Source organism: Paraburkholderia sp. RL17-337-BIB-A (assembly GCF_046025895.1).
Classification (GTDB): Bacteria; Pseudomonadota; Gammaproteobacteria; order Burkholderiales; family Burkholderiaceae; genus Paraburkholderia; species Paraburkholderia fungorum_C.
Genome location: NZ_JARESY010000001.1, coordinates 976,041 through 1,031,493, shown reverse-complemented (window position 1 = coordinate 1,031,493; position 55,453 = coordinate 976,041). Strand labels below are relative to the sequence as shown.

The window sequence follows — 55,453 nt, the reverse complement described above, 5'->3', positions numbered from 1 at the left end:
ACCTGCCGCGCCGAGCTGTCTCATCCTCGACGTGCGACTCCGCGGAATAAGTGGCATGGCGTTTCATCAGGAAATCGTCAATAGAGGCATGCGTATTCCCGTCGTGTTCATGACCGGTCATGGCGACGTCGAGATGGGGGTGAAGGCGATGAAGGCCGGTGCGCTGGACTTCCTTGCCAAGCCGTTCAAGGACCAGGACATGCTCGACGCAGTGGCTCAGGCTCTGGCGCGGGACAGTGAGCGGCTCGCGGCAGAAACTGCGTTAGCCGGTCTGCGTGCTTTGTATGAATCCCTGTCACCGCGAGAGAAAGAAGTGATGGCCTTTGTGCTGTCCGGTCGGCAGAACAAGCAGATTGCCTCGGAGATGAACCTGAGCGAAATCACGGTGAAGGTTCACCGTGGACAGGTGATGCGCAAGATGAAGGCGCGCTCGATGCCGGACCTCGTCCGCAAGGCCGAATCCCTTGGTATCGAGCCCCGTTTGCCCCACGGCGGTCATCATTGAGCGCCGTCGCGCGTTAGCACTTCTGCAAAGCGTCGACGACTCGCTGCGGATTTCCGAGCGCGACCGAGAGCCAGTGAGTCAAAGTAGCGGCGTCGTAAGGCTTCTGCAGCAACACGAGTGCGCCGTTACTCGCCGCTTTTGCCTGCAATGCCGGCGTCGGATATGCGCTGATAAAGATGGTGGCCGGGGCATGTCCCTGGGCGCGAAGGCGCTCATGCATCTCGATACCCGACATCCCGGGCATGCGGATGTCGGAAATCAGGCAGGAGGTATGGGCGGCCTGCCCGGACGAAAGAAATTCTTCTGCCGACTCATACATGCGCGCATGCCAGCCAAGCGACCGGATGGGGCTGCTTAACGCAACTCGGACGGCCTTATCGTCGTCGACAATCGAAACAACAGGCGAGATTTGCAAAATGGGGCCCTCGATTACTCTCTCTCTTTCGGGATGACCTGCGGTCGGTGCCGCGCCTCTTTTGGTTGCAGATTACTCTGCAACGGCGTTCAGTGCCATCGCACGAATGTATGCAGTTACCCGGGTTACGCGCTCAAGTTCGCTTTGCGCGTACCGTGACTGCTCCTCTGTTTGCTTCGCCTGCGTCACGTCCGTCACGGCCCCGATGAACTGCTTATTATTCGGGTGCTAGTTGGTTGCATGTGCAACCACATGGAGGTGCTTGACGCATCCATCGGGAAAAAGGAGACGATGCTCGATGTCAAAGTCGGCAGTGGAACTGCTCGCGCGTGCAAGCGTCTCCTCGAACACGAGGCATATCGTCTGGATGCACTCGCTACTCGAAGATAGAAAGAATCCGCTCGGACCATGCGCTCGCTAACGGTGCTGTTGGCTGCAACGAAGCAGAATGTCATTTTAGGAGGCGGCCGGCGCTGGTCGCGTCAGCACTTACGAGAAGTTACGCTGGAAACCGCATGTTTTCCCCTATTGTCGCTTGGATTGGCCACAATTCATTTTTCAAACCAGCGCTCGCCCGATGGATTTGGATTCCATAACACAACTTGCAGGGATGACACGGTCATGGAAGCAAAAGACTATGACGGCAGCTCTTCGACGCATCGTGCTCATAGGCACCCCGTGACGCCGAGCGCGCAGGAGCTCGCGACGCTCTTGCGCCTGCGCAATGCGTCGGCCGAGACGAACGCAGTAACGCCGGACGTCATCGCCCTCCAAGCAGCGGGGCTAGTCCATCTCATCGCCTCAGAAGACGGCGACGCCACGCTTGCGCTGACCGTAGACGGGAAGGTGCTGCTGCGGTTGCTTGGCGCCGAGCCAAGGAAACCACGACGTCAAACTTGAACCACGGCGAGAAGCGCCGGCACGTCGCCAATGACACGACTCTGATGTCCCTTGCCCGTCGTATCCTCAAGCAGTATCGCGCCTCCTGCCGCGACGCGACGTCGCTCACCGTCACTGGCCTCGAACTCACTTCCGCCATCCTTGGCTATTTCGATACAGAAGAGGAAGCGCAACGTGCCGGTATTGACTGGTCGCGTGCGTGGGTCGATAGCTACGGATAGCCAAAAGATGCACCTTTTTCGCCGCAGGGATTTGCCGTTACAGGGTGGGCAGCCGCTCGAACTTGTCAAAGCGGGGAAACGGTGGCTGCACCTCGGTAAACTCAAGCTCCTCGACAAGCGCTGCGGACATACCCTCGCTGAGCCACGCGCACATTTCTGCCAGCTGCTCCGGCGAGCCCTGCAGCATCGCCTCTACCGAACCATCCATCCGGTTGCGGACCCAGCCTGTGACGCCTAGCGCTGTCGCCCTGCGTACACAGGCCTCCCCGATAGCCGATGCCCTGCACCTGGCCACGCACCTGCACCAGTCGGGTCTCGATTGGCTCGTCCTTATCGTGAGATTCCATGCGCGCACTCCCGTTGCAAGCCGACGCACCTGCGAATGCGGTTAATGAAGCGGCCCGGCCGCAGTCGCATGCTCGCGTATCTTCTCCCAAGGCGAATGAACGCGTTCTCGCATGCAGCCATGTAGCCCTCGAGCGGAGTGTCCATGCCAGCGCAACTGTCGTGTGAAACTGTCTCCTGTCGTTTGTCATCGGCTGACTCAACTCTACGAAGCTCGTAGAACATCTGCGAGGTCATCGAGCGACAGCGGCTTGGTCAGATGACCGTCAAATATCCGTTCGTCAGTCTGGAGTCTGCTGGCGGCATCGGTGTAGCCCGTCAATGCCACCAGCTTCGTCAGGCAGCACTGCGCCCGCAGACGAAGCAGTTGCGCAAGCTCAAGGCCGTCCATGCCAGGCATTGTGATGTCAATCAGGGCAACATCCGGAGTAAATGACTCCACTATCGAGAGCGCGTCGGGCCCGCTCTGTGCGCGCTTCACTTCGTGCCCCTCCAGTTCCAGCAAGGTGCCTACTGCTTCCGTCGCGTCTGCGCTGTCGTCTACAAGGAGGATGCGCATTGGTGCCATCGTGCGCCTCGCAATGAGAGTGACCTCACCCGTGCTTTCGCAGACGATGGGGAGTCGCAGGGTGACTTCCGTCCCCTGGCCTTCGCCAGCGCTCGCAATTGTGACTGTGCCGTTGTGTGCCGTCACCAGATGCTTCACGACAGCCAGTCCAATTCCGAGTCCACCTTCTGCATGCCGGCGCGCTGAAGCCGACTGGGCAAACATGTCGAAGACGTGTGGCAGCAACGAAGATGAAATGCCAGCGCCGTTGTCCCTCACCGTGATGACCGCAGTGCGGGGCGATGAATCGTGTATCGACCCGGTGCTGAGGTCCGGCGCCTCTACCAATAGAGTGATGTCGCCGCCGGGAGGTGTGTATTTCACGGCGTTCGACAGCAGATTCGACACCACCTGCGTGAGACGGGCCGGGTCCGCGTGAACGGTCACCGGATACGGCGGAACAATGGTATGCAGTCGATGCTGACCGTTGTTGGCGTCAGCTTTCATCGCCGTCACCGCGTCCCCCACGATGTCCTGAAGTAACCCGTACGAGGGACGGACGGAAAGTTTGCCGTGCCGTATCCGGGACGCGTCGAGCAGGTCGCTCACGAGTCGTTTCAATAACCGAATCTGCCTGTCGGCGATACCCAAAGCCGACAAAACGGCGGAATTGTCTGAAGCGAGCTTCCGCGCTGCAGTCAGGGCGCTGTCAATCGGGGCAATGGGATTGCGCAACTCATGGCTCAGGGTCGCAATGAAATCGTCCTTGCGTGCTTCAGCCAGAGCCAGTGCATTCCTCGCTGCCTCCGCTTCAGCCGCGCGGGCTTCAGCATCAGCCTTTGCCCGCGTTATGGTGAGCGCAGCGCAGGTGAAGTTCGCAAGGCTGGTCAGGATTCTGAGGTCCTCGGAGTCAAACAGGTGCTCCCTGTCGTGAGACATCACCCAAACAGTGCCCCATGGCTCCGGTTCGCCAGGAATCGGTACGACCAGTTCTTCGATAATCTCGGGGACAACGTGCTGCAGACATGCGAAGTGGTTTTGGGGAAACGAGAATAGTTGCCCCGTAGCCAAATCGAGCGTGATGCCGCTCGGGCTGTCTTCCACCGGAGGCGTAGTACCTACAGCGGCGACGCATTCGCCCGAGACGGCGGCCCAGCGGAAGACCGGTGGGCCGTCGGTGCCGCGTTCCAGCAACGCAATGCCTGCACTACCCGCCTCACACAAATTAAGTGCCATGTCCGAGAGCGTCTGGAGCATCGCGCCATCCGAGGAGGTCAGCGCCCGCGCCAGACGATGCATCGATTCGCTTTCAGCAGCGAAATCGGGCGGTCGATGGGGGCGCGTGCCCAGCGCTGGTGTGGCAAGGGTGCCCGCGCAGCGTGCGCGGTCCGCTGCGGAGGGCGCAGCCGCTCCGACCATATGGCCTCCAGGTTGTAACTTGCACCATCGATGAGCGGAAAAAATTGCCGCGCTGGATAAATTGTAGTCGCTGCGCCACAAAGACCAATGGCGGCAGCGCGGCCGTCAGCAGCGGCGACTAGACTAGGAACGCTTATTGTCTAACCAATAGGTTAACCTGTTATGCGAAAGCGGTCCATAAAATTGGGGACGATACTTCTTGTGGACGACGACCCAAACGTTCTGCGCCCCCTTCGATGGCTGCTTGAGCGAGAAGGATTCCGCGTGCTCACGGCGCTCGACGGGCAGGCGGCGCTCGCTGCCGCTGCTATCGAGAGACCAGGTCTCATCGTGACCGACTGGATGATGCCGCGCATTGATGGCGTTGAATTGTGTCGACGATTGAAGACCGACGTTGCGATGGCCGGCATTCCAGTGGTGATGTTGTCGGCCGCGTTGCCGCCTCATCCGAGTGAACAGCTATGGGACGCGCTTTGGTTGAAGCCAGCCCCCATAGGTCAGCTGATAAAGCTGATTCATAACCTTCTGGACGAACCACACCAGGAAGTGCATGAATACACGTGCGAGCACTGAACATTCTATACCTTGCTCCCGCGGCCCTAAACCGGACGAAGCCGTGAACGTGACTGCGCCTCTTCTGTCGCTATCTGATACGCGACGCCACCAGCTCCGCAAGCCAGTGTCGGACTGCTTCTGTTGCAGGTTAGCGCCTCCGTGAGGGCGGTTCAATGGAGTGGCTCGGCCTGGCCAAGCACAGCTATCTCGCTCGCCGAATCGGGTCCAACTGAACCGTGCCTTATTTTGACCGTGGCGCTTCCAGGTTCGCGTCGGGTTCTTCGAGCTTGCCCGCCCTGATGGCGGTGACGGCGTTCGCAACGGCAAGCGCGACATTCACCACTTCCTTCTGCATATCGTCGTCTGCATCCAGGGTGGCATGACTCGTTGCATAGGGTTCGTAATAGCCGATAAACCGGTCGAGACGGGATTTGCCTCCCGCTTCAACGAAGCCCATCCAGTCCAGCCAGTCAGTCAGCGCACGGCGAGAACCTTCTATGCCCGCGACGTCGCCGTGTACGACCAGTCCGTAGGCGCGGCCTGCGAGATGCTTCGGATAGTCCCAGCCAGCAAGCTCCAGCTTTTTCGCCTCTTCCGCCTTTTTCCCGTGCGTGCTCGTCGGGTCGGGATTTCCACCATCAGCACAGACAAGCCTGTCCATCAGGAGCTTGAGCGGGCTGCTCACCTGATACCAATACACCGGTGTGACGAAAATGACGGCGTGGGCCGACACAAAGCGCTCGTATATCTCGTTCATCCAGTCGTTCACCATGCCGAGCGAGTGATTGGGATAGCAACTACACGGCCAGTGACAAAGAGGCATAGCCGTTGAGACACAACCCTTGCAGGGGTGGATATGTAAATCGCGGTCCGACGTGAGGCGCGACAGGTCCAGCAAGTCCACTTCAATGCTCTTCGACTCGAGCGTAGCCTGGACAAGCTTCGATATACGAAAGCTTTTCGACATCTCGCCCGGACACGAATAGTCGTTGCGAGATGATGCATTGACGATGAGAACGCGACTCGCCGATGACGGGTCGGCCTGTCTGCGCTGCGCAGTTTTGATTCGCTCGCTGGCATCACGCCATTCGACAGATAAATCGTAGTCTGGGTCAGCGAATCCCGGTCCGGCCTTGGCCGTGATGGGGGACTTCCGTCCTTCCGCATACGCATCCCATGCGATTTCTTCGAGCCGTCCAAGCGACGCGTCTTCGCCACGAAACGCAGGGTCATAAAATCTGGCCATGAATCGCTGCCTGAAGGCCTCGCGTGACATCTTCTCTGTTACCTGACCTTTTCGAACCTCAATCTTATGCTCCGTGGTGCGTTTTTTTGGGTCCTCCCCACTGTCTGCCGACATCGTATTCTCCCTGGCGCTTGAATATCCGGCGCGTGCTGATTTCGACCACTGAGCAATTGCTGGACCAGTCGACAGCCAACCATGCCGACCCCTTGAGGCACGGGAGATGCTGAACTGGTTGCCACGCTGTCCGAACGGCAGTGCCGCCAATTTCAATGGAGATGGGAAAATGAAAGCACTTGTTTACGAGGGGCCACGCAAAGTCGTCGTGAAGGAAATGCCCGACGCTAAAATTGAGAAGCCGACCGACGTCCTTGTGAAAATCACGACCACCAACATCTGCGGTTCAGACCTGCACATGTACGAAGGTCGCACAAACATGGAGACCGGGCGTATCCTGGGCCATGAGAATCTTGGTGTTGTCGCCGAGGTCGGAAAAGGCGTCGAGCGCATCAAGGTGGGTGACCGGGTATGCCTTCCCTTCAATATTGGCTGCGGGTTTTGCAAGAATTGCGAGAAAGGACTGACCGGATTTTGTCTGACCGCAAACCCGGGGGTTGCGGGTGCAGCGTACGGGTTCGCGGGCATGGGTCCATATAGCGGAGGGCAGGCGGAATACCTCCGTGTTCCGTTCGGCGACTTTAACTGCCTCGTCCTGCCGCCTGACGCCGAAGAAAAAGAGAACGACTATGTGATGCTGTCGGATATTTTTCCGACCGGCTATCACGCGACAGTTCTTGCCGGTGTCGAGCCAGGCGACAGTGTAGTCATCTACGGTGCCGGACCGGTCGGACTGATGGCCGCTCTTTCCGCGTCAATAAAAGGCGCAAGCAAGGTGATGGTTGTCGATACGCATGCGGACCGGCTGGCGCTCGCGGAAAAGCTCGGAGCCATTCCGATTGATGACAGCGATGGCTCGTCGGCTGACCAGGTGATGGAGCTAACCGGTGGCGAAGGCGCGGACCGAGGCTGCGAATGCGTTGGATACCAGTGCAGTTGCAAGGGCCACGAAGTGCCGAACGCGACAATGAACAACCTCATCAAGGCGGTGCGGCCGACTGGCGGTATCGGCGTCGTCGGCGTTTTCGTCGCAGAGGACCCGAAAGCTGAAGACCCACTCGCCAAAAAAGGCCAGTTGGCGCTCGACTTCGGCCAGCTTTGGATGAAAGGCCAACATATCGCGACGGGCCAGGCGAACGTGAAGGCGTATAACCGGAAGCTGCGCGACCTCATAGCCGCGGGGAAAGCGAAGCCATCTGAAATCATCTCCCACCAGTTACCGCTCGAAAAGGCGCCGGAGGGGTATGCCCATTTCGACGCCAGAGACGACGGATGGACTAAGGTCGTGCTGAAGACGGCGGCGTAGCCGAAATTGAGGGTTTTTGCCGGCGACGCATTTGCCGCTGGGGTACCGGAGGTACCCCAGCGGCCCTTAGCCTGTGTCCTGACGCAGAGCGGAACATCCTCGGGCTGGCTTCTTGCTATCTGCCAGCATCAAGACTGAAGGAGCAGCAAATGCCCGGTCGCACAAAGCGAACTTGAAGAACGCCGCCGTCTAGGCGGCTGGTTACCGCGCAAGGAAGCAGAGTTGATTGCATTCAGAAAGGACTTGGCCAAAAAAGCTCGCGAACGCGCGGGCTTGGCTCCGCGCACGTCGGCCGTGCAAGAGCTGGCGATGCTAATTGACGGCGACCCCGTGCTTCGTATGGACTTGACCCGGGCCATCACAGACGCCATGGAAGCTGGGTACGAACTCGGATATTCCTCCAGCGACGAGTTGATGGACATCGTCGATTATCTGATGACCTATGCACCGCGCTTTAGTGAAGCCAGTCTGATTCACTGCCCATTGAACGCGGTCCTTGACTGGCCTATGTGCATGCCCTCCGGATACGCGATTTTCCGCGACCCGGTCGTCAATGCGAAGCTTAAGCAGGTGCTCAACGTTTGGTCTGGGTTTCTGGACGGGCCGCATTCACGTACGTATCTAAACTCATCGGCTCCTGAAGGGTGGCTCTCTCCTGAGGCACAAGAGCAGCTCGGGTTATCGCAGTTTGTCTGCGACCCGGATAAACCACACTGGGGCTTCGAATCATGGAATAGCTTCTTCACTCGCCCTTTCCTTCCCGACGCGCGACCTGTCGCTGAATCTGGGAATTCCAAAATTATCGTCAGCGCGTGCGAAGCCTCTCCGTACAACATCCAGCACGACGTCAAACTTCGCGACCGCTTCTGGGTTAAGTCTCAACCCTATTCGCTGGAGGAGATGTTCACCGCACGCGAACGCCAAATGGCACAGAAGTTTGTGAATGGAAGCGTGTATCAAGCCTTCTTGAGTGCATTCAACTATCACCGCTGGCATGCGCCGGTAGGCGGCAGGATAGTAAAGGCGTACCACGTCGATGGAAGCTATTATTCTGAGGTTGAATCGGAGGGCATCGACCCGGGCGGGCTCAACGATTCACAGGGTTACACAACTGCGGTCGCAGCGCGGGCGATTATCGTCATTGACTGCGAGGACCCGGAGATTGGGCTCGTCGGCTGCGTGTTTGTCGGCATGGCCGACGTTTCGTCCTGTGTAATCGAAGCACTCGCCGGGCAAGAAGTTGGAAAGGGTGATGAGCTGGGATATTTCCAATACGGAGGCTCGACTTACTGCCTGGTGTTCCAGCCTAACGTGGTGCAAAGTTTCGTGGTGAGTCCACCATTCGACGATGAGGCGCCACCTATCAAGGTCAGTGCGCATGTCGCTACCGCGCGTTAGGGGTCGATGTCGACAAGCTCGCGACGATGATGCTACGGTTCGCGAGCTTCTTCCCGCAACAAAAATGTCCCGACTGCGCGCGCGCGAGGACTAAGTCCTCGTCGCCGCAGGCCAGACCTCTCAGCCTTTCACATTGGACAGAGGCCTCGAACTTACGCACCTTTGCGAGCAGTCGAAGACCACCATCCCCGACCGTCAATTGCCGCCCGACCCCGGTGCCGGGGCCGATGCCGCCATGCCGGCGTTCGACTTTTTGTGCATCTTCTTGTGCGACGTGGTGCCAGAGGGCGCCATGGTGTTCGCCCCTGACGCGCCTGACACTGTATCGGTCGAGCCACCTGCGCTCGGCTTGCTCATGCCCGTGCCACCTTGCCCACCGGCAGCGCCACCGCCACCCGCGCCCTGCGCGTATACAGCCCCTGAAATACCGATAAACAATGCCGAAATCAAAATTCCTTTTGTCGAGCTTCGCATGGTCGTCTCCTCAAGCGCAGCGCGGTCGTTAGCACCGGAAGGTGTGAGCCCGCGTACGGCTTGCCGCAATTCCCATGCCGCCAATCCGGTAACCGTGCTTTGCCTCCGGACGGCCGAAATCAGCCAACCAGCCGACGATAAGCACTGAGGTGCCGTACAAGACCTTGCTTGTCCCCGCGAATCTCGCTCAGCCGTGCAAGGTTAAAATGAGCGTCGGCATGGCTGGCGTCAACTTCTAAGCAGCGCTGGTAGGCAGCAGCTGCCGAGTCATAGCGCTTCAGTTCTTCAAGGACGACTGCACGGTTGAAGTGAAGCAAGGCGTCATCGGGAAAGTGCTCGAGCGCGCCATCGAAAATGGACAACGCGTCATCGCAGCGCGACTCTACCTCGCACAACAGCACACCCAGATTGGTGTACGCGTGGTAGTGAGGTGACGGTGCGAGCTCGAGCACTTTCCGGTACGCCTGTTCCGCGCCGACAGCATCAGTTCCGATGAGTTGCTCAGCAAGTGCGAACCATTCTTCTACTTGCTCTTCCCGGCTCGCCAGGTTTCGCGGCGCAGAGTCCAGAAACGCGACATCGCCTCGAATAGGTGCGACCTCGAAGTCGAGCAAGTGCTGGCCCGAGGCCGCGTCCCATTGGGACTGTCCCGACCTGACCGCCACGGTTTCGCCGACAGATGTGATTCGGATTCCAGACAGCGGAAGTTCGTCAGGGAGTTCGGCTTTCAGCTTGGCAAGGGCCTTCAGAATTTTCCGCGATGAGACTTTCGCCGATTGCAGTTGAAATGCGGTGCGAAGGACCACGACATCCTGGAACGAGAACCGAAGCTCGTTCCGCCGGCCGCGCGCGGGATGAACAAAGCCGGCGTCAATCAGTCCGGACAGAACTCTGCGCGAAACGCCCAGCAGCGACTGGAGGCTCCGCAACGAATAGTCGTGCGACAGATTTCGTCTGTTCACTTGCGAGCTCGAACCTTTGCCGGCGGCGCTTCTTTCACGTCGACTCTCGGAGCGGCTCGTTTGACAGGCCGCCGGGGTTTGGCTGAAAGCGCTTCAATGTCATCGGGGGAAGCCTTCTTCGGAGCTGCCGTCTTTGCAGCCGTTTTGCTAGGGGCGGCTCGTTTCGTCTTGTTGGCACTTAGACTTGCACGCAGCGCCTCCATCAGGTCAATCACCTGACCACCTAACTCTTCGGCTGGCGCTTCCGGAGACACAATCTGTTTGCCAGCAATTTTCCGGTCGATGGCTTCGAGAATCCGCTTCTTTTCTTCGTCTTCGTACGCCGAAGGGTCATAGGCGTCTTCTGACACCTGGTCGATGATTTGCAGAGCAAGCTTCAGTTCAGTGTCGCTGACGGTCACATGTTCGATATGCAAATCAGCTAGCGTGCGCACTTCGTCTGCAAATAGCAATTGTTGAAAGACCATCCCGTCTTCCGCCGGTCGTATCTGAACGATTCGGGTCTTCCCTTTGTATGACCATTTCGCCAGCGCACAGCGTTCGCTTTCGCGCATAGCTTGTTGCAGCAGGCTATAGGGCTTGCCGCCGCGTTTGTCCGGAGCGATGAAGTACGCCTTGTCGTAGTACAGCGGGTCGACCGATTTTTCCGGGACGAAGGAGACAATCTCCACCACGTGGCTCGCGCCTTCCTCCAGCGCCTTCAGTTCGTCGGGAGTGAAGACCACGAACTGGCCCTTCTCGAATTCATAGCCTTTCTTCATATCGGAACGGGCGACGACTTCACCACTGGCCTCAGATATATATTGCTGCTTCACCCGCCCGCCTTCCGGCGTCAACAGATTGAAGCCAACGCCAGACGCGCTGTCTGTGGCCGAGTAGAGCTTCACCGGTATGGAAACCAGACCGAAGGATAGCGTCAGCGATGCAATGGAACGCGCTGCCATATGATTCTCCTGATAGCGGCTCGCGGGTGTCGCCGCATCTGACCAGTGGCCACCCATTCGAGAGGTCCAACCTTCACCGCCTGAAGCACGACGTGTGCCCACGGACCGCCGCCTCTGTCCGTGCAAAATTTCTGAGCTGCGTGTCTACGCTCGTAGTAGCTTCGCTATTGCACGAGATACGTCATCCCAAACGTTTTATGGCTGACGCCAGCGACTGTCTTGTCGACCAGTATGCTTCCCAAGGGTCTTCTGTTTGAAAGCTAAGATACTCTCGCGCCGTCTGCACCGTCCAGTGCGCGCCACTTTTAAGCTCGGACAGTTGCTCCCATGAAATCGGCATGGAAACCCCCATGCCCGGCCGCGCGCGGGCAGAAAACGCGGTGGCGGTCGTCTGCCCCTTTCCGTTGCGCAGATAGTCAACATAGACCTTGCCGATTCTGTTGGCTGCCCCCGACGTCGCTGAAAGCGGTCCGGGATTGTTTTCGCCATGTGTCGGACAAACGCCTGTGAGAAAGCCTTCACAGATTTGTGGTCAAGTCTCGGCGTAAGCGGCACGACCACATGGAGGCCCTTGCCGCCGCTCGTTTTCAACCAGGCTTGCAAATCCAGCTCCGTGAGCAACGCATGCCAGGGCGTATGCTGCTTAAATAATCGGGAGACGACCATGAGCCTTGCTGGCAAGACCCCCTTTGTATCCGGCGGCAGTCGCGGCACCAGACTCCTGCGGCAAAGAACTCAAACATTGGAAGCGATGAGTGCGCTATTCCCGGGTCATGTTTGGACCGCTCACCCTGACGGCTCGCCCGAGTATCTCAGCCAGAGCATCCGCGAATACACGGGAATCCAGATAAGTAACAATTACGCTAATTATGACGATGTCATTCACCCCGACGACGTCGCAGCAAACGAACATTACTGGGAGGCGTTGGGGGCAGGCCGGGACCCCGGCGAACTTGAACTTCGGATTCGCCGCGCAGACGGCGTCTACCGATGGTTCCTGTGCCGGGCGCGGGCCGTCCGAGGAATGAACGGCGCACTTGTACGTTGGATGTGTCTGAACTTGGACATTAACGACCGCAAGATTGCAGAGTCGCTTCTTCGGAGCGAAGGGCAAAACTACAAAACGAAAGGGGTCATCCGTGAGCGTGAACCGCAACTCAACTGGCTCATCGACGCAGTGCCAGGCTTCCTATGGAGCACTGACGCCGCCGGTTCAATAGAGTATGTGAGCAAACGCGCTGAAGCCTCCACCGGCAGAAGCCTGCATGAACTGACCAGCAACGGCTGGTTTGACCTTGTTCATCCGGACGACTACGCGACAGTCACTAAAACATGGGACCAATCGATAAAAAGCGGGACGACGTACGATACGGTACATCGCCTTCGCGCTGCTGACGGGTCCTATCGATGGTTCCAATGCCAGGCCAATGCAATGCGAAACGCCCGAGGCGATGTCACCAACTGGTACGGCCTGCTCACCGATATACACGAGCGCAAAATTGGAGAAGAACGATTGAGACGCGAGGAGTTACATCTTCGCAGGGTTGTAGACGCAATGCCTGCCATGATTTGGCGCGCCACCCCGGGCGGGGAAATCGACCGATGGAATCACCGCATGCTTTCGTTCATCGGAAAGACCTGGGAGGAAATTGACGGAAAGCCCTTATTCAGTCTCGTTCCGCCTGACGAGCGGGCGCGTGTCCACAAACATTGGCAACAATGCGTCCGCGAGGGCTCATCTTACCAAGACACTTACCAGATTACGGGGGCTGATGGGAAACCACATTGGTATCTCGTTCGCAGTGAACCGTTCCGCGATGAGACGGGTGAAATCCTTCATTGGTATGGCGTGTGCACGGACATTGACGACCTGAAAGAAACGGAAGTCGCACTCCAGCAGCGTGAGCACCAATTGCGGGAGATTACCGAAACAATCCCAGGAATGATTTGGTGCACCGATGCTGACGGGCAACCGACCTACTACAACCGGAGACTCGCAGAATACGCCGGCGTGGACATATCGGAAACCCGTGACCTCGGATATAAGAAGACCATCCACCCAGATGACTGGGAGGGTCTCATTCAAAGATGGACACACTCAGTTCGGACTGGTGAACCCTACACCAATGTCATCCGTATGCGCCATATGCACTGCGAGGACGGGCCATACCGCTGGTATCAGGTACGCGCCGAAGCAATGCGCGATGCGGATGGCAACATCGTTCAATGGTACGGCCTGAATATCGACATCGACGAACAAAAATGTGCTGAAGACAGCCTGCGAGAAGTACAAACCCAACTCGCCCGGGCGACCCAGATTGCAACGGTCGCTGAACTATCTGCCTCGATAGCGCACGAGCTCAATCAACCACTTACGTCTGTTATCGCCAATGGCCAAGCCTGTCGGCGCTGGCTTGCGGCCAACCCGCCAAATCTCGACGAGGCGCGCTCTTCCGTGGAAAGCATACTCCGCGATGGCCATGCTGCCGACGAAACGATGCAGAGCATCCGTACCCTGTTCAAACGAGAGACCCTCAAGAAGTCTCAATGCAGTATTCCTGACATGGTCCGGGACGCAGTGAGATTGTTGAAAGAAGACCCCAGTATGCGAGACGCCGCCATAACGCTGGAATTTCCCAACCATCTTCCAGACATGAACGTCGACCGGATACAGATTCAGCAGGTCCTTATCAACCTGATGTCGAACGCAATCGAAGCAACAGAAAATACCGGCCGCACACCAAAAGTCGGCATCACCGGCGGTGTCGTAAATGAGCTGGTGGTCACAATCGAAATTTCTGACAACGGAGAAGGTATCGCTGAGCTCGATACTCTTTTCCAGCCGTTTGTCACCGCAAAGGCAAAAGGCATGGGTATAGGTCTGGCAATTTCACGCTCAATTGTCGAAGCTCATGACGGTACACTGACCGCCATGAACAACCTCGACCAAGGTGCGACGTTTTCTCTAACGCTGCCAATTTTTGCCCTTGCGGGCGAACCACAAACTGTAGCCCCCAGAGCTTAAGCAACATCAGGCGACCTCGCAGGTCGCCTCACTCGTCTCCCGGCGCCCAGCTCCACAATAACCGGCTTCGATACCGATGAAATCCAGTCTGCCAGGCGCTCCCGTTGCTCTTCATAGGGTGCGTCGACCCACGCCCAGTCGCCAAACATCAAAATATTTGGACGCGCGAGAGCGCCGCAGCGCGGACAACGAGGCATTCGGCTTTCCAGCTCGGGCGTCTTCTCATTTACGAGCGGATTAAATCCCTCGGCCGACCACGTGTCGTTCGTGCAGCTATCCAAGCACTGGAGCGTGTGAATCGACCCGTGGCACTCGTGTACTCGGCTCTCGGAGAAGCCTGCTTTTTGGAACTGCCCATCAACATTGCTTGTGAACAAATGCGCCACGCGGCATGCGGTCCGCCCATCTGCGCAGAATCGCGAAGCCCTCATGCGGGACGGTTTCACGGTAAAGCTTCAGGCGGTGTCCGTAGAAGCCCCAAGCCAGTTTCGGATGCTCCGCAAACCTTGCGGGATTTGCCATGTCTTCGAACGAGAAGCCATGGTGCTGAAGAGCGGGATAGGCGCGCCAGAAGCCATCTCGACCGCGGAAGTCGGGAAGGCCCGAGTCGACGCCCATTCCTGCGCCCGCTGTGATGAGGAGTCCGTCGGCTTCTCGCAGCCAACCAGCTGCTTTCTCAAGCTTTTCATCTTCCGAGTCGGACACCCCTGTGCTCCCATTACAATGCGACGACTACCGATGGGCTGAAATGCGGATGCATCAATCTAACGCGCCGCGAGTGCGGCGTGTGCGGCAGCTTGCCTTGCGTTCGTCTTCATCGTCGAAACCGTCGACGAAATTCGCGTCGCTGATTATGCGCGGTAGCGTCTCCACGCTTTCATGTCCTGGTCACCCCTTTGACCGGGGATTCCACGGTTCCCGCCAGTTCCAGAAGCAAGCTCGATTTTGCCCGTACCAGGACTTTGCCATCGGGCATAACATGCCATACCAGCCGCGTGCCCGGCTTCACACCTAGCGCTTTCCTGACCTCGGCAGGTACTGTAGTACGGCCTTTTGTTGTCAGTCGCGATTCAGCCATGAACTTCGCCTTGAATGTTCGGGTAGGCGCCCCACTATTGAGACGCCTCTACTCCTTTGCGTTACGAATCTGCTAGCTAGGGAACAAGTCCATTGCTACTCGTCGCTTACTGGCGCTACTACTGCCATCAACGCATCGATTGTAAAAGGGGTTGGTGTTTCCGGGCTCGAGGCACCAAGGCGTTAGAGCAGCTGAGTATTTACGGGCTGGGCTGGATACCGGATGCCTCGTTCAACGCAGCGCCACCGCCTTTTCGCGCTTTGGGTGGAAGCTCTCCGCTGCAGTCAGGCGTTTGCCCTGTGCACCTCAATCAACCAATCAATAATTCTCTGCTGAGCTTCCGGGGCGCTAACTCCGAACTGACTATCGAGCAACACAAGATGCTGCTCGAGGTTGAGGAAGTCCGTGCTCAGATGATACGAGCCGAAGACCGCATCGTCGAGAGCAAGCCAGTGTTTCAACTTATGCTCAAACACGTACGACCGAATGATGTACGTTCGAGCAGAGCCGTCTTGCAGATAGCCAAACCTAGCCTTGTATCCGCGAGTCGAACCAACAACACGCAGCGCTAATTGCTTTGGCAAATATGAAACGACTGTCTCGAGCGGTAGTTTGTATAACCATGAGGATGTCAGGACGATTTCAACCCGTGGATAGGGTTCGAGCAGACCTGCAAGCAAAGGCGCGAATTCGAACGGGGCGTTGCCAGTGTCGAGCGAAATACTGCCGCTGACATCCAGGAGTCCTTGACCCCGGTGAAGCGTTCCGTCGAAGTCAACGAAAAGAGTCGGTGTCGGTTCGTCGAGCACCAGTGCCGTCGGTTTTGAGTCTTTAATCATGATTCGGCCTCAGACAATAGCTTGAGTTATATGAAGCGGTCGGCTCGAGAGACACCGCGGTATCCGATGGCGCCAGGGTCAGTTCGAAGCCTTGCGCCGGTTGCCGTGATGTTGCATCCCTTTCAATCCGCCTTCCGGTGCATTGCACGACATCGTTCGAGTTCCCTGCTGAGTGCATCAAGTTGCGCTTGCATGCCGACTGCTCGCTTCAGTAGCTGTCCGACCGCATGCCAATATTCATATCCTAAATCCCCACCTTCGAGGCCTAGGTGGTGAAACGTGCGAAGCGCAATCTCCAGGTCAATATCGGTACCCGAGTTCATCTCATTTCCCTCTTTTGATGCGCGGCGGTCGCGCTGCCTGGCAGGCTCGCGCCCAAACAAAATTCCTTCGTTTACGTATCTCTTTTTGATGCGCAGCATGAGCAGGCTGAGTACAAACGCGACTGCCGGCACGACCAGAAGCGCGGGGTTACTGAGGGCGAAGGTCAGGAGTTCTTTCATGGGCCAGCAGACGCAGGAGACTGTGGTCTCGTGCTTACGGAAACAGTCGCGTATATTGTTCCGCAAAGGTCGCAGCTTCCTTCACTACCGACTTGACATCTTCGACTGAAAGCCGTTGTAGTGGCGTATCACCGTCCAGCGACTCAATCGGTGTCGTGAAGAAGTCGAACATTGTCCATGAGTCGATTTTGTCCAGACGACGTATAACTTTTCTGAAGTCATCGCGGAAAATCATGGGTGAGAGGAAGAACGCCGGGCAATAGGCGTCGGGACCAAAGTAGACACGGAACATGCGATTTGAGGCGACATACTTATCCAGCGTCTTTTCTGTGATGCCCGCAGCATTGCAAAAGTCGTGCGTTCGAAGCACTTTGCCTTGGTGCACAAGCGGGTAGCGCTCAGCGTTCGCTTTGTTGGCCCCGGGTAAAGGCTCATGTGCGGGTTTCCCCTTCGACGCACGTTTGACGCGCTTGCGAAGATTCTCTCCGTCCTCTTGCAGTTCAGCAAGGTCGATTCCGTACACGGTGGCTACGCCGATGACTTCACAGAGATGATTCTTGAACATGCGGCCGAGCGCTGCATCCGGGATTTGCAGCAGGTTTTCGGCGGCTTTCGGGTCGAACAGGACAGCCGCAACAACAGCGCGACGAATAATATGTTGCATCCACTCTTCATCGAGCAATGTGTCGTTCTTCGTCTCACGCGTAGACCGAGGCGGCATGGTCACTCCTTTAAGCGAGCTAAAACTTGTTTCGGGCGGAGTCAATGAACCTGTCTGGTTGGCATCCAATCTTTTGCTCGTGACCGTCAGTAGTGCTTCCGATTAATCTGCTCTCAGCACCACGCGAACGATAGCTTGGTTCCAGTCGCGTGAGGTGCTGCCGATGTGCGCTGCGTGCATTCCTCGTCGACATGCGTTCAACTGTCTTCAAAGTTCAACAGCTTCGTCAACCGTGGTCTCTCCGCACGCGTCGCAGAAGCGATAGGGGAGCACGGTCTCGTCTGACCGTCGGTGGTCGAATACCAATAGCCCACGACGTCCGAATCTTTGACCTCAAGCTCTTTCCACAATGCGCTTACCCGACAGAGCGTGACCGAAGCATCAGTCTCATCACGAGCCAGCAAGTGAACCGAGAAGCTTACATCGCCAAGATTCGACACCAGTTCAATCAACGCCTCGGCACCGTCCGCCACCCAGCCGTCCGGACTCGCGAAGTCCGCACGGCCAGATGAGGCAACGACAAAGAAATTCAGGGTTAGGTCCGACCATCCGATGCAGCGCCATGGAAGAAGCGGCTGCAAGAGAGTCCTCTTTACTGGATGCGATTCTTCCCAGCTGGAGTCAGTAAATAACATTGGACAGGCCAAATATGATGACAGGGCGCGCGCATGGCTGGGCGCTGCGATAAGAAACAACGCCTCCGGTGCGCAGCGTCAGAACCGACAAAATGCGTAAAACCGTCCTCGGGTTCAAAGATTTCCCGGCGCGGCACGGAGACATCAGGCTCGACCGCGACGAGAGGAATGGGCTGAAGGGGCATCAAAATATCCTTGATTGTTGCGCGCCACTTTGCTGGCGCCAACACGGCTGCTTTGCGGTGCCATCCTTCCATCACGCAAAGCTGGCCTAGGACGACCGAGACGGCCCTCCTGCAGCATCGAAGTTTGTGCTAGTTAACAGTTCGCCGCGCGCAAGCGCGGTTCTGTGAATAACTGGCAGGTCTCGTATGTCGCAATGCGAGGTACAAGTTCCTCGTCGACTAGCCGTGTTCACGTGCAAACCGAAATATGCGATTTTCGCATATGCTATTTTGGCATATACGATTTTGGACTGCAAGCTGTTCGCCTCGTGCCAGCTCGGTCCAACCGTGGAAAAATCTATTTACACACAACAATACGGCCTCTTTCTTGCCACTCTGCGAGCGGCAAGGGAGTCCGCAGGCCTCTTGCAGAGCGAGCTAGCCGCGAGGCTCAATGTCGACCAACCGTTCGTTAGTAAATGCGAGAGCGGGCAGCGCCGGCTCGACTTTATTGAAGTTCGAGAGTGGTGCGCCGCTATCGGAATAACGTTGAACGAGCTCACCGCGAGCTTCGAGCAAACCATGGCCCGTCCACAAAAAAGGTGAAAGCCGATTGCGCGAAAGGTCTCAGCAACGATTTCCAGCAGACATGAGAGTCCCCCGCCAGCTGTGTCAAACCGTTACTGCACGTATCTGTTTACGTCGGTCATCCCAAACTCGCCGCCATGCCCCGTGTGGACAGCCGCCTATCGGCGGTTCCGAAGTTGCTCCGCCTTGAGGCTGCCGCTGAAGCGTCCTTGCGCCGGCCCTAGCCTGCCCCCACCGCGGGCGAGCCGCTTTCTGCCGTTGCAGTTGGGAACGAGGAAACCTAGACGCGTTTGGCCACACGGGCACCTATCGGCCTCATTTTTCGGGCCGGACGTCCGTTGCTTTGTATGCGGATGCGTACGAAACTGTCGCGCGAGTGCAACAAATGTCGGCGACGTGGGGTTGCCTCGACTTGGCGCTACAGGACCGCTGGGCGCCCGCCTAGGGGGACCAAGCGGGATTCTGTGTCCGGACCAAAACCTTGGTCAGAATTCCTGCGCCGCGAGGTGGGCGGCCAGTTGACTCGTTCGGTCTAGGTCGCTCCAACAGCGCACGAGGTTGGAGGCCATCGAAAATTGCGCGCTTTCGCTCATCTCGTCGGAAATATCCCATGTCGATGGCTCCCATCGCGCCATGGGAGCCGTCAGGCACGGTCGAGACTCATAGGCTAGCTCCCGTGACCTCGAGGGGCAAATTCCCATTGCTGTTTCGCGGAAGTGCTCGCGCCCTATTGAATCCAACTTCTCAACGAGAGCCTTATTGATGACCCTAACTGCCAAATAGCGTGCGGCGACTCTGGAAATTGCCGGCATCTCCGCGAGGTAATATTCCGTCATCGTCGTGTTGCAGTGCCCAAGTTGCTCGGCAACTACCTCCAACGTGTCACGGCTATTGGCACGCATCTCATACCTCGCTAGGCGCTTAACTCAGGTTCGCGGGAAAATTCCCCGACAGCAGTCTATGTGCTGCGAGAGTCAAGGGTAGGTGCCTCACGCGAAAAATTCAAATCGGCAGGCCAAATCCACGCGACCGCCCAGCAGATTTGCCCGTGGGAAACGGAGGGAGCTGTGTTGTCGCTTCGGAAGCTTCTGCGACCTCCGAGCTACTCATCAGTCAAACCCCGCCGTCTGCAAGAGAGCGACAGCTTCCTTGAAATTCAACCTATATAGGTGCATCACTAGGTCGATTCCGCCACCGCCGCCTCGCTTCGCGCGGGTGTCGTAGAACTTCGGGCCTCGCAAAAGTAGTTCGAATTCCCGCCCATCCACATTCACGTGCCAGCGTTCCGTCTCAGTAGCCGTCGTCGGTTCAAATGTAAAATCACGCTTCGCATGGGTCGCGCACGCGCAGACTACCTGTGCCGCTGCGAGATTCCTGAGCCTCTCCAAGCCCTCTTGGGACAGCCTGCTCATTCGCTCTCTCCTGACTCCATGCGGTTGGTCGATATTACGATGCCGGGCCGCCGCCCAAGTAGATGGCGGTCCTATTATGTTTTACGTATTTACTGTTTTTATCCCCCACCCCTACTTGATGACAACGGTGGTGGTAAGGTAAGGCTCGAAAAACCGATGGTGTTGAGTAGCAGTCTTTCATATATGAAAGACGAGTAGCGATTTTTGGGGTTGATGCGGGAGGGAAGCGAAGCGCGGACATCAGATGGTACTTTTTGAAAAAATACCAAGAAGAAACAGGCTGAAACGTATAGTCAGTGGCAGGTTGCTACTTTTTTAGGTTCCAGAAAAATTTGCGCGTCGCCGATGAAGTAAGTGAACCACCGCGGCGTATAACCCGTCAGCCGGCCGACCAGATGCAAGAGCGCCGCGCCTTCGGTCAGGTTGAACGGCGTGCCGAGGCCGACGTCGTTGCTGCGAATGTACAGACACAGCGAAATTTCACGCCGCGCGACGTTCGGCAGGAACTGATAAAGCAGGTGGCAAGCCGGCAGCGCGATCTGGTCCAGCACGGCGGGGTTCCAGGCATGAAACAAAATTCGCCGGTCGGCGGGGTTCTGCATGATCGTGTCGAGACACTGCCGCAACTGGTCGATCGCCTTGTACAACAGGACCTTGGCGCTGCCGTCTTCCTCGAACTCCGTCACCACTTGGAAGCCGCGCGCGGTGGCGTCAGCCAGTTGCGCGCTTGCGCCGGCGTCCAGCACCTTGTAGGCGGGCCACTGGCGCCACTGCACGCCGTACACGTCGCCGAGATCGTCCGGGCCCTCGCGATACGGATTGGCGAGCCACTGCGGATTCTGATTGGCGTTGGCGTCCCATACCTTGCAGCCGAGGTCGCGGAAATCCGCGGCGCTGCGCGAGGCGCGCAGAAACCCGACCAGTTCGCCCACCGCCGATTTGAACGCCAGCTTTTTGGTAGTGACCGCGGGAAAGCCCTGCTGGAGGTCGAAGCGCAACATGGCGCCCGGCATGCTGATGGTGCGGATGCCGGTGCGGTTCTCCTGCCACGTGCCGGTGTCGAGAATCGTGCGGACGAGGTCGAGGTATTGTTTCATGCGGGTTCCTTCGACGAGGCGCGCCCTTGGGTCAGGAGCAGGCGCCACGGAGATTGAGCGGAAAACCCGATTTTAACAAGCGCAGCCGGGCGGCGCCCGGCCCGGGCGCGCGGAGGAGAAAATATTGAAGATCAAGCCGCTCTGGACCCGGCTCGCGCGGACCGCGTCATCAACGCCGTCCAAAGCCCATGGCAGGCCCACCGGCAGTTGCTGCCGGCCTTTTCGGGCCCACTAAAATCGGTCAGATCGACAAATACAGCCTAGAGATGCGGCACCGAGGCCGGCAAATCGCCGTGCGGCGTGGCCAGCGGTTCACCTTCCATATGGCGCATGCCGTGTGAGCACAACAGACGGTATAGCGTCACGCGCGAAATACCGAGTTCCTGCGCGGCGTCGCCGAGACGGCCGCGATGACGCAGAAGCGCGAGCTCGATTGCCTGACGTTCGGCCGCTTCGCGCGCCTGCGCGAGCGACACCGGCACGATCTCCACGTATTCGGCCAATTCGAGATCACGCGCCGTAATCGCGCGCCCCTCCGACATCACGATGGCGCGCCGCACGCGATTGATCAACTCGCGCACGTTGCCCGGCCAGCCGTAGTTATGCAGCGCCGCGATCGCGTCGGGCGCGAAACCGCGCAGACGGCGGCTTGCATCCTTCTTGAAACGTTCCAGCATGTGCCGCGCAAGCAGTTCGATATCCTTACCACGCGCCCGCAACGGCGGTTCGTCGATTTGCAGCACGCACAGACGGTGATACAGGTCGGAGCGGAACCGCCCTTCGATCATCGCGGACGTCATATCCACGTGGGTTGCCGAGATGATGCGCACGTCGACGTCGATTGAACCGTGGCCGCCCAGCCGCTCCACTTTACGTTCCTGCAGGAAGCGCAGCAGGCTCGCCTGGCTTTCGAGCGGCAGATCGCCGATTTCGTCGAGAAACAGGGTGCCGCCGTTGGCTGCTTCCACGCGACCGATCTTGCGTTGATTGGCGCCGGTGAACGCGCCGCGCTCATAGCCAAATAGTTCGGATTGCAGCAGATGCGGCGGAATCGCGCCGCAGTTGATCGGCACGAAAGGCGCATTGCGGCGCGCCGAGCGTTCGTGGATCGCCACCGCGGTCAATTCCTTGCCCGTGCCCGATTCGCCCGAGATAAACACCGGCGCGTCGGTCATTGCCACTTTGCGGATGGAACGGAACAGCGCGAGCATCGCGTCGCACGAACCGACCATTTCGCCTTCGGCGCCTTGCGATCCGTCGTGCGAGGCCGGCTCGCCCAACGAGACCATGCCGTATGCATGACCGACCGAATCGACGATCCTGTCACCCGAGTAAGGCACCGTTACATAGTCGAAACAATAGTCCCGCACGAGCCGGCGCAAGGCGGCGTCCTGCAATTGTCCGGGCATGGTGGCCGCGACCCAGCCGACGTTCGGCATGGTCAGGCAGGACTCGAAGGCGGCGATTTCGTGTGGCTGAAAATCGCTAGACAGATCGAGCAGGCCACCTGCCGCCATTCCGGCGCGAACCGCACGGCGGACGTCGCGCGCCGACCCCACGACTTCGACATGCCAGCCGCGCTGATGAAACCGAGTATTCAATTCCGCGCTCGGATCGCGTGAAACGTAAATCAGTTGCCGCGTTGCGGGTTCCATTATTCAGATCCTCTCGTCAACGAACGTTAAGGATGACGCACGCACCTGAACCGGAGTTCAGACACGCTGACTCGTTCGGGATTCGCGAAATAGCAAAAACCGAACGGCCATTCCATTCCGTGCGGACAGCTGATCCCCAAGAAAGCGGCGTGTGTGTTTGAGACGGCCCGTTCGCGGGCTTTTTTTAAATCTGAAGCTGTTTTCGAGAGCTTACTATACGCGCGCCGCCAGGCAAACAATTATGCGAATTTAATCGGGGACCCCTTGCCCAGCAAGGCCGAGCGGGCGATCAATACTTATTCAACCTATGAATAAAACGATTGTGGAAGCGCTTTTCCTGGCGTTCACCCCAAGGTAGTTCATACCGTCATATTTAACGGATTATAGGTATTTTCTGCCGCCCGTTTCAGCGTTGAAACATTTTTGTCTGATTTCTTCGCTGTTACTCCGAGGTACGCAGGTCGCGTCCAGATGCATCAATGGATTGCGACTCATGGCACACGTTTCGCTAAATGCCATGCACCAAGGAGAGACATCATGCGACTCGTTTTCCGCATCGGCCTGAGCAGCATTGCACCGTGCGCCGGGCTCTGCGCCGCCGCGGTGGCTTTAATCGTGCTGCCCGCCGGCGTCAATGCACAGGAATCCGCATTGACGCAATCCACCACGATGGCCGAATCCGCCGATGCCGGCTCCGCCACCCTCACGAGCGCGACGCCCGCAGTGGTGGCCTCGCCGGACACGACGGCGACGACGGCTACGCCCACTGAAATTCGCCAGCTCGCCGGCGACGTACTGAGCATCCCGGCCGACGCTGCATCCGCGAACGATATTTCCCTCGACGACCAGATGCTGTCGCGGCAACGCGGCGGCGCAGTCGGCATGTTGATGGTGGCCGCGACGCCGCAGTTGATGCGCGGCAACGGCGGCAGCAGCAACGTGACGTTGTGGGACGAGATCGCCCCGCCCTCGCCGATGCCGATTCCGGTCGACGCCGCGCGCGCTGCACAGGGCAACGTCGCCAATTACCAAAGAAAGTAGCCCGAACAAATTAGTGATGCAAATCGGCAGCTGTGGCGTACCCAACGCACCACACGCTAACAAGACGAGAGCAGGGACCGACATGACTACTTCCATCCGGACGCCGGGCACACGCAAGCCGCTGGCGGCGTCGCGCACCCTGTTGCCTGTGTCCCTCGCAACCCTCGTCGCCCTGCTGAGCGCGTGTTTTACCGTCCACGCCGCCGCGCAGCAGAGCGTCAATCCGGGCGACATCATTGTCGAGCGCACGGTCACCCCGCGCGATGCCTTCGTGCCGGTGCCACGCAGCGAGGACCCGGTCGCGGTGCGCGCCACCACCTTCCCGGCCAATAGCTTCAATCCGGCCGTCGCCCAACTGGTCGGCGATACCGATCTGACGAATGCGCACGGGTCGAGTGGTGTTGCGCAAGGCGGCGTGCTCGGCGGCACCGGCATGCAGGCGGTCACGCAGATCCTGAGCGGCAAGGCGACCGGCAACAACGTCGCGCTGAACGCCGGCGGCATCGGCATGCCGGGCCCGGGCATCGGCGGAACCATCACGTCGTCGGTAACGGGCTCGCTGGCGCCGCTTTCAAATGCGCTCTCCGGTGCGCTCGGAGGTCTGAAATGAGCGCGCTCAAAGTCCGTTCACTGCATGCGGCGCTGTGCGTCTGCCTGAGCGGCGCGGCCCTCGTGACGAGCCATGCCCACGCGCAGGCGGTGCCGACGGTCGGCGCCGACGCCACGATCGGCAAGGGCGCGGGCGCCGGCGTCACCGGCGCGTTCACGGTCAATGAAACGGCCGGCATCAATAACGCGCAACTCAATCAGGTCACGGTGTCGAACGGCGGCATGGTCGGCAACGACAACGCCAGCGTGCAGAGCGCGTCGGTGGCCGCCAGGGTCACGAATGCGCGGGCGACGATCGAAGCCAATGCTTTTTCGAATACATCCGGTGCGGTGCTGGTGAACCAGTCCGCCGGAGCAGGGAATCTGCAGCGCAACAGCACTCAGTTGGGTACTGCTGCACTCGGAGTCGAGACCGTCTCGGATGGGGAGCTATCCGCGACGGCCCCGAAAAACGGAGGTCTGGGTCAATCAATCGGGGTTCATAACGTACGCGAGGCAAACATCTCCAGCGATGCCTTCAGGAACGTCAACGGGATCGTGCAGATCAACCAGACAGCCGGCGCCGGTAATGCCACGGCAAACAGTTTTGTGCTCCGTCCCCCGGCGGGCACTTTTTTTAACTGAGCACACTTAAAGTATCGGAGCGAATCATGAAGCGCACTCTTATTGCTACAGCCGTCCTCGTCGCCGCATCCAGCAGCGCGTTCGCGGCACCGCAAAAGGCCTACCTGTTCAATGCCACGCTGGTCGGTGAAGCGGTCGGCGTCGAGGGTCTGGTCGGCCTGTACGGTTGCGTGCACGTGTCCAGCACGGCCGGCGCAGTCATCAACAATAACCAGTCGGTCACCGTGAATGCGACGCTCAACCCGCAAGCGCAGAGCTACACGACCGGTCGGGTGACGACAAGCGTCAACAACAATTCGTCGTCGATCAAGGCCAGCGGTTCGGCCTTCGCCGTGTTATCGCAAAGCCATTCGACGTCGACGTCCGGTTCGCAAGGCTATCAAGCCTCGGCCGGTTATGCGTATGGCAATCAAAGCAGCTCGGTGAAGGGCGGCGGCTATGAAACCAGCCAGCAGGCAGCCGGCATTGCGGGCGGCTTCAGCCATACCAGCCAGAATTCCGGCGGCCATATTGCAGCCGGCGGCTCGATCGGCGGCAGCTACAACTATCAGGGCTTCAACACCCCGTTCTTCGGTGAAGGCTCGGCCCATGCAAGCGGCGGACTCCACGCCGGCTATAACGAATCGAGCTACGCCAACTCGTCAGGCCTCGCCGGCGGCTTCGAAGCAACGGAAGCATCCGGGCAAGGCAAGGTGTGGGGTTACAACGCCAATCAAGGGTCGGGCTTCGTGGCGGTCGGCGAACAATCTTCCGGCTACGCGAACAGCAAGTCGTCCTCCACAGACGCTTATGCCGCAGCCTTTGGAATCGACGCAAGGCTGGCCACGACGGACGTAACGGTCAAGGGTTCGGTGACGGAGCACATCGACACGCAAAAGGCGGGCACGCTGACCGCAACCACCGGCAACAATGCGGCTAACGGCGTGTCGGGCAACCTCGGCATCAACATCGCCGAAGGCATCAGCAACGCCCAGAGCAACGACGTCTCGCTCGCTTCCGTCGACATCGGCAACGTGTTCGGCAATGCGCAGATCTTCAACGCGCAATCGTCCAGCGGGACCGCCCATATCAACAACTTCAATCTGAATGCGTCGATCGGGGATGGCTCGCTGTCGGGCGTGACGGGCAATGTCGGGGTGAACGTCGCCTCGGGTATCGGCAACGTGCAGAACAACAGCCTCGCCGGTGCAGTGACGACGACGAAGCCGGCCAACGCGTTGACGACGGCCATGGTCGCCACGGATGACAACTCGCAAACCGCCGGCATGACGGTCGTGGGTCAATTCCAGGGCACCGCGATGCTGGGTGCGAATTCGCTTGCTAACGCATCCGGCAACATCGGCGTGAATATCGCCGGCGGCGCTGGCAACCTGCAACACAACGGCCTTGCAATCGCTGCGCTGAACAGCGGCAAGTAAGGCGGCAAGTAAGACGGCAAGTAAGCGCCAGGCAGATAGAAGAAGCCTAGAAGCAGAGGGAGGCACGCGCCGGCGGCCATAGAAGCGGCCGGCGCGTGGATAAGCGGGAGACCAGCATGTCCCGGTTCAAGGGGTTCGCGGCGCTACAGTTCGTTGTAGCGCTGGCAGGTTGCACGCTGTGTGCCGGTAACAGCTACGCACAGGCGAGCATCGACACGTCCACTTTCGTGGGCGTTCCGTTGACCAAGACGGTGCGGTCGATGCGGGACATCCGCTACAACCACATCGTCAACCAGCAGTTCGATTACAGCTGCGGTGCGGCAGCGCTCGCTACCCTCCTCAAATACGGCTATGGCATCGAGATTCCGGAGACCGAACTGATCCGCCGGATGATGGTTTTCTCGACGCCCGAAGTCGTCGTCAAAAATGGCTTCTCGATGCTCGACATGAAGAAGTTCGTCGAGACCATCGGTTTGCGCGGCCGTGGCTTCCGGGTCAACGCCGACGCGCTCCAACACTTGCAAATCCCCGTGATGGTTCTGATGAACATCGACGGGTACGAGCATTTCGTGATCGTCAAACATGCGCAGGATGGCCGCGTCTTCATTGCGGATCCGGCGCTCGGCAATCGCATCGTGCTCGAAGAGGACTTCGCCAAAACCTGGAACGGCCTTGTGTTCGCGGTCCTCGGCAAACCCTTCAGGGAGGATTCACCGCTGTTGCAGGACAACGAGTCGCTCGCGCTCAAGCTTCGCGCCAACGCGCTGGCGAACGGCACGGCGGCGACCCCCTTTGTCGAATACGGCTTGATCAAGGCAGACCTGTTCTGACCCATCATGAAGCGCCACCTTTCCCAGCTGGGCCTCGCAATCTGCACCACGATGTGCGGCCTGAGCAGCAGCGCCTATGCATCACAAGGCGCCGGCTCGCCGCCGGTGCCCGAATTTCTCGCCGCTCACGACATCGACTCCGCCGCCATCAAGGTGCAAATGGTGGACGACGATGTTCTCGCCAACCAGACTGGCAAATATGCCGGCGCCACGATGATTTCCGGCTTCGTTCTGAACGTCATTTCGCAATGGCAATTGCCCAACGGGGTGACCGCCCTCGCTCAAGGGACGCTTGCTGCCGCACAGAACGCTGCCGGACAGGTGAGCAGCAGCGTCAACACGTTTGCAAGCGTGACTGGCGGCGGCCCCGGCAGTTCCGGCGCCAACTCCGGGGCCAACCCCAACGCACAGGCAAACGGCGGACAAAGCATTTCGGTCAACGGCGTTTCGCAGGTCACGCAAGTGGCTGGCGACCGGAACGCCGGGTCCAATTCCGCACTGATTGATTTCAATAGTAATGCCGTGACGCTGGCGGGTACCGCCAATGCCCCGTCAGCAGCGGCCAGCAATTCGACCGGCTCAATCAAAGCCGGCATCTCGTTCGGCAGCAACGGTATCAACGTTGCGCTGCAGACTCCGGCCGGGCTCGCTACCCAGACCATCACGCCAGGCAACGGGCAAATCGCCCAGTTGCTGCAGATTGCAGGCAATAACCAGCAAGTCGCCAACGCATTGCAGTTGCATCTGCAGACGCAGCAGATGTCGGCGGCAATGATTCGTCAGCTCGGCGTACTACAAGCTCTGCAAAACAGGAGATGAAGGAGATGACCCTGCGGGCCGCCACCCGCGCAAGGCAGCACATGCAGTACTGATACAGCAGCGCGTCGCCGGGAGACAGGTGACGCGCCGCAGGAACACCGGGGGAACACAAAATGAATAATTTTTCATCGACAAAGGTGCCGCGCATGGCACTGGCGGCCATTCCGGCCGCCGTCATGCTGTTCGCACTTTCGCAAGGGGCGAGCGCGCAAGCGCTCGCGGGACAATCCGTCGAGGACCGTCTCAATACGTTGATGCGGGTAGTCGACGAGCAGCAGCGGCAAATTCATTCGCTCGAGCGGCAGGTCACCAATCTGGAAATGGCGCAGCGCGGCCGCGGCATGCCGGGCTACGGTGCGCCGGCAGGCAGCGAAACCGTGGCCGAACAGCCCGGCGCCGATGGCCTGCCGGTGCCGCTGCCGCCGCTTGCCCAGATCAGTCCCGGCGCACCCGCGACGGGCGGCAACACGGGCACGGCGACCGGCGTGCCTGTCTATCCGCCGCCGCCGGAAAGCAATGCGGGTAACAACGCAGGCGGTTTGCCGGCCGCCACCGACGGCAGCGGCGCGATCGGCCAGACCCAGAAAGCCGCCGAGCCGGTGCGCACTCAAGCCGAAGAAGCCGTCGTGCAGCGCGAACATGCGCCGCTCTTCGACCACAAGCTGACGATGGACTGGGGCATCAGCGATACCTACTACGATCGTCGTCAGCTACAGTTGTCGGGCTTCCTCGCGCTCGACGCGATTTTCCTCGGCAACATCAACCTGGGCGAGACCAAGTCGCACCAGGTGATGGCCGATCTCGATACGCGCTACGGTCTGACCGACCGCATGAGTATCGATGTCGACGTGCCGTACATCTACCGGCATAGCAACTTCATCGTCGGCGGCGCGGGCGGTGCGGCGAGCACGTTGTCGGACGCGTCGGTGAACGGCAGCGATATCGGCGACGTCAACTTCGGGATCTACTACCAGTTCCTGAAAGAGACCAATAGTCTGCCGGACGTGGTCGGCAGCCTGCGCATCAAAGCGCCGACCGGTTCGTCACCGTTCGGCGACAAGCTGATTCAGGTCGACAACGACAATACCAACCTCGTTGCGCCGAGCAAGCTGCCCACCGGAACCGGCTTCTGGAACATCACGGCCGGCATCTCGCTGTTGAAGACCTATGACCCGGTGGTGCTGTTCGGCAGTCTTTCGTACACCTACAACATTGCGCGCTCGTTCGCGGATATTTCGTCGGTGCAGGGACAAACCCAGCCGGCGACGGTCAAGCTCGGCGACATCGTGCAATTCGGCGGCGGCGTGGCGCTGGCGTTCTCCGACAAGGATTCGGCAAGCATCTCGTACACGATGGCGCTCGAACCCGAATCGAAGACGCGTGCGCCAGGCGGTTCGTATGAAAAGGTGCCGGGCAGCGAAACCACGGCCGCGGCGCTGAATTTCGGCCTGAACCACGTGGTGAACAAGCACCTGACCATCAACGGCTCGGTCTCCGTCGGCTTGACGCCGGACGCGCCGAACTTCGTGGTCGGCGTGCGGTTTCCCTACACATTTTGAGTGTTCCCAAACCTGACGCTTCGCGCCAGGCCCCCGAGCAGGCAAGCAAACTTGGGGCGTTTTATTAGACGTGTCAACGATACGAGGTCGAACGTGCGTGAATCACCTCATCTGACCAGTGTTGCTTCGGTGGCGGGAGCGGGATCGCATATGACGCGCGCGCTGCCTGCGGACCGCCCCGTCGAAGCCGTAACGAAATGCGCCGCGGTGGCGGCGGTGGTTTCGATCGGTGCGCCGGCTGCGGGCGCGAGCGCTACGCCGTCCGCCCATGCGCGCGCCGCACGCATGCTGTTGTACGTGGCGCGCACACCGGACGATACCCTCGTCGCGCATCTGCGAAGCCGCGGTTGGAACGTCGCGGTGGCGCGCTCGGCGCATGAACTCGGCAGACTCGTGAAGCCCGACGCGGCCTGCGCCGGCATCGTCGATCTGGCGAGTTTTCCGCCGCGCGATCTGGGTGGCCTCGAAGCGAGTTTGCGGCAGCAGCAGGTCGGCTGGATCGCGCTTGCCACCAACGAAAGACTCAACGATCCGCTGGCGCGACGTCTCGTACGCCATTACTGCTTCGATTACGTGAAGATTCCGGTGGCGAACGCGACGGTCGACTATCTGGTCAGTCACGCCTTCGGCATGGCGACGCTGGGCGAGCCGGAACTCGCAGCGCAGGTGAATGAGTCCGGCGACGAGGAAATGGTCGGCACCTGCGAGGCGATGCAGCAGCTCTTTCGCACCATCCGCAAGGTGGCGAACACCGACGCGAGCGTGTTCATCTCCGGCGAGTCAGGCACCGGCAAGGAACTCACCGCGCTGGCGATTCACGAACGCTCGCCACGCCGCAAGGCGCCGTTCATCGCGATCAATTGCGGGGCGATTCCGCACCATCTGTTGCAATCCGAACTATTCGGTTATGAGCGCGGCGCGTTCACCGGCGCGAATCAGCGCAAGATCGGCCGGGTCGAAGCGGCCGATGGCGGCACGCTGCTGCTCGACGAAATCGGCGATCTGCCGTTGGAAAGCCAGGCGAGCCTGCTGCGGTTTCTGCAGGAGGGCAAGATCGAACGTCTCGGCGGCCGCGAATCGATTCCGGTCGACGTGCGAATCATTTCGGCTACCCACGTCGACCTTGAAGGCGCGATGCGCGAGGGGCAGTTCCGTGCCGACCTGTTTCACCGCCTGTGCGTGCTGCGGGTGGACGAACCACCGTTACGGGCGCGCGGCAAGGATATCGAAATCCTCGCGCATCACGTTCTGCATAAGTTCAAGACCGATAGCGCGCGCAAGATCCGCGGCTTCACGCCATCGGCGATCGAAGCGCTGTATAGCTACAGCTGGCCCGGCAATGTGCGCGAGCTGATCAACCGCGTGCGCCGTGCGATCGTGATGGCGGAGAGCAAGCTGATTTCCGCTGATGACCTGGACCTCGCGCAGTTCACCGAGCAACAGACGATGAGCCTTTCGCAGGCGCGCGAAGCCGCCGAGAAGCGCGCGATCGAAGCGGCGCTGCTGCGGCATCGTCACCGGCTGAACGAGGCGGCGGCGGATCTGAATATTTCGCGCGTGACGCTGTACCGGCTGATGGGTCATCATGGACTGCGGGAGCTGAGTGCGGCTGACGAGAAGGCGTCGCTTGAATCGTTCGCTGCTGAGGAACCTTCGCAAAAGTGACGGTGCGGTCCGCGTGTCAGCGGGTTGTGGCGCTGTGGTGTGCCGCCGTGGTGTGCCGCCGTGGTGTGCCGCCGTGGTGTGCCGCCGTGGTGTGCCGCCTTGGTGTGACGCCGTGGGTGTACCGCTGCTGCGGCCGCACGGGCTAGCGCGGCCAACGAGCGCATGAACGCTCGTCGCGCTACAGCGCCGACCGCTCCGGTTAGCGCCCGTCCTGCCGACCGTGGGGTTCGCGCTCGCGCCTCAGGTAGAATCATCCCGGTTACGTTCCCCTTTCCATTCGATGACGACGCTCACCCTGATCGTCGCTCGCGCCAATAACGGCGTGATCGGCCGCGACAACCAGTTGCCCTGGCGACTTCCCGAAGACCTCGCGTTCTTCAAGCGCACCACGATGGGCGCGCCCATCATCATGGGCCGCAAGACGCATGAATCGATCGGCCGGCCGTTGCCGGGACGCCGCAACATTGTCGTGACACGGGATGCCACGCGGCGCTTTCAGGGCTGCGATGCGGCCACCACCCTCGAGGACGCGCTGACGCTCGCCGCTCAGGACCAGGCGCCGGAGGCGTTTCTGATCGGCGGCGCGCAGCTGTATGCGGATGGCCTGCGTCAGGCGGACAAGCTGATCATCACCGAAATTTCCGCCGACTTCGAAGGCGACGCCACGTTCCCCGAACTCGATGAAAACGAGTGGGAAGAAGTCGCGCACGAGACGCATCGCGCGGACGCGCCGAATGACTTCGACTATGCGTTCGTGACTTATAGGCGCAAGGGTAGTTGAGGTTTTGCGCTGCGCCTGGGGGCGCGGCGGTTTGGGCTTTGCCCTTCGGGCTTTGGGTTCGGGCTTCATGTCTCTATCCAAAGCGTCGAACATTGGCAACCAGCCCACAACGCACGCACTAAGAAAAAACGCCACGCAGTTGCTTGCGTGGCGTTTCTGTTTGCGGCTTGTTGCCCGTTTGCCGCTTGTCGCCCTATCCGGCGGCTACCGGTCTGCGAGCAGTCCGCACCCGGCTAGCCAAACCGCTCACTGCCCGGCAATCGTCATCCGTTCGATCAGCACCGAGCCCGTTTCCTTGGTGCCGCGCGTGATCGTATCCGCACCGACCGCGACGATATGGCGGAACATCTCCTGCAACGTGCTCGCCACGGTAATTTCCTCGACCGGATACTGGATCTTGCCGTTCTCGACCCAGAAACCCGACGCGCCGCGCGAGTAATCGCCCGTCACGTAGTTCACGCCCTGCCCCATCAGTTCGGTCAGCAACAGGCCCGTGCCGAGCTTCTTCAGCATTTCTTCGAAGTCGTCTTCCGGGCGCGTGTTCGAGCTGCGCAGCGAGAGATTGTGCGAGCCGCCGGCATTGCCGGTGGTCTGCATGCCGAGCTTGCGCGCCGAATAGGTCGAGAGGAAATAGCCTTCCACCACGCCGTCCTTCACCACCGAGCGCTGCTTCGTACGCACGCCTTCTTCGTCGAACGGCGCACTGCCCATGGCACGCGCGACGTGCGGATCTTCAACCACCTGCACGTGCGGCGCGAAGACCGGCTTGCCGAGACTATCGACGAGGAACGAGGTCTTGCGGTACAGCGCGCCGCCGCTCGTTGCCTGAACGAACGCGCCGAGAATGCCGGCGGCGAGCGGTGCTTCGAACAGCACCGGCACCTTGCGCGTGTCGAGACCGCGCGCGCCGATGCGCGACAGCGCCCGTTGCGCCGCGTAGCGGCCCACTGCTTCCGGATCGGCGAGGTCGCCCGCGCTGCGGGTCGACGTGTACCAGTCGTCGCGTTGCATATTGCGGCCGCTGCCGGCGATCGGCGCGCACGCGATGTAGTGGCGCGAGTACGGATAGCCGGCGAGGAAGCCACGCGACGTAGCCAGCACGAATTGCGAGTGCTGCGCCGAGACGCTCGCGCCTTCCGAGTTCTTGATCTGCGGATCGGTTGCGAACGCGGCGTCTTCCGAGCGGCGGGCGATTTCCACCGCTTCGTCCGCGGACAGATTCCACGGGTGATACAGATCGAGATCGCGCGGCGCGGTTTCGAGCAATTCTGCTTCGGCGAGGCCCGCGCAGTCGTCTTCAGCCGTGAAGCGCGCGATGTTGTACGCCGCCGCCACCGTGTCCTTCAATGCCTGCGACGAAAAATCCGAGGTGCTCGCGTTGCCGCGCTTGTTGCCGATGAACACCGTCACGCCGACCATCTTGTCGCGGTTGTGCTCGATCGTCTCGACTTCGCCGCGCCGCACGGAGACGGACAGGCCGTCGCCTTCGGAAATCTCGGTCGCCGCGTCGGTACCGCCGAGCGACTTCGCGTGACGAAGGATGTCCGAGGCGATTTCCTTCAGTTCATCCTGGGTGTGCGGAAAAAAGCGCTGCTTGACGTCCATGTCTGCTGCCATTGTCGTTGCCGTCCTGTTCGGGGCCGAGCGGCCCTGTGTGTTCGCCCATGCCGCGCGGTGCGTACGCATTTGCAAGTGCCATTTACAAGTGCATTTGCGTGCGCGTTTGCGGGGTTACGCCTCCCGCGATCATAGCAAGGTACGCGAAGCTGTACCTGGCATTCGATGGGCTCGCTCGATGAGCCTGCTGGCCGAACGCATTTGCCCGCCTCGGCGACGCGTGTCTGCGCTGCCAGCCCGCTCAATATCGCCGCAGCCGCTGGATGCGCGGATTGAACGAAGGCATCGCCCCACCTCGACGCCGTGCCCGCGCTACCCGGCCGGCCGTCAGCGCCGCGCCCGCAAAAACCTCGCGCGCGAGCCCTTGTGCACGGCAGCACGGCAGGTTCGGCGTGCGCGGCACGCTACAATATCGGTATGACACGCAAAACCCGCATTCAACCCATCGAATCCGCCGAGCCGGAAGTCGACGAGAACGGCTACGACCGTCCCAGCAAGTCCCAGCTCAAGCGCGAAATGCACGAGCTGCAGGAACTGGGCTCGGCGCTGATCGCCCTGCCCAAAGACGCGCTCAAGCGCATGCCGATGCCCGAAAAGCTCGACGACGCCGTGCGCGAAGCGCGCCGCATCACCGATCACGAAGGCAAGCGCCGCCAGGTGCAGTACGTCGGGCGCGTGATGCGCTCGCTGCTGGACGAGGAAACCGCCGCGCTGCGCACCGCGCTCGACACCTATAACGGCGTCAACAAGGCGGAAACGGCCAAGCTGCACTGGATCGAGCGCACTCGCGAGAAACTGCTCGCCGACGACGCCGCGCTGACCGAATTCATCCGCCAGCACCCGAATGCCGATCCGCAGCAGGGCCGCACACTGATCCGCAACGCCCGCAAGGAAGCGCAGCAAAGCAAGCCGCCGCGCTATTTCCGCGAGCTGTTCCAGTGGATCAAGAACGCGGATGGGCCGTCTGCCGGCGCCGATTCCCACGCTGAAGAAGGCCTGGAAGACGACGATGACGACCGCGACGCATAAGCCCGTGCCTAAGGTGGGACGTCGGCATCCCGACGAAATCGTGATCGGCCTCGTGTCGATCAGCGACCGCGCGTCCACCGGCGTGTACGAGGACAAAGGCATTCCGGCGCTGCAGGAATGGCTCCGCGCTGCCCTGACTTCGCCTTTTCAGGTGGTAACACGCCTGATTCAGGACGACGCACCCACCATTTCCACCACGCTGATCGAACTGGTGGACGAAGTGGGCTGCGATCTGGTGTTGACAACCGGTGGCACCGGCCCCTCACGCCGCGATGTGACGCCGGAAGCGACTTTGGCGGTGGCCACGAAGGAAATGCCGGGTTTCGGCGAGCAGATGCGCCAGATCAGCCTGAATTTCGTGCCGACGGCAATTCTGTCGCGCCAGGTGGCGGTGATCCGCGAAACCGCGGACCGCGCGGCGTTGATCATCAATCTGCCGGGTCAACCGAAATCGATCAAGGAAACGCTGGAGGGCTTACGCGACGCCGAAGCAGGCGGCGCGGTCAAAGTGCCGGGAATTTTCGCCGCGGTGCCCTATTGCATCGACCTGATCGGCGGCCCGTATGTGGAAACGAACGCCGACGTAGTGAAGGCGTTCCGGCCGAAGAACGCGGTGCGCGCACCTCGGCAGGATTGAGCTGGAAACCGCGTCAGCGGCGTGACTCCGCTGTCAGCGCCGCCGAGTCCGCGGCTGCGTTACTCCGCAGCCGGCGATGCAGAAGCTGCCGGAATCAGGAAGTGCTCGCGGTAGTACTTGAGTTCGTCGATCGATTCATGGATATCCGCCAGCGCCGTATGCAAGGCGCGTTTCTGGAAACCCTTGTAGATCGCCGGCTGCCAGCGGCGGCACAGTTCCTTCAGCGTGCTGACGTCGAGATTGCGGTAATGGAAGAAGCGTTCCAGATCCGGCATCCAGCGCGCCATGAAGCGGCGGTCCTGGCAGATCGAGTTGCCGCACATCGGCGATTTGCCAGGCGGTACATAAGCGCCAAGAAAGTCGCGAATCTGTTCAGTGGCGTCGGCTTCGTTCACCGTCGACGCCTTCACCCGGTCGATCAGGCCCGAGCGGCCATGCGTGTTCTGATTCCACTGATCCATTTTGGCGAGCGTCTCATCGCTCTGATGGATCGCCAGCACCGGCCCCTCGACCATCCTGTCGAGCGTCGAATTCGTCACCACCACTGCGATTTCGATGATGCGGTCGGTGTCCGGCTCGAGGCCGGTCATTTCCATGTCCAGCCAGACGAGATTCATGTCGCTGCGCACGAGCGGCGGCTGGTCGGTGGAGGCGAGGATGTCAGTCATGAAGGCAACCCTGATGGCCGCGCAAACGGCTTCGCTGGAAGCACGCTTGCCGCGGCGATTGTTCGTATGAGATTGGTTTGCGCCGGCTTGAGCCGGTTCGAGCCGGGGTTTGGCCGGGTTTCGGCCGGGTTTCGGCTTACCCCCCGCCGCGAGGCGGGAAGAAACATATAATTCTCGCATAGATACCACGGAATCCCCGGATGCCTACCCTGTACTTCACTGTTCTGTTCGTCGTCGCCGTCGTGGCAATGGTCGGCACCAAACTGTGGCTCGCGTCGCGGCAGATCCGCTTCGTCGCCGGCCATCGCGAGCAGGTGCCGAGCCAGTTTGCCGGCACCATAGCGCTCAGCGCGCACCAGCGCGCCGCGGACTACACCGTCGAACGCACGCGTCTGACGATGATCGAGATCATAGTCGGCGCCGCCGTGCTGATCGGGCTGACGCTGCTGGGCGGCGTGCAGGCGCTCGATCTGGCGATCTCCGACTGGCTCGGCCGCGGCTACGCCGGCCAGATCGCGCTGGTCGCGGCGGTGATCGCGATTACCAGCGTGATCGATCTGCCGTTCGAGTACTACCGTCAGTTCGTCGTCGAGCAACGCTTCGGCTTCAACCGGATGAGCAAGAGCATCTTCTTCCTCGACCGCCTCAAAGGCGTGCTGCTCGGCGCTGCATTCGGCCTGCCGCTGCTGTTCGTCGTGCTGTGGCTGATGAACCAGGCCGGCAACTTGTGGTGGCTGTGGGCGTGGATCGTCTGGGTCGCGTTCCAGATGCTCGTGCTGGTGCTGTATCCCTCGTTTATCGCGCCGCTCTTCAACAAGTTCGAGCCGCTCAAGGACGAAGCCTTGAAAAGCCGCATCGAGGCGCTGATGAAGCGCTGCGGGTTCGCCGCCAAGGGCCTGTTCGTGATGGACGGCAGCCGCCGTTCGGCGCACGGCAACGCGTATTTCACCGGCTTCGGCGCGGCCAAGCGGATCGTATTCTTCGATACGCTGCTCGCGCGCCTGTCGGGCAACGAGATCGAAGCGGTGCTCGCACACGAACTCGGTCACTTCAAGCGTCGTCACGTGATCAAGCGGATGGTCGTCATGTTCGCGATCAGCCTCGTGATGCTCGCCCTGCTCGGATGGCTGACGCAATGCGTGTGGTTCTATGAAGGACTCGGCGTGCGGCCGTCGCTGATCGGCGGCAATAGCGGCCTGGCGCTGGTGCTGTTCTTCCTCGCGCTGCCGGTGTTCCTGTTCTTCGTGACGCCGCTCGGCAGCCTCAGCTCGCGCAAACACGAGTTCGAAGCCGATGCGTTCGCCGCAACGCAAACCGACGCGCAAGACCTGGTCAATGCGCTCGTCAAGCTGTATGAGGACAACGCGTCGACACTGACGCCCGATCCGCTCTACACCGCGTTCTACTATTCGCATCCGCCGGCGTCGCAGCGGATCGACCGCCTGCTGCGGCACGCATGAGCCGCTCCCCGAAAGCGCCGCGCGCGCCGTCCAGCACGCGCGTAGGCGGCCTTGTGATTGCCGCTCATGGGCGGCATTACCTGGTCGCACCGGAAGACGGCAGCCCGATGCTCCAGTGCTTCCCGCGCGGCAAGCGCAGCGAAGTGGCCGTGGGCGATCGCGTGATTTACGAGCCGACTTCGGCGGATCAGGGCGTGATCGTCGAGATTGGCGAACGGCGCAATCTGCTGTATCGCTCGGATCAGTACAAGTCGAAGCTGTTTGCCGCCAATCTCGATCAGTTGCTGATCGTGCTGGCCACGGAACCGCACTTCAGTGAAGACCTGCTGGGTCGCGCGCTGGTCGCCGCGGAGGCGAACGAGTTGAAGCCGCTGATCGTGCTGAACAAGATCGACGTGACGGGCGCGCTGGAAGGCGCGCGCAGGCGGCTCGAATCGTATCGCGCGCTGGGTTATACCGTGGTCGAAGTGTCGATCACGACGCAGCCGGACGCCGCACGTGCTGCGTTGACCGAACATCTGCACGGTCACTCAACCCTGTTGCTCGGCCAGTCGGGCATGGGCAAATCGACGTTGGTGAATCTGCTGATTCCGAATGCCGAAGTCGCCACGCGCGAAATCTCGACCGCGTTGAACAGCGGCCGGCATACCACGACCTTCACGCGTCTCTACCCTCTGCCCGGTAACGACGGCGGTGCGTTGATCGATTCGCCGGGCTTCCAGGAATTCGGTCTGCATCATCTGACCGAAGGCCGGCTCGAACGCGCGTTTCCCGAGTTCCGGCCGTTGCTGCCGAATTGCCGCTTCTACAACTGCCATCACTTGCAGGAGCCGGGCTGCGCGATTCTCGAAGCGGTCGCGGATGGACGTGTCCGGCGCGAACGCCATGCCCTGTATGCGCAACTGGTGCACGAAGCCAGCCAGATCGTGCGCTGACGCGCGCCGCTGTCAAACTATGGATTCACGATGAAATTGATGCGCGCGCCGAATCTGATCATCGGACAGCATTGGGTCAATGTGCTGGCGACGGCGGGGATCGCTTGCGAGTTGCACAACCGGTATCTGAACGGCGCGCTTGGGGATATTCCGGCGGATCAGTGCGCGCCTGAGTTGTGGCTTGTCGATGAGCGAGATGAAATGATGGCGCGGCGCCTGATCGATGCAGCTTCGCAGGGTCCCGCCGCAGGTTCGCCTTCGTGGCGATGCCGCCAGTGCGGCGAGACGCTTGAAGCGCAGTTCACGGTGTGCTGGCAGTGTGGGACAGTGCGTGATCCGTTGGATGGGTGAAGTGCCTGGTGGCGTCGTGGGTGGGCAGTTGCTGGGGTGGGCCGGAAGTGAGTGGCGTGGTTGCCGTGGTTGCCGTGGTTGCCGTGGTTGCCGTGGTTGCCGTGGTTGCCGTGGTTGCCGTGGGCTAGTTGAGCAAGGATGAGGCGCTTCGGATGCAGGCAACGTCAACGGTACAACCGCTGCGCTGCAGGCAATAAAAAAAGCCGGACATCTGTCCGGCTTCTTCTGCACTGCATTAGCGTCGCGTCAAGCGAGCCAGACTGCAATCGTCAGCATCAACAACAAAATCATCCACAGCACCACCGCGCGCCACACCAGACCCACTGCCGATTGCAGCGTGCGCGGCGTGCAGTCGTCACCGACCTGCATTGGACCGCCGTCGCCGGTAGCCAATGCGTCGAGGCTCGACGGCTCGGCAAGCGGCCCACTCAGACGCGCACCGAGCGCCCCACTGCCCGCGGCCAGCAACACGCCGTCGTTCGCATCCGGCCACTGACGCGCGTGGTTGCGCCACGCATAAATCGCGTCTTCGAAATTACCGACGATCGCAAAGCCAAGCGACGTGAGCCGCGCCGGCACCCAGTCGATCACGAAGAAAGCGCGCTGCGCGAAGCTCGAAAACGCCGCAGTGCGATCGTCGACCGGGCGAGCCCACGCCCGCGCCAGATACTCGGCAATCCGATACAGCACTGCGCCAGCGGGCCCGACCGGAATCAGGAACCAGAAAAACACACCGAACACGTGCCGATGCGAGGCGACCACCGCATGAATCAGCGTATGACGCACGATCTCGCTGACCGGCATGTCGACGGTGTCGAGTCCGGTCCATTCATTCAGGATTTCACGTGCACGCGGCACATCGTCGTTGTTCAACGCGAGGTGAATGTCGGTGAAGTAGTGACTGAACTGGCGGAAACCGAGCGTGAAGTACAGCACCGCGACGTTCCACAGGAAGGCCAGTGCAAAGTGAATGTGATAGAGCACGTAGTAGACGAGCGCGACCGCCAGCGTCCACGGCACCACCACCACCAGCCACGCGAGCAGGCCATGCTTGGGCTTACCGGCATCGAACCCGTGCGCCGCCGACTCCGCATGGTATTGAAGCAATGCCGCCACCGGATTGTTCAGCGACAGCGCGCGGACCTGTTCAATAATCAGAGCCAGCAATACGGAGAAAAAAGTCATGCGGTGCGCCGTGCTTTTCGAGTTTTACGATTGTTTTATAACGATAGCACAGGGTCGGATGCGACTGAGCGCAGACGTTGACAAACACCCGACAACTGCACAGTCCGATATGTCGCGCTGGCTCACGCCGCTAAAAAACGATAGAAGTTGCGCAGCATCGCGGCCGTTGCGCCCCAGATGAAATAGTGGCCGCCTGGCTGGCTCCCGCGACCTTCAGCTTGCGCCGATGCCGCTCGCGGATAGGGCATGGCGAAGAAGCGGCGCTCGCCGCCTTCGTAACGAAACACGCGCTCTTCGTGATGCGCGGGGTTCATCAGAAAAGCGAGCGGCACTTCGAAAACTTCGGCGACTTCGAGTGCGTCGGCTTTCAACGTGAATGGCGGATGCACAAGACCGATCACAGGTGTCACGCGAAAACCGGTGCCTGTCAGATAGTCGGGCAGCGCACCGAGAATTTCAACGCGCGACGGATCGAGACCGACTTCTTCCTGCGCCTCGCGCAATGCCGTGGCAGTCGCGTCCGCGTCGAACGGTTCATGGCGCCCGCCGGGAAAGCTCACCTGGCCGGCGTGGTCGTTCAGATGGTCGGCACGTTGGGTCAGCAGCACGGTAAGGCCTTGCTCACGCACCACCAGTGGCACCAGCACCGCGGCAACGCGCGGGTCGACGTGCGTGTCACGCCAAGGTGCTTCGACAATCGGTTCTGGCGTCCAGCTTAGGCGCTGCTCGAAACGCCCACGCAGACCATCGGGCGTCAGACGCCCTGCGGCCACGGGAGGTAGATCGGCGCCGGTCGCTTCGACGGGCAGGGTTTCGGGCTCAAAGACGGGGCGGATCAACGGGTCTCTCAGAATGAGCGGATAAGGACATGCCGCTATTTTGACCTGGCAAACAAAAAAGCACCCGCGGGGGGTGCTTTTTCTTACAGCTTTTACGCTTCCGGAGCAGCGCGGTCTTTCTTCGCGACCAGCTTTTCCTTGATCCGAGCCGACTTGCCCGAACGGTCACGCAGGTAGTACAGCTTGGCACGACGCACGTCGCCACGACGCTTCACGACGATGCTTGCCAGCAGCGGCGAGTACGTCTGGAACGTACGCTCGACGCCTTCGCCCGACGAAATCTTGCGGACGATGAACGACGAATTCAGACCACGGTTACGCTTGGCGATCACGACGCCTTCGTAAGCCTGAACACGCTTACGCGTACCTTCAACCACGTTCACGCTGACGATCACCGTATCGCCGGGAGCGAATTCGGGGATGGTCTTCTCACCGAGGGCGCGGCCGATTTCTTCCTGCTCGAGTATTGCAATCAGATTCATCACTGACTCCTAAGTCCATCTTGTCGACGTTCGTACCTGCCTTGCGTAGGGTTTGCCTAGTGCGCGCGGCTACGGCCCCGATAGAGGATGGGTTCACATCTGGCGCCGTACACGCATGTGCGGCGCCGCCTATGTCCGCTCGAAAGATCGAGGCTTTACGCCTTCGACTCTTCCTTCGCGAGACTCGTAAGCCATGCCTCGTCGGCACGGCTCAACATCTTGTTCTTTCTGGCCTTCACGATCAGATCGGGCCGCTTGCTCAACGTATTGCGCAAGGCCTCACGCCGGCGCCATGCAACGATCTCCGCATGATGACCGCCAAGCAGCACATCAGGCACACGCACGCCGTTGTATTCCTCCGGACGCGTGTAATGCGGACAATCCAGCAACACGTCGACGAAGCTGTCCTGCACCGCCGATTGCGAGTCGTTCAGCACGCCGGGCAACTGGCGCACCACGGCATCCATTAGCGCCATGGCCGGCAATTCGCCGCCGGACAGCACGAAGTCGCCAAGACTGATTTCTTCGTCGACGACACGATCGAGCAAACGCTGATCGATCGCTTCATAGCGCCCGCACAACAGGATCAGACCGGGTTCGGCCGCGAACTGCATGACACGTTCGTGATTCAGCGTAGCACCTTGCGGTGACATCATCACGACGCGCGACGCGCCGATACCCTGCTCCGCCTGCGCCGCCTTCGCCGCGCCGATCGCGTCTTCCAGGGGCTTGGCCAGCATGACCATGCCGGGGCCGCCGCCGTAGGGGCGATCGTCGATTGTGCGGTAATTGTCCGTTGTGAAATCGCGTGGATTCCACGTGCGCAACCCGTAGCGCTCCTGCTTCGCCGCACGGCTGGTGATACCCCAGTCGGTCAGCGCACGAAACATGTCAGGAAAGAGCGTCACGACATCGAACTGCATCGCTCTCTCCAGTCAGCGAGTTATTTAATAATCGGCTTCCCAGTCGACGATGATCTGCTTCGCCGCCTGATCCACCGTTTTGACAAAGACGCCGACGAACGGGATCAAACGTTCACCGGTAACCGGCTTACCGCTTTTGTCGGTATCCGGGTATTCGATACGCAACACCGAGTGCGCACCGTTGTCGATCATGTCTGCGACCTTGCCGAGGTTGACCCCGGCAACGTTCACCACGTCCAGGCCGAGCAGGTCGACCCAGTAGAATTCGTCGGCCTCGAGGGCCGGAAATTCACTGCGGCTGATATAAACGCGGGTACCGCGCAGCGCCAGTGCCACATCGCGGTCAGCGACGCCGCCCAGATGGGCAACGATACTGTCGCTATGCGTTTTAGCCTGCAATGACGGCGCCGACTTGCGCTCGTGGCCTTTCAGCAACCACCAGCGCTTCGCGCTGAGCAACGCGTCTCCGCCGTGCCCGGCATCCGCATGCGCGGCTACCTTGACCCAGCCTTTGAGGCCGTAAGCGTCGACGATTGCACCGACCTCGACCGCATCGGCCGGCCAGCTTTCCACCGTTTCCACTCGCATTTCTGCTGCGCCGGAAGCGGCGTTTGCCACTTTGGTTTTCGCCTTGCCTTCGGCTGCTTCGACCGGCTTGCGGACGAATGCACCGAACGGCGCCTGACCAGACGTCTTCGCGCGCGGGGCTGCCGCTTTTGTCTTTACGCGACCTGGATTGCTGGAATCACGTTCAGACATAACGGAACCTCGAAGAGAACCTCGCTGCCAACTTCGACGTCTGCTTCAGCAAAACTCGCGCATCGGACTGCTCACGCAAGCTGCGCGAGCCGCCGGCCGAACCGACGACGATACGCATGCTAGCTACCATTAAGCAGCCGGCTGCGCCTTTTGCGCTTCTTTCACGAGACGCTCGACGGTCGGCGACAGTTGTGCGCCAACGCCTTGCCAGTACGTCAGGCGGTCTTGAGCGATACGCAGCGATTCACCCTTCGTAGCGACCGGGTTGTAGAAGCCAACGCGTTCGATGAAGCGGCCGTCACGACGGTTACGCGAATCGGTTGCGACGATGTTGTAGAACGGGCGCTTCTTGGAGCCGCCACGAGCCAAGCGGATGATGACCATACTAGAATCCTTGAAAACCGGGGTTCGGAACGACTGAAACACGCGATTATAGCGGGAAACCGACGCCATAACAAACACTTACCGGGATAAACTGGCAGACCCGGTTGCGCCGGCCATACAGGCAAGGCTCCCGGACCGCGCCAAAACGCCCGAATTACGTGATGGAACGCCCGTGAAACTCCTGCTGCCGTCTGAGTTTTTCTTCGTCTCGTTGACCGTCTTTCGGCGGATTGCCGCTTTTTTGCTGCCTGCTGGGCGTTCGGGCACAGTCCGCGCTCAGGCTCTGCGAGCGGGCGTAGCTTTGTTGCTCGCTGCCGCGGCGCTGCCAGCGCTGGCCGCGTTGCCGATCGGGCGCATCAAACTGCCACCCGGCTTTCATATCGAGGTCCTGTCGGACGCGGTGCCGACTGCCCGAGCCATGGCGCTCTCGCCAAAGGGCATTCTCTACATAGGCAGCCTCGATGGCCACGTCTATGCGCTCGAACTGCAAAATGGGCGCGTGACGGCACGCCATGTCATCGTCTCGGGGCTGGAAACGCCGGCCGGCGTAGCGTGGCGCGACGGCACCCTGTATGTGTCCGCAGTGTCGAGGATTCTACGCTTCGACGCGATCGACACCCATTTGAGCGACCCACCCAAGCCGGCCGCTGTCACCGACAAACTGCCCACCGAGACTCATCACGGCTGGAAATTCATCGCTTTCGGGACGGACGGCAAGCTGTACGTGCCGCAAGGCGCGCCCTGCAACGTCTGCCTGAAAGATCGCGATCGCTTCGGGCTGATTGGTCGCATGGACCCGGACGGCAGCCATTATGAAGTCGTGGCGCGCGGCGTTCGCAACACAGTCGGCTTCGCGTGGCATCCGGCAACCCATGACCTGTGGTTCACCGACAACGGCCGCGACTTGCTGGGCGACGACGTTCCGGACGACAAACTCAACCGCGCGCCGCGCGCCGGCATGGACTTCGGCTTTCCGTATTGCCATGGTGGCGACACGCCGGACCCCGAATTCGGCAAAGATCATCCGTGCAGCGCCTTCACACCGCCGGTTGCCAAACTCGGTGCGCACGTGGCCGCGCTCGGCATGCGCTTTTACAGCGGCTCGATGTTTCCGGCCGCCTATCGAGACAATATTTTTATCGCCGAACACGGTTCGTGGAATCGCAGCAAGAAGGCCGGCTACCGGGTCGTGCGCGTAATCACCAACCCGGACGGCAGCACCGCGCATCAGGAAGTCTTTGCCGAAGGCTGGCTCCAGCCAGACGAAACGGTGTGGGGCCGGCCAGCCGACGTACAACCGATGCCTGACGGTTCACTGCTGATCAGCGACGACTACGCAGGCGCGGTCTATCGCGTCACCTACTCAGCGCCGTAGCCGTGGCCTTGGCCGCCGCGACTGGCACCACGCCGCGTGGCGTAGAATGCGCGTCGGTCCGTGCCCACCGGCGCGCCGCTCCTTTCGACCGCCTGTCACTCTGCTCTCGCCTACATGTCCACCCTTGCATCGACTTCTCAGCGTTTCAGATCCAAGACAATCACCGCCGCGCTGGCGTTCTTCTTCGGCAGCCTTGGCGCCCACCGCTTCTATCTGTACGGCACGCGCGACATTTACGGCTGGGCTCATCTGCTTGGCACGCTGATCGGGATTCCGGGCGTCATGCTGGTGGTAGCAAGCGAGCGGGCCTCGATGCTCGGCTGGGTGCTCGCTTTTCTCGGCGCCGTTTCGCTGCTCTCCGCCTTTCTGGCCGCGATCGCTTATGGTCTGCGTCCAGACGAAAAATGGGACGCGCAGTTCAACGCGCAAACCCAGCGCAAAAGCCGCTCTGGCTGGACGGTCATTTTCATCGTGATCTTTTCGCTGCTGATCGGCGCATTCCTCCTGATGGCGGGCCTCGCGATCTCCTTCCAGACCTACTTCGAAGGTCAGGTCCAGGCCGCCAAAGCGCTGTCGCAATGACCTTCTGCGCGCCGCGCTAAAAAAGGTCCAACTGCGGATCGTTGCGCGGCGGCGGTTCAGCGCGCACCGGCTCGACCCGACGAAAGTGCGACATATCCAGAATGCCGCGATCACGCCGGTTCAATCCCAGGCGTCGCACCGCCTTATGGAACCGCTGCTTCAGCAGGTCTGCCCACAAGCCTTCTCCCTTCATCCGGGTAGAGAACGACGCGTCGTAGTCTTTCCCGCCGCGCATATCGCGCACGCGGCTCATCACCCGGTCGGCCCGATCGGGAAAATGCGCCGCGAGCCAATCCTTGAAAAGCGGCGCGACTTCCCACGGCAAGCGCAGCACGATATAGCTCGCATTGCACGCGCCGGCCTCGGCACAGGCTTCCAGCACGCGCTCCATGTCCGGTTCGGTGACGAACGGAATCACCGGCGCGATGCTGACGCCAACCGGAATACCCGCCTCGCTCAGCGTACGGATCGTGCGCAAGCGTCGCGACGGCGTGGCCGCACGCGGCTCAAGCGTGCGCGCGATATCCGCATCCAGTGTGGTGATAGTGATTGCCGCCATGAATTGCCCGCGCGCCGCCATGGGGGCGAGCAAATCGAGATCGCGTTCGATCAGCGACGATTTGGTGATCGCCGCGAACGGTTGAGCGCGTTCACTGAGCACTTCGATCACCCGCCGCGTGAGCCGCAAATCTCGCTCAGCGGGTTGCCAGGCGTCCGTATTAACACCGAGCGCAATCGGCTCCGGCACGTAGGACTTCTTCGACATCTCGCGCTCGAGCAACTCCGGCGCATTGACCTTCGCGTAAATACGGCTTTCGAAATCCAGTCCCGGCGACAACCCCAGATAACTATGCGTTGGCCGCGCAAAGCAATAGATACAACCATGTTCGCAGCCCCGGTAAGGGTTCAGCGACACGCTAAACGGAATGTCCGGCGACGCGTTGCGCGTGAGAATGGTCTTGGCCCGCTCCTCGAAAATCTGCGTGCGTAAGACCTTGGGCTCGCCATCTTCTTCCGGCGACGAAAGCCAGCCGTCGTCCACCACTTCGCGCTGGTCGACTTCGTAACGACCTTGCAGGTTCGTCACGGCACCACGCCCTTTGCGAGGGGCGGGCGGGGCGATCGGAAATTCGTTGGCGGAGTGGATGTCGGGATCGGTCACGGCTGGAGCATGCAAAAACTGGAAACGGCGCAAAACACCTGTACAAATATACAGTGTTTACGCCGTTTGTCGAGTCCAGCCAGGCACCTTCTGCGCGAGCTAATCGCCAACGGCAATCGTCAGCGTTTCCTTGATCTCTTCCATCACCACGTAGCTCTTCGACTGCACCGCGCCGGGCAGCTGCAACAGGATGTCCCCCAGCAGTTTGCGGTAGTCGGCCATTTCGCCGATGCGCGCCTTGATCAGATAGTCGAAATCGCCCGACACGAGGTGGCACTCCAGCACCTCGGGGATCTTCTGCACCTCGCGGCGGAACTGGTCGAACATGTTGCCGCTTTTGTGATCGAGCGTGATCTCGACGAACACCAGCAGCGCCGCGCCCAGTTCAGCCGGGTTCACACGTGCGTGATAGCCGGTGATCACGCCGTCGCGCTCCATCCGCTTGACGCGCTCGATACAAGGCGTAACCGACAGCCCGACCTGTTCGGCGAGGTCTTTCATCGCCATCCGGCCGTCCTCTTGCAGGAGCCGCAGGATCTTGTGGTCGAGTTTGTCCAGGGACCGGACCGGTTGGCGCTGTGTACGCATGGTGTTTTTGCTGAAAATCTTGAAAATACAATAACAAAACCTACCTGACTGTTAATAGTATAGCGGTTAACACTGGGCGATCCGCGTTACACCTCGTTAATCGAATGAATTCCAACGAATCACGAGCGCACCGCCCTCAGATCTCTTTTTAGATATCCTGGAGCAGCTATGCGAGTCGTCGTTTTGGGCAGTGGCGTCGTCGGCGTGACGAGTGCTTATTACCTGGCGCGCGCCGGTCATGAAGTCACGGTGATCGATCGCGAGCCCGGTCCGGCGCTCGAAACCAGCTTTGCCAATGCCGGCCAGATCTCGCCAGGCTACGCGTCGCCGTGGGCGGCGCCGGGCGTACCGCTGAAGGCCGTCAAATGGATGTTCCAGAAGCATGCGCCGCTCGCGATCCGCCTCGACGGCACGCAATTCCAGTTGCAATGGATGTGGCAGATGCTACAGAACTGCACGTCGTCGCGGTATGCCGTGAACAAGGGCCGCATGGTCCGCCTCGCCGAATACAGCCGCGACTGTTTGCAGGCGCTGCGTGCCGAAACCGGCATCCAATATGAAGGGCGCACTGGCGGCACGCTGCAGGTATTCCGCACGCAACAGCAGTTCGATGGCGCCGCGAAAGACATCGCCGTGCTGCAGGAAGCCAACGTGCCGTATGAACTGTTGTCGCCGGCCGAACTCGCGCAAGCCGAACCGGCACTCGCGGCGGTCTCTCACAAGCTGACGGGCGGCCTGCGCCTGCCGGGCGACGAAACCGGCGATTGCCAGATGTTCACCACGCGCCTCGCCGCGCTAGCCGAGCAATTGGGCGTCAAGTTCCGCTACAACACGCCGATCGACGCCCTGGCCATGGCGGGCGAGCGCATCGCCGGCGTGCAATGCGGCGATGAACTGGTGCGCGCGGATTCATTCGTCGTGGCACTGGGTTCGTACTCGACCCAATTCCTGTCCGGTCTCGTGAAGATTCCGGTCTACCCGCTCAAGGGCTATTCGATCACCGCGCCGATCGTCAACAAAGCGTCCGCGCCGATTTCGACCGTGCTCGACGAGACCTACAAGATCGCGATCACGCGCTTCGACGACCGGATTCGCGTCGGCGGCATGGCGGAGATCGTCGGCTTTGATAAGTCGTTGCGTCAGGCGCGCCGCGAGACGCTGGAACACTGCGTGAACGATCTGTTCCCGGGCGGCGGCGATACGTCGAAGGCCACCTTCTGGACCGGCCTGCGTCCCATGACGCCGGACGGCACGCCGATCGTCGGCCGCACGCCGGTACCGAACCTGTTCCTGAACACAGGTCACGGCACGCTGGGTTGGACGATGTCGTGCGGCTCGGGTCAATTGCTAGCCGACGTGATGTCAGGTAAGCAGCCGGCGATCAAGGCGGATGACCTGTCGGTGCATCGCTATCTCGGCGAGACCGGCGGTGCGCATCGCCCGGCTTATGCTTGAGGTTTAACGCTTTACGCTTCGCGAGCGGTTGAGCCGGTCCGTTACAGCGGTCCGGCCTGACAAAAGCAAACGGCGCCTTACCGGGCGCCGTTTGTTTTTTACGCACGAGCTTTCGCTACATCGCTCGAGACAGGTACAACATCAGAACTGATCTTCCGACAACGCCAGCACACCCTCCCCGCCCTTCGCGCTAACGATCGACGCTTCCAACGCCGAAGCCAGCGGCAGCACATGCTCGGCATAGAACTGCGCGGTCGCGATCTTCGCGCCGTAGAACGACGGATCTTCGTCGCGCTTTTCAGCCGCCACGATGAGCGCACGCGCCATCTGCCAGCCGCCCAGCACAATGCCCGCCAGCTTCAGATACGGCACGCTGCCAGCAAACACCGCGTTCGGATCACTCTTCGTGCTGGTCACGACAAAATCAACCACGGCGCTCAACGAGCGGTGACCTTGCTCCAGGTATTTCTTCATCGATTCGAACGCAGCGCCTTGTTGCGCGCCGAGTGCCTCGATCGTTTCTGCCACACCGGCCAGCAGCGACTTCGCCACCTTGCCACCGTCACGCACGGTCTTGCGGCCGATCAGATCGTTCGCCTGAATCGCGGTCGTACCTTCGTAGATCGGCAGAATGCGCGCGTCGCGGTAGTACTGCGCGGCGCCGGTTTCTTCGATGAAGCCCATGCCGCCGTGCACCTGCACGCCGAGGCTCGTCACGTCGATCGACAACTCCGTGCTCCAGCCCTTCACGATCGGCACGAGGTATTCGTAGATCGCCTGATGTTCGGCGCGTTTTGCTTCGTCAGGATGACGATGCGCGATATCGCAGTGAGCCGCGGCGACATACGCCAACGCGCGTGATGCTTCGGTGAGGCCGCGCATGGTCGCGAGCATGCGGCGCACGTCCGGATGCTGGATGATCGCCACCGGTTGCTTCGCGGAACCATCCACCGGCCGGCTTTGCACGCGGTCTTTCGCGTAGGCGACGGCCCGCTGATACGCGCGATCCGACACGGCGACACCCTGCATGCCCACCGCGAAACGCGCCGCGTTCATCATGATGAACATGTATTCGAGGCCGCGATTTTCCTCGCCAATGAGATGGCCAATTGCGCCGCCGTGGTCGCCGAATTGCAGCACCGCGGTTGGGCTCGCCTTGATGCCGAGCTTGTGTTCAATGGACACGCAATGCACGTCGTTGCGCTCGCCGAGCGAGCCGTCTTCGTTGACGAGAAACTTCGGCACGATGAAGAGCGAGATGCCCTTCACGCCTTCCGGTGCGCTCGGCGTGCGCGCCAGCACGAGATGGGCGATGTTCTTCGCCATGTCGTGCTCGCCCCACGTGATGAAAATCTTCGTGCCGAACAGCTTGAACGAACCGTCACCCTGCGGCTCTGCGCGCGTGCGTACCAGCGCGAGATCGGAGCCGGCTTGCGGCTCGGTCAGATTCATCGTACCGGTCCACTCGCCGGAAATCAGCTTGGGTACGTAGGTCTGCTTTTGCTCTTCGCTGCCTGCTGTGAGCAGCGCCTCGATGGCGCCATCCGTAAGCAGCGGGCACAGCGCGAACGACAGGTTCGACGCGTTCAGCATCTCGATACAGGCTGTGGCGATCAGCTTGGGCAGGCCTTGCCCTTCATAGTCGAGCGGATGTTGCACGCCCTGCCAGCCGCCTTCGCCGAACTGGCGGAAGGCGTCCTTGAAACCGGGCGTTGCGGTGACCACGCCATCCTTCCAGCTGCTCGGATTGCGATCACCTTCGACATTCAGCGGCGCCAACACTTCGCCGCACAGTTTCGCCGACTCGTCGAGCACGGCCTGCGCCGTGTCGAGATTCGCGTCTTCGAAGCCCGGCAGTGTCGCGATATCATCGAGACCGGCCAGTTCTTTCATCACGAACAGCATGTCCTTGATGGGCGCCGTATAGCTCATTTCAGTTCTCCTCCTGCCTGTCGATAGAAAAAGGGCGCCGGACTTGATCGGTCCCGCGCCCTTTCGTATGCTGCCAGACGCCTTTTAACCGGCGCTGCGGCGCTTAACCGAGTTCGCTAACGAGTTCCGGCACGACCGTGAACAGATCGCCCACCAGACCATAGTCGGCGACGCTGAAGATCGGCGCTTCCGGGTCCTTATTGATGGCGACGATGACCTTCGAGTCTTTCATCCCCGCCAGATGCTGGATCGCACCCGAGATGCCGACGGCCACGTACAGTTGCGGCGCGACGATCTTGCCCGTCTGGCCGACCTGATAGTCGTTCGGCACGAAGCCCGCGTCGACCGCTGCACGCGATGCGCCGAGCGCTGCGTTCAGCTTGTCGGCCAGCGGCTCGAGCACCTTCGTGTAGTTCTCGCCGTTACCCAGGCCGCGGCCACCCGAGACGATGATCTTCGCCGACGTCAGTTCCGGACGGTCCAGCTTCGTCACTTCACGGCTCACGAACTGCGAGAGGCCCGTATCGGCTGCCGCTTCGATCTTCTCAACCGTTGCGCTGCCGCCTTCCGCCGCGACCGGGTCAAAACCGGTCGAGCGGACCGTGATGACCTTGATCGGATCAGCCGATTGAACCGTCGCAATCGCGTTACCCGCGTAGATCGGGCGCTCGAACGTATCAGCCGCATCCACTGCGGTGATGTCGCTGATCTGCGCGACGTCCAGCTTCGCTGCGATACGCGGTGCGATGTTCTTGCCGTAGGCAGTCGCCGGCGCGAGGATGTGCGTGTAGTCCTTCGCGATGTTCAGCACCGTCGCTTCGACGTTTTCCGCGAGGCCTGCTTCGAGTTGCGGTGCGTCGGCCAGCAATACTTTGGAAACGCCTGCGATTTTCGCTGCCGCGTCAGCCGCAGCCTGCGCGTTGTGACCCGCGACCAGCACGTGAATATCGCCACCAATCTTCTGCGCCGCTGCGATCGTGTTCAGCGTCGCGGCCTTGATCGACGCGTTATCGTGTTCTGCTATTACCAGATTCGTCATTTCGTCCGTCTCCACGTTCTACTTAAAGCACCTTGGCTTCGGTCTTCAGCTTCTCGACCAGCGTCTTCACATCCGGCACCTTCACACCGGCGGAGCGCTTGGGCGGCTCGACGACTTTCAGCGTCTTCAGGCGCGGCGTGACGTCGACACCGAGGTCTTCCGGCTTGATGACTTCGAGCGGCTTTTTCTTCGCCTTCATGATGTTCGGCAGCGTCACATAGCGCGGCTCGTTCAGGCGCAGGTCGGTGGTGACGACCGCGGGCAGCTTTAAAGACAGCGTTTCAGCGCCGCCGTCGACTTCGCGCGACACAGTTGCCTTGCCGTCAGCGACGACAACTTTCGACGCAAACGTGGCTTGCGGCAGGTTAGCCAGCGCGGCCAGCATCTGGCCGGTCTGATTCGAATCGTCGTCGATTGCCTGCTTGCCGAGAATGACGAGCGAAGGCTGTTCCTTGTCGACCAGCGCCTTGAGCAGCTTGGCGACCGCCAGCGGCTGCAACTCTTCAGAAGACTCGATCAGGATCGCGCGGTCCGCACCGATCGCCAGCGCCGTGCGCAGCGTTTCCTGCGATTGCGTCACGCCGGCCGACACGGCGATCACTTCGGTCGCCACGCCGGCTTCACGCAGACGCACGGCTTCTTCAACCGCGATTTCGTCGAACGGATTCATCGACATCTTCACGTTCGCGATGTCGACGCCCGTGCCGTCCGACTTGACCCGGACTTTCACGTTGTAGTCGACCACTCTCTTGACTGGCACCAGGATTTTCATGCACACGCTCCAAAGTTACGAATACGTCAACCCAACGAACATTATAACGACTGCACTTTCGTGGCAGCCGTGTCGCGGGTGCTCTAGCAGGAGGATATCGCTCCCCAGCGGCGTGACGGCAATATCGAACGATCGTTCTATTTTAATCTCGAAAAAACCCGGGAGACAACCCCGGGTTAAGACCTACGACTCTAATTTTGCATTGCCGTCGTGTATTGCTATGTGAAACGGTCGAAAAACGGCCGTCAAATCACCAGGCGGTGATCACCGACCCGCCGAACTTGCTTTCGACAAACTGCTTCACTTCCGGCGAATGATACGCCGCGACCAGCTTCGCCACCCACGGCTTGTTCTTGTCGGCTTCGCGGATGGCGATGATGTTCACGTACGGACCCTTCGGGTCTTCGATCGCGATAGCGTCCTGCTTGGGCTTCAGACCTGCTTCCATCGCGAAGTTGGTGTTGATCGCGGCCGCGTCCACGTCGTTTAACGAACGCGGAATTTGCGCGGCGTCGAGTTCGACGATCTTGAGCTTCTTCGGGTTGTCGACGATGTCGAGCGGCGTTGCCTTCAGACCCGCATCGGCGCGCAGCTTCAGCAGACCCTGCTTTTGCAGCAACAGGAGTGCCCGGCCGCCATTGGTCGGATCGTTCGGCACCGCGATCTTCGCGCCCGGCTGCAATTCAGCGAGCGTCTTCACTTTCTTCGAGTAGATGCCCATCGGGTACGTGACCGTATCGGCGACACGGATCAGCTTGTAGCCGCGGTCCTTCACCTGGGCCTGCAAGTACGGGTCATGCTGGTAGCTGTTCGCGTCCAGGTCGCCGCCGGCGAGCGCCGCGTTCGGCTGCACGTAATCCGAAAACTCGACAATCTTGATGTTCAGACCGTTCTTCGCGGCGACGGTCTTCACGACCTCCATGATCTGCGCGTGCGGGCCGCCGGTGACGCCGACCTTGATCGAGTCTTCAGCGTGAGCCGCCGTGGCGGCAGCGAATAGCGACGCGGCGCCGAGCGTGGCGGCCAGCTTGAGAATGAAACGACGTTGCATGATGGACCTTTTTTCGATTCTGCCTGGCGGGTTCCGATGACCCTTGTTTATTTATGGCTCAAACGACGCACGAGCCAATCCCCGAACGACTGCACCAGTTGGACGAAGACGATCAGGATCACCACGACCGTCACCATCACTTCCGGCAAAAAACGCTGATACCCGTAACGAATGCCCAGGTCGCCGAGTCCGCCACCGCCGATCGCACCGGCCATCGCCGAGTAGCCGACCAGCGACACGAAGGTAATCGTCAAGCCGGCGACCACGCCCGGCAGCGATTCCGGCAACAGCACCTTGAAGACGATCTGGCTGGTAGTCGCGCCCATCGCCTGCGCGGCTTCGATCAGACCACGATCGACTTCGCGCAAAGCTGTCTCAACCAGACGCGCGATGAACGGCGCCGCGGCAATCGTCAACGGCACCACGGCCGCAGCCGTGCCGATCGACGAACCCACCACGAGACGCGTGAACGGAATCACCGCAACCAGCAAGATGATGAACGGCGTCGAGCGCACGGCATTGACGATCACGCCCATCACACGATTCACGGCGATGTTCTGCAGCACGCCCTGACGGTCCGTCAGATATAGCAGCACGCCGAGCGGCAGACCGACCGCCGCGCCGACCAGCCCGGAAATGCCCACCATCACGAGCGTTTCCCAGAACGACTGGACGAACATATCGAACATTTCACTCAACATACGACAGCTCCTCCACCACCACACCCTGTTCGCGCAGATACGTCAGCGCCTGCGCCACCTTCGCCGGTTCGCCGCCCGCGAGCACCGCGAGCGAGCCGAACGCCTGCCCCTGGATCTCGTCGATCTGGCCGTGCAGGATGTTGAAGTCGAGTTCGTAGCGGCGAATCGTTTCCGACAGGATCGGCTGATCGACACCCGAACCGGTGAACGCCAGGCGCAGCAAGTGGCCGCTGCCGGTCTTCAGACGCTCAGCCACACGTGCCTTCATGGCGGGCGGCAGTTCCTGCGCGATCACGTCGCCAATCAGCGCGCGCGTCACTTCATGATGCGGTTGCAGGAACACGTCGATGACCTTGCCCTCTTCCACCACACGGCCGGCATCCAGCACCGCGACGCGGTCGCAGACCTGCTTGATCACGCCCATCTGGTGTGTGATCAGCACGATCGTCAGGTTCAGTTCGCGATTGATGCGCTTGAGGAGATCGAGGATCGAGCGGGTGGTTTCGGGATCGAGCGCGGAAGTCGCTTCGTCGGACAGCAACACTTTCGGCTTGCTCGCCAGCGCACGTGCGATGCCGACGCGCTGCTTCTGTCCGCCGCTGATCTGCGCCGGATAACGATCCTTCTGCGCCGACAGGCCCACCAGTTCGAGCAGCGGCAACACATTCGCCTCGATCTCGTCGCGCTTCATCCCGGCGAGTTCGAGCGGCAACGCCACGTTCTCGTACACCGTACGCGACGACAGCAGGTTGAAGTGCTGGAAGATCATGCCGATTTCGCGACGCGCCTCGCGCAATTGCGCGGCGGGCAGCGTCGTCAGATCGAGGCCGTTGACAACGATGTTGCCCTCGCTCGGTCGCGTCAGCAGGTTGATGGTACGCACGAGCGTACTCTTGCCCGCGCCGCTGCGGCCGATAATGCCGAACACTTCGCCCGCCGGAATCGACAGATTGACGTTGTGCAGCGCCTCGACCCAGCCCCGGGGCCCGGCGAACCGCTGAGAGATATTGCGTATTTCGATCATGGAAAAACGAAACGGCGGAGTTTGCCAACGAGCGTTGTGCGCTCCTGACAAGCGGCCGCCGTGGCTTTTGTTTGGATTTGAGCCCGCAA

Annotated in this window: 54 protein-coding genes and 5 pseudogenes (1 of these 59 running past the window's edge); 25 read left to right on the top strand and 34 right to left on the bottom strand. The window is 60.5% G+C overall.

Annotation, left to right across the window (positions count from 1 at the left end; translation table 11 throughout):
* On the top strand, positions 1-505 hold the 3' portion of the coding sequence (locus P0D84_RS04875) for a response regulator transcription factor (RefSeq protein WP_408332968.1). The gene continues 152 nt to the left of window position 1, outside the view; only the last 505 of its 657 coding nucleotides appear in the window; its start codon lies off the left edge, out of view; it ends in the stop codon at positions 503-505.
* Positions 506-518: 13 nt separating this feature from the next.
* On the opposite strand, the gene P0D84_RS04870 is transcribed toward P0D84_RS04875, so the two are convergent.
* Entirely contained in the window at positions 519-920 is a 402-nt protein-coding gene (locus tag P0D84_RS04870) for a response regulator transcription factor (protein ID WP_408332965.1), read from the bottom strand.
* A 621-nt stretch (positions 921-1,541) separates the two neighbouring features.
* On the opposite strand from P0D84_RS04870, the gene P0D84_RS04865 reads away from it, so the two are divergent.
* Positions 1,542-1,820 (top strand): hypothetical protein, encoded by a 279-nt coding sequence (locus tag P0D84_RS04865; protein WP_408332962.1) that lies wholly within the window; start codon positions 1,542-1,544, stop codon positions 1,818-1,820.
* Here the strand turns inward: P0D84_RS04865 and P0D84_RS04860 are convergent.
* From P0D84_RS04860 to P0D84_RS04850, 3 genes and pseudogenes are all read right to left on the bottom strand, one after another.
* Positions 1,811-1,957, bottom strand: a pseudogene (locus tag P0D84_RS04860) (cupin domain-containing protein); the annotation flags it as partial. The gene P0D84_RS04865 and the pseudogene P0D84_RS04860 sit on opposite strands and share 10 nt — an antisense overlap.
* 121 nt (positions 1,958-2,078) lie before the next feature.
* Positions 2,079-2,388 (bottom strand): annotated as a pseudogene (locus P0D84_RS04855) (acylphosphatase).
* Between the two features lie 203 nt (positions 2,389-2,591).
* Positions 2,592-4,352, bottom strand: a complete 1,761-nt coding sequence (locus tag P0D84_RS04850) for a hybrid sensor histidine kinase/response regulator (protein ID WP_408332959.1) — start codon at positions 4,350-4,352, stop codon at positions 2,592-2,594.
* Between the two features lie 162 nt (positions 4,353-4,514).
* Between P0D84_RS04850 and P0D84_RS04845 the strand changes: the two genes are divergently transcribed.
* Positions 4,515-4,925: a response regulator gene (locus P0D84_RS04845; RefSeq protein ID WP_408332956.1), complete on the top strand. Its 411-nt coding sequence runs from the start codon at positions 4,515-4,517 to the stop codon at positions 4,923-4,925.
* 223 nt (positions 4,926-5,148) lie between these two features.
* Here P0D84_RS04845 and P0D84_RS04840 read toward each other — a convergent pair whose 3' ends face one another.
* Entirely contained in the window at positions 5,149-6,183 is a 1,035-nt protein-coding gene (locus P0D84_RS04840; protein WP_408339676.1) for a flavodoxin family protein, read from the bottom strand.
* A gap of 253 nt (positions 6,184-6,436) precedes the next feature.
* Here P0D84_RS04840 and P0D84_RS04835 point away from each other — a divergent pair, with 253 nt between their 5' ends.
* Together P0D84_RS04835 and P0D84_RS04830 are read left to right on the top strand one after the other, a co-directional pair.
* Positions 6,437-7,573: a glutathione-independent formaldehyde dehydrogenase gene (locus P0D84_RS04835; protein ID WP_408332953.1), complete on the top strand. Its 1,137-nt coding sequence runs from the start codon at positions 6,437-6,439 to the stop codon at positions 7,571-7,573.
* Between the two features lie 222 nt (positions 7,574-7,795).
* Positions 7,796-8,971 (top strand): phosphatidylserine decarboxylase family protein, encoded by a 1,176-nt coding sequence (locus tag P0D84_RS04830; RefSeq protein WP_408332950.1) that lies wholly within the window; start codon positions 7,796-7,798, stop codon positions 8,969-8,971.
* A 195-nt stretch (positions 8,972-9,166) separates the two neighbouring features.
* Here P0D84_RS04830 and P0D84_RS04825 read toward each other — a convergent pair whose 3' ends face one another.
* The 4 genes and pseudogenes from P0D84_RS04825 to ligD all read right to left on the bottom strand — a co-directional run bounded on the left by P0D84_RS04825 (position 9,167) and on the right by ligD (position 12,017).
* Complete coding sequence (locus P0D84_RS04825) at positions 9,167-9,445, bottom strand: hypothetical protein (protein ID WP_408332947.1); 279 nt, start codon at positions 9,443-9,445, stop codon at positions 9,167-9,169.
* 119 nt (positions 9,446-9,564) lie between these two features.
* Positions 9,565-10,407, bottom strand: a complete 843-nt coding sequence (locus P0D84_RS04820) for a tetratricopeptide repeat protein (RefSeq protein WP_408332944.1) — start codon at positions 10,405-10,407, stop codon at positions 9,565-9,567.
* A complete protein-coding gene (gene ku, locus P0D84_RS04815; protein WP_408332941.1) occupies positions 10,404-11,351 on the bottom strand; it encodes a non-homologous end joining protein Ku in 948 nt (315 codons plus the stop codon). The genes P0D84_RS04820 and ku overlap by 4 nt, the downstream gene beginning before the upstream one ends.
* 181 nt (positions 11,352-11,532) lie before the next feature.
* A pseudogene (gene ligD, locus P0D84_RS04810) lies at positions 11,533-12,017 on the bottom strand (non-homologous end-joining DNA ligase LigD).
* Here ligD and P0D84_RS04805 point away from each other — a divergent pair.
* A complete protein-coding gene (locus tag P0D84_RS04805) occupies positions 12,016-14,376 on the top strand; it encodes a PAS domain-containing protein (RefSeq protein WP_408332938.1) in 2,361 nt (786 codons plus the stop codon). The pseudogene ligD and the gene P0D84_RS04805 overlap by 2 nt on opposite strands.
* On the opposite strand, the pseudogene P0D84_RS04800 reads toward P0D84_RS04805, so the two are convergent.
* The 6 genes and pseudogenes from P0D84_RS04800 to P0D84_RS04775 form a co-directional block, all read right to left on the bottom strand.
* Positions 14,373-15,081 (bottom strand): annotated as a pseudogene (locus P0D84_RS04800) (SIR2 family NAD-dependent protein deacylase). The gene P0D84_RS04805 and the pseudogene P0D84_RS04800 overlap by 4 nt on opposite strands.
* A gap of 172 nt (positions 15,082-15,253) precedes the next feature.
* Positions 15,254-15,454: an AbrB/MazE/SpoVT family DNA-binding domain-containing protein gene (locus P0D84_RS04795; RefSeq protein WP_408332935.1), complete on the bottom strand. Its 201-nt coding sequence runs from the start codon at positions 15,452-15,454 to the stop codon at positions 15,254-15,256.
* 284 nt (positions 15,455-15,738) lie between these two features.
* Positions 15,739-16,293, bottom strand: a complete 555-nt coding sequence (locus P0D84_RS04790; RefSeq protein WP_408332932.1) for an HAD domain-containing protein — start codon at positions 16,291-16,293, stop codon at positions 15,739-15,741.
* Positions 16,294-16,415: 122 nt separating this feature from the next.
* Positions 16,416-16,796, bottom strand: a complete 381-nt coding sequence (locus P0D84_RS04785; protein WP_408332929.1) for a hypothetical protein — start codon at positions 16,794-16,796, stop codon at positions 16,416-16,418.
* A 34-nt stretch (positions 16,797-16,830) separates the two neighbouring features.
* Positions 16,831-17,586 carry a hypothetical protein gene (locus P0D84_RS04780; RefSeq protein WP_408332926.1) on the bottom strand — a complete coding sequence of 252 codons (756 nt, stop codon included), beginning with the start codon at positions 17,584-17,586 and terminating at the stop codon, positions 16,831-16,833.
* A 128-nt stretch (positions 17,587-17,714) separates the two neighbouring features.
* Positions 17,715-18,098 carry a hypothetical protein gene (locus P0D84_RS04775; RefSeq protein WP_408332923.1) on the bottom strand — a complete coding sequence of 128 codons (384 nt, stop codon included), beginning with the start codon at positions 18,096-18,098 and terminating at the stop codon, positions 17,715-17,717.
* 425 nt (positions 18,099-18,523) lie between these two features.
* On the opposite strand from P0D84_RS04775, the gene P0D84_RS04770 reads away from it, so the two are divergent.
* Positions 18,524-18,922, top strand: coding sequence for a helix-turn-helix domain-containing protein (locus P0D84_RS04770; RefSeq protein WP_408332920.1), 399 nt, complete (start codon positions 18,524-18,526; stop codon positions 18,920-18,922).
* A gap of 1,091 nt (positions 18,923-20,013) precedes the next feature.
* Here P0D84_RS04770 and P0D84_RS04765 read toward each other — a convergent pair.
* The 3 genes and pseudogenes from P0D84_RS04765 to P0D84_RS04755 all read right to left on the bottom strand — a co-directional run bounded on the left by P0D84_RS04765 (position 20,014) and on the right by P0D84_RS04755 (position 23,068).
* Positions 20,014-20,316, bottom strand: a complete 303-nt coding sequence (locus P0D84_RS04765; RefSeq protein WP_408332917.1) for a hypothetical protein — start codon at positions 20,314-20,316, stop codon at positions 20,014-20,016.
* Positions 20,317-20,642: 326 nt separating this feature from the next.
* Positions 20,643-21,413, bottom strand: a pseudogene (locus P0D84_RS04760) (thymidylate synthase); the annotation flags it as partial.
* Positions 21,414-21,673: 260 nt separating this feature from the next.
* Positions 21,674-23,068, bottom strand: coding sequence for a sigma-54 dependent transcriptional regulator (locus tag P0D84_RS04755; protein WP_408332914.1), 1,395 nt, complete (start codon positions 23,066-23,068; stop codon positions 21,674-21,676).
* Between the two features lie 537 nt (positions 23,069-23,605).
* Here P0D84_RS04755 and P0D84_RS04750 point away from each other — a divergent pair.
* The 9 genes from P0D84_RS04750 to P0D84_RS04710 all read left to right on the top strand — a co-directional run bounded on the left by P0D84_RS04750 (position 23,606) and on the right by P0D84_RS04710 (position 32,414).
* Complete coding sequence (locus tag P0D84_RS04750) at positions 23,606-24,109, top strand: hypothetical protein (protein WP_408332911.1); 504 nt, start codon at positions 23,606-23,608, stop codon at positions 24,107-24,109.
* Between the two features lie 82 nt (positions 24,110-24,191).
* A complete protein-coding gene (locus P0D84_RS04745) occupies positions 24,192-24,719 on the top strand; it encodes a FapA family amyloid fibril periplasmic chaperone (RefSeq protein ID WP_408332908.1) in 528 nt (175 codons plus the stop codon).
* Positions 24,716-25,342, top strand: a complete 627-nt coding sequence (locus P0D84_RS04740; RefSeq protein WP_408332905.1) for a FapB/FapC family functional amyloid domain-containing protein — start codon at positions 24,716-24,718, stop codon at positions 25,340-25,342. The genes P0D84_RS04745 and P0D84_RS04740 overlap by 4 nt, the downstream gene beginning before the upstream one ends.
* A 26-nt stretch (positions 25,343-25,368) precedes the next feature.
* A complete protein-coding gene (locus P0D84_RS04735) occupies positions 25,369-26,760 on the top strand; it encodes a FapB/FapC family functional amyloid domain-containing protein (RefSeq protein WP_408332902.1) in 1,392 nt (463 codons plus the stop codon).
* 116 nt (positions 26,761-26,876) lie between these two features.
* Positions 26,877-27,590, top strand: a complete 714-nt coding sequence (locus tag P0D84_RS04730) for a C39 family peptidase (RefSeq protein WP_408332899.1) — start codon at positions 26,877-26,879, stop codon at positions 27,588-27,590.
* Between the two features lie 6 nt (positions 27,591-27,596).
* On the top strand, positions 27,597-28,409 hold the full coding sequence (locus P0D84_RS04725) for a peptidase C39 (protein ID WP_408332896.1): 813 nt from the start codon (positions 27,597-27,599) through the stop codon (positions 28,407-28,409).
* Positions 28,410-28,522: 113 nt separating this feature from the next.
* Entirely contained in the window at positions 28,523-29,968 is a 1,446-nt protein-coding gene (locus tag P0D84_RS04720) for a hypothetical protein (protein ID WP_408332893.1), read from the top strand.
* 93 nt (positions 29,969-30,061) lie between these two features.
* Positions 30,062-31,633: a sigma-54 dependent transcriptional regulator gene (locus P0D84_RS04715; protein ID WP_408332890.1), complete on the top strand. Its 1,572-nt coding sequence runs from the start codon at positions 30,062-30,064 to the stop codon at positions 31,631-31,633.
* A 280-nt stretch (positions 31,634-31,913) separates the two neighbouring features.
* Positions 31,914-32,414 carry a dihydrofolate reductase gene (locus tag P0D84_RS04710; protein ID WP_408332887.1) on the top strand — a complete coding sequence of 167 codons (501 nt, stop codon included), beginning with the start codon at positions 31,914-31,916 and terminating at the stop codon, positions 32,412-32,414.
* A 246-nt stretch (positions 32,415-32,660) separates the two neighbouring features.
* On the opposite strand, the gene pmbA is transcribed toward P0D84_RS04710, so the two are convergent.
* On the bottom strand, positions 32,661-34,031 hold the full coding sequence (gene pmbA, locus P0D84_RS04705; RefSeq protein WP_408332884.1) for a metalloprotease PmbA: 1,371 nt from the start codon (positions 34,029-34,031) through the stop codon (positions 32,661-32,663).
* A gap of 417 nt (positions 34,032-34,448) precedes the next feature.
* Between pmbA and yjgA the strand changes: the two genes are divergently transcribed.
* Together yjgA and mog are read left to right on the top strand one after the other, a co-directional pair.
* Entirely contained in the window at positions 34,449-35,060 is a 612-nt protein-coding gene (gene yjgA, locus P0D84_RS04700; RefSeq protein WP_408339674.1) for a ribosome biogenesis factor YjgA, read from the top strand.
* Positions 35,041-35,697 carry a molybdopterin adenylyltransferase gene (mog, locus tag P0D84_RS04695; protein WP_408332881.1) on the top strand — a complete coding sequence of 219 codons (657 nt, stop codon included), beginning with the start codon at positions 35,041-35,043 and terminating at the stop codon, positions 35,695-35,697. The genes yjgA and mog overlap by 20 nt, the downstream gene beginning before the upstream one ends.
* 59 nt (positions 35,698-35,756) lie before the next feature.
* Here the strand turns inward: mog and orn are convergent, their stop codons facing one another.
* Positions 35,757-36,365, bottom strand: a complete 609-nt coding sequence (orn, locus tag P0D84_RS04690; RefSeq protein WP_408332878.1) for an oligoribonuclease — start codon at positions 36,363-36,365, stop codon at positions 35,757-35,759.
* A 200-nt stretch (positions 36,366-36,565) separates the two neighbouring features.
* Between orn and P0D84_RS04685 the strand changes: the two genes are divergently transcribed.
* From P0D84_RS04685 to P0D84_RS04670, 4 genes are read left to right on the top strand one after another with little or no spacing between them, the layout of a single operon-like run.
* Positions 36,566-37,825: a M48 family metallopeptidase gene (locus P0D84_RS04685; protein WP_408332875.1), complete on the top strand. Its 1,260-nt coding sequence runs from the start codon at positions 36,566-36,568 to the stop codon at positions 37,823-37,825.
* A complete protein-coding gene (rsgA, locus tag P0D84_RS04680; RefSeq protein ID WP_408332872.1) occupies positions 37,822-38,760 on the top strand; it encodes a ribosome small subunit-dependent GTPase A in 939 nt (312 codons plus the stop codon). Before P0D84_RS04685 ends, rsgA begins: the two co-directional genes overlap by 4 nt.
* 30 nt (positions 38,761-38,790) lie before the next feature.
* On the top strand, positions 38,791-39,111 hold the full coding sequence (locus tag P0D84_RS04675; protein ID WP_408332869.1) for a putative signal transducing protein: 321 nt from the start codon (positions 38,791-38,793) through the stop codon (positions 39,109-39,111).
* A complete protein-coding gene (locus P0D84_RS04670) occupies positions 39,108-39,239 on the top strand; it encodes a hypothetical protein (RefSeq protein WP_408332866.1) in 132 nt (43 codons plus the stop codon). Before P0D84_RS04675 ends, P0D84_RS04670 begins: the two co-directional genes overlap by 4 nt.
* 118 nt (positions 39,240-39,357) lie before the next feature.
* Here the strand turns inward: P0D84_RS04670 and P0D84_RS04665 are convergent, their stop codons facing one another.
* From P0D84_RS04665 to rpsP, 6 genes are all read right to left on the bottom strand, one after another.
* The gene (locus P0D84_RS04665) at positions 39,358-40,296 is read right to left on the bottom strand and encodes a CobD/CbiB family protein (protein ID WP_179733528.1); all 939 of its coding nucleotides are present in this window, start codon (positions 40,294-40,296) and stop codon (positions 39,358-39,360) included.
* Positions 40,297-40,418: 122 nt separating this feature from the next.
* A complete protein-coding gene (locus P0D84_RS04660; protein ID WP_408332864.1) occupies positions 40,419-41,135 on the bottom strand; it encodes a CoA pyrophosphatase in 717 nt (238 codons plus the stop codon).
* 92 nt (positions 41,136-41,227) lie between these two features.
* Positions 41,228-41,617: a 50S ribosomal protein L19 gene (gene rplS / locus P0D84_RS04655; RefSeq protein ID WP_012433948.1), complete on the bottom strand. Its 390-nt coding sequence runs from the start codon at positions 41,615-41,617 to the stop codon at positions 41,228-41,230.
* Between the two features lie 155 nt (positions 41,618-41,772).
* Positions 41,773-42,540, bottom strand: a complete 768-nt coding sequence (gene trmD, locus P0D84_RS04650) for a tRNA (guanosine(37)-N1)-methyltransferase TrmD (protein WP_408332861.1) — start codon at positions 42,538-42,540, stop codon at positions 41,773-41,775.
* Between the two features lie 24 nt (positions 42,541-42,564).
* A complete protein-coding gene (gene rimM, locus P0D84_RS04645) occupies positions 42,565-43,299 on the bottom strand; it encodes a ribosome maturation factor RimM (RefSeq protein WP_408332858.1) in 735 nt (244 codons plus the stop codon).
* Positions 43,300-43,428: 129 nt separating this feature from the next.
* Complete coding sequence (gene rpsP / locus P0D84_RS04640; protein ID WP_006050280.1) at positions 43,429-43,683, bottom strand: 30S ribosomal protein S16; 255 nt, start codon at positions 43,681-43,683, stop codon at positions 43,429-43,431.
* 172 nt (positions 43,684-43,855) lie between these two features.
* On the opposite strand from rpsP, the gene P0D84_RS04635 reads away from it, so the two are divergent.
* Together P0D84_RS04635 and P0D84_RS04630 are read left to right on the top strand one after the other, a co-directional pair.
* Positions 43,856-45,058: a PQQ-dependent sugar dehydrogenase gene (locus P0D84_RS04635; RefSeq protein ID WP_408332855.1), complete on the top strand. Its 1,203-nt coding sequence runs from the start codon at positions 43,856-43,858 to the stop codon at positions 45,056-45,058.
* A 114-nt stretch (positions 45,059-45,172) separates the two neighbouring features.
* The gene (locus P0D84_RS04630; RefSeq protein ID WP_408332852.1) at positions 45,173-45,640 is read left to right on the top strand and encodes an NINE protein; all 468 of its coding nucleotides are present in this window, start codon (positions 45,173-45,175) and stop codon (positions 45,638-45,640) included.
* Between the two features lie 16 nt (positions 45,641-45,656).
* Here the strand turns inward: P0D84_RS04630 and P0D84_RS04625 are convergent, their stop codons facing one another.
* Together P0D84_RS04625 and P0D84_RS04620 are read right to left on the bottom strand one after the other, a co-directional pair.
* Positions 45,657-46,802: a PA0069 family radical SAM protein gene (locus P0D84_RS04625; protein ID WP_408332849.1), complete on the bottom strand. Its 1,146-nt coding sequence runs from the start codon at positions 46,800-46,802 to the stop codon at positions 45,657-45,659.
* A gap of 99 nt (positions 46,803-46,901) precedes the next feature.
* Positions 46,902-47,390: an Lrp/AsnC ligand binding domain-containing protein gene (locus P0D84_RS04620; RefSeq protein ID WP_408332846.1), complete on the bottom strand. Its 489-nt coding sequence runs from the start codon at positions 47,388-47,390 to the stop codon at positions 46,902-46,904.
* Between the two features lie 168 nt (positions 47,391-47,558).
* Between P0D84_RS04620 and P0D84_RS04615 the strand changes: the two genes are divergently transcribed.
* Positions 47,559-48,845 carry a D-amino acid dehydrogenase gene (locus tag P0D84_RS04615; RefSeq protein ID WP_408332843.1) on the top strand — a complete coding sequence of 429 codons (1,287 nt, stop codon included), beginning with the start codon at positions 47,559-47,561 and terminating at the stop codon, positions 48,843-48,845.
* A gap of 141 nt (positions 48,846-48,986) precedes the next feature.
* Here the strand turns inward: P0D84_RS04615 and P0D84_RS04610 are convergent, their stop codons facing one another.
* The 6 genes from P0D84_RS04610 to P0D84_RS04585 all read right to left on the bottom strand — a co-directional run bounded on the left by P0D84_RS04610 (position 48,987) and on the right by P0D84_RS04585 (position 55,364).
* Positions 48,987-50,777: an acyl-CoA dehydrogenase gene (locus P0D84_RS04610; protein WP_408332840.1), complete on the bottom strand. Its 1,791-nt coding sequence runs from the start codon at positions 50,775-50,777 to the stop codon at positions 48,987-48,989.
* A 103-nt stretch (positions 50,778-50,880) separates the two neighbouring features.
* Positions 50,881-51,816, bottom strand: a complete 936-nt coding sequence (locus P0D84_RS04605; protein WP_408332838.1) for an electron transfer flavoprotein subunit alpha/FixB family protein — start codon at positions 51,814-51,816, stop codon at positions 50,881-50,883.
* A 22-nt stretch (positions 51,817-51,838) separates the two neighbouring features.
* A complete protein-coding gene (locus tag P0D84_RS04600; RefSeq protein WP_408332836.1) occupies positions 51,839-52,588 on the bottom strand; it encodes an electron transfer flavoprotein subunit beta/FixA family protein in 750 nt (249 codons plus the stop codon).
* Between the two features lie 250 nt (positions 52,589-52,838).
* Entirely contained in the window at positions 52,839-53,639 is an 801-nt protein-coding gene (locus P0D84_RS04595) for a MetQ/NlpA family ABC transporter substrate-binding protein (RefSeq protein ID WP_408332834.1), read from the bottom strand.
* A 47-nt stretch (positions 53,640-53,686) separates the two neighbouring features.
* The gene (locus P0D84_RS04590; RefSeq protein ID WP_054037200.1) at positions 53,687-54,340 is read right to left on the bottom strand and encodes a methionine ABC transporter permease; all 654 of its coding nucleotides are present in this window, start codon (positions 54,338-54,340) and stop codon (positions 53,687-53,689) included.
* A complete protein-coding gene (locus P0D84_RS04585; protein ID WP_408332832.1) occupies positions 54,330-55,364 on the bottom strand; it encodes a methionine ABC transporter ATP-binding protein in 1,035 nt (344 codons plus the stop codon). Before P0D84_RS04585 ends, P0D84_RS04590 begins: the two co-directional genes overlap by 11 nt.
* Positions 55,365-55,453 lie beyond the last annotated feature (89 nt).

Excerpts from the sequence above, each read along its gene's own strand:
- P0D84_RS04615 (WP_408332843.1), top strand. The coding sequence starts at position 47,559 with ATGCGAGTCGTCGTTTTGGGCAGTGGCGTCGTCGGCGTGACGAGTGCT.
- P0D84_RS04735 (WP_408332902.1), top strand. The coding sequence starts at position 25,369 with ATGAAGCGCACTCTTATTGCTACAGCCGTCCTCGTCGCCGCATCCAGC.
- rsgA (WP_408332872.1), top strand. The coding sequence starts at position 37,822 with ATGAGCCGCTCCCCGAAAGCGCCGCGCGCGCCGTCCAGCACGCGCGTA.
- P0D84_RS04725 (WP_408332896.1), top strand. The coding sequence starts at position 27,597 with ATGAAGCGCCACCTTTCCCAGCTGGGCCTCGCAATCTGCACCACGATG.
- P0D84_RS04620 (WP_408332846.1), bottom strand. The coding sequence starts at position 47,390 with ATGCGTACACAGCGCCAACCGGTCCGGTCCCTGGACAAACTCGACCAC.
- P0D84_RS04770 (WP_408332920.1), top strand. The coding sequence starts at position 18,524 with ATGTCGCAATGCGAGGTACAAGTTCCTCGTCGACTAGCCGTGTTCACG.
- mog (WP_408332881.1), top strand. The coding sequence starts at position 35,041 with ATGACGACCGCGACGCATAAGCCCGTGCCTAAGGTGGGACGTCGGCAT.
- P0D84_RS04765 (WP_408332917.1), bottom strand. The coding sequence starts at position 20,316 with ATGAGCAGGCTGTCCCAAGAGGGCTTGGAGAGGCTCAGGAATCTCGCA.
- P0D84_RS04730 (WP_408332899.1), top strand. The coding sequence starts at position 26,877 with ATGTCCCGGTTCAAGGGGTTCGCGGCGCTACAGTTCGTTGTAGCGCTG.
- orn (WP_408332878.1), bottom strand. The coding sequence starts at position 36,365 with ATGACTGACATCCTCGCCTCCACCGACCAGCCGCCGCTCGTGCGCAGC.
- P0D84_RS04835 (WP_408332953.1), top strand. The coding sequence starts at position 6,437 with ATGAAAGCACTTGTTTACGAGGGGCCACGCAAAGTCGTCGTGAAGGAA.
- P0D84_RS04755 (WP_408332914.1), bottom strand. The coding sequence starts at position 23,068 with ATGGAACCCGCAACGCGGCAACTGATTTACGTTTCACGCGATCCGAGC.
- P0D84_RS04785 (WP_408332929.1), bottom strand. The coding sequence starts at position 16,796 with ATGAAAGAACTCCTGACCTTCGCCCTCAGTAACCCCGCGCTTCTGGTC.
- P0D84_RS04825 (WP_408332947.1), bottom strand. The coding sequence starts at position 9,445 with ATGCGAAGCTCGACAAAAGGAATTTTGATTTCGGCATTGTTTATCGGT.
- P0D84_RS04740 (WP_408332905.1), top strand. The coding sequence starts at position 24,716 with ATGAGCGCGCTCAAAGTCCGTTCACTGCATGCGGCGCTGTGCGTCTGC.
- ku (WP_408332941.1), bottom strand. The coding sequence starts at position 11,351 with ATGGCAGCGCGTTCCATTGCATCGCTGACGCTATCCTTCGGTCTGGTT.
- P0D84_RS04590 (WP_054037200.1), bottom strand. The coding sequence starts at position 54,340 with ATGTTGAGTGAAATGTTCGATATGTTCGTCCAGTCGTTCTGGGAAACG.
- P0D84_RS04665 (WP_179733528.1), bottom strand. The coding sequence starts at position 40,296 with ATGACTTTTTTCTCCGTATTGCTGGCTCTGATTATTGAACAGGTCCGC.
- P0D84_RS04850 (WP_408332959.1), bottom strand. The coding sequence starts at position 4,352 with ATGGTCGGAGCGGCTGCGCCCTCCGCAGCGGACCGCGCACGCTGCGCG.
- P0D84_RS04710 (WP_408332887.1), top strand. The coding sequence starts at position 31,914 with ATGACGACGCTCACCCTGATCGTCGCTCGCGCCAATAACGGCGTGATC.
- trmD (WP_408332861.1), bottom strand. The coding sequence starts at position 42,540 with ATGCAGTTCGATGTCGTGACGCTCTTTCCTGACATGTTTCGTGCGCTG.
- yjgA (WP_408339674.1), top strand. The coding sequence starts at position 34,449 with ATGACACGCAAAACCCGCATTCAACCCATCGAATCCGCCGAGCCGGAA.
- P0D84_RS04675 (WP_408332869.1), top strand. The coding sequence starts at position 38,791 with ATGAAATTGATGCGCGCGCCGAATCTGATCATCGGACAGCATTGGGTC.
- pmbA (WP_408332884.1), bottom strand. The coding sequence starts at position 34,031 with ATGGCAGCAGACATGGACGTCAAGCAGCGCTTTTTTCCGCACACCCAG.
- P0D84_RS04585 (WP_408332832.1), bottom strand. The coding sequence starts at position 55,364 with ATGATCGAAATACGCAATATCTCTCAGCGGTTCGCCGGGCCCCGGGGC.
- P0D84_RS04630 (WP_408332852.1), top strand. The coding sequence starts at position 45,173 with ATGTCCACCCTTGCATCGACTTCTCAGCGTTTCAGATCCAAGACAATC.
- P0D84_RS04805 (WP_408332938.1), top strand. The coding sequence starts at position 12,016 with ATGAGCCTTGCTGGCAAGACCCCCTTTGTATCCGGCGGCAGTCGCGGC.
- P0D84_RS04685 (WP_408332875.1), top strand. The coding sequence starts at position 36,566 with ATGCCTACCCTGTACTTCACTGTTCTGTTCGTCGTCGCCGTCGTGGCA.
- P0D84_RS04605 (WP_408332838.1), bottom strand. The coding sequence starts at position 51,816 with ATGACGAATCTGGTAATAGCAGAACACGATAACGCGTCGATCAAGGCC.
- P0D84_RS04610 (WP_408332840.1), bottom strand. The coding sequence starts at position 50,777 with ATGAGCTATACGGCGCCCATCAAGGACATGCTGTTCGTGATGAAAGAA.
- P0D84_RS04795 (WP_408332935.1), bottom strand. The coding sequence starts at position 15,454 with ATGGCTGAATCGCGACTGACAACAAAAGGCCGTACTACAGTACCTGCC.
- rpsP (WP_006050280.1), bottom strand. The coding sequence starts at position 43,683 with ATGGTCATCATCCGCTTGGCTCGTGGCGGCTCCAAGAAGCGCCCGTTC.
- P0D84_RS04840 (WP_408339676.1), bottom strand. The coding sequence starts at position 6,183 with ATGTCACGCGAGGCCTTCAGGCAGCGATTCATGGCCAGATTTTATGAC.
- rimM (WP_408332858.1), bottom strand. The coding sequence starts at position 43,299 with ATGTCTGAACGTGATTCCAGCAATCCAGGTCGCGTAAAGACAAAAGCG.
- P0D84_RS04865 (WP_408332962.1), top strand. The coding sequence starts at position 1,542 with ATGGAAGCAAAAGACTATGACGGCAGCTCTTCGACGCATCGTGCTCAT.
- P0D84_RS04845 (WP_408332956.1), top strand. The coding sequence starts at position 4,515 with ATGCGAAAGCGGTCCATAAAATTGGGGACGATACTTCTTGTGGACGAC.
- P0D84_RS04750 (WP_408332911.1), top strand. The coding sequence starts at position 23,606 with ATGCGACTCGTTTTCCGCATCGGCCTGAGCAGCATTGCACCGTGCGCC.
- P0D84_RS04745 (WP_408332908.1), top strand. The coding sequence starts at position 24,192 with ATGACTACTTCCATCCGGACGCCGGGCACACGCAAGCCGCTGGCGGCG.
- P0D84_RS04600 (WP_408332836.1), bottom strand. The coding sequence starts at position 52,588 with ATGAAAATCCTGGTGCCAGTCAAGAGAGTGGTCGACTACAACGTGAAA.
- P0D84_RS04720 (WP_408332893.1), top strand. The coding sequence starts at position 28,523 with ATGAATAATTTTTCATCGACAAAGGTGCCGCGCATGGCACTGGCGGCC.
- P0D84_RS04790 (WP_408332932.1), bottom strand. The coding sequence starts at position 16,293 with ATGATTAAAGACTCAAAACCGACGGCACTGGTGCTCGACGAACCGACA.
- P0D84_RS04595 (WP_408332834.1), bottom strand. The coding sequence starts at position 53,639 with ATGCAACGTCGTTTCATTCTCAAGCTGGCCGCCACGCTCGGCGCCGCG.
- rplS (WP_012433948.1), bottom strand. The coding sequence starts at position 41,617 with ATGAATCTGATTGCAATACTCGAGCAGGAAGAAATCGGCCGCGCCCTC.